Source organism: Streptomyces sp. ATexAB-D23 (assembly GCF_000373645.1).
GTDB lineage: Bacteria > Actinomycetota > Actinomycetes > Streptomycetales > Streptomycetaceae > Streptomyces > Streptomyces castrisilvae.
Window position 1 is genome coordinate 56,785 of record NZ_KB892016.1, and the last position, 56,317, is coordinate 113,101.

At 71.8% G+C, this 56,317-nt stretch carries 51 protein-coding genes, 1 tRNA gene and 1 riboswitch (2 of these 53 running past the window's edge); of the genes, 15 read left to right on the forward strand and 37 right to left on the reverse strand.

The window, feature by feature from the left end; all coding sequences use genetic code 11:
- A protein-coding gene (locus B082_RS0116885; protein WP_018552992.1) for a peptide MFS transporter crosses the window boundary here: on the forward strand, positions 1 to 902 show its 3' portion. 595 nt of this gene lie to the left of the window's left edge; 902 of the gene's 1,497 nt are visible here — the last part of the coding sequence; its start codon lies off the left edge, out of view; it ends in the stop codon at positions 900 to 902.
- Positions 903 to 1,019: 117 nt separating this feature from the next.
- Here the strand turns inward: B082_RS0116885 and B082_RS0116890 are convergent, their stop codons facing one another.
- From B082_RS0116890 to B082_RS0116915, 6 genes are all read right to left on the reverse strand, one after another.
- Positions 1,020 to 2,387, reverse strand: a complete 1,368-nt coding sequence (locus B082_RS0116890) for a hypothetical protein (protein WP_018552993.1) — start codon at positions 2,385 to 2,387, stop codon at positions 1,020 to 1,022.
- 35 nt (positions 2,388 to 2,422) lie between these two features.
- Positions 2,423 to 3,559 carry a hypothetical protein gene (locus B082_RS0116895; RefSeq protein WP_018552994.1) on the reverse strand — a complete coding sequence of 379 codons (1,137 nt, stop codon included), beginning with the start codon at positions 3,557 to 3,559 and terminating at the stop codon, positions 2,423 to 2,425.
- Positions 3,556 to 4,596, reverse strand: coding sequence for a hypothetical protein (locus B082_RS39195; RefSeq protein WP_018552995.1), 1,041 nt, complete (start codon positions 4,594 to 4,596; stop codon positions 3,556 to 3,558). Before B082_RS39195 ends, B082_RS0116895 begins: the two co-directional genes overlap by 4 nt.
- Positions 4,597 to 4,644: 48 nt before the next feature.
- Positions 4,645 to 5,316, reverse strand: coding sequence for an LPXTG cell wall anchor domain-containing protein (locus B082_RS0116905; RefSeq protein ID WP_018552996.1), 672 nt, complete (start codon positions 5,314 to 5,316; stop codon positions 4,645 to 4,647).
- Positions 5,317 to 5,483: 167 nt separating this feature from the next.
- Positions 5,484 to 5,993 (reverse strand): ATP-binding protein, encoded by a 510-nt coding sequence (locus tag B082_RS0116910; RefSeq protein ID WP_018552997.1) that lies wholly within the window; start codon positions 5,991 to 5,993, stop codon positions 5,484 to 5,486.
- A gap of 244 nt (positions 5,994 to 6,237) precedes the next feature.
- Positions 6,238 to 6,606, reverse strand: a complete 369-nt coding sequence (locus tag B082_RS0116915; protein WP_018552998.1) for an STAS domain-containing protein — start codon at positions 6,604 to 6,606, stop codon at positions 6,238 to 6,240.
- Between the two features lie 283 nt (positions 6,607 to 6,889).
- Here B082_RS0116915 and B082_RS0116920 point away from each other — a divergent pair, with 283 nt between their 5' ends.
- A complete protein-coding gene (locus B082_RS0116920; protein ID WP_026249878.1) occupies positions 6,890 to 7,924 on the forward strand; it encodes an RNA polymerase sigma factor SigF in 1,035 nt (344 codons plus the stop codon).
- 112 nt (positions 7,925 to 8,036) lie between these two features.
- On the opposite strand, the gene hutI is transcribed toward B082_RS0116920, so the two are convergent.
- The 4 genes from hutI to hutU are packed head-to-tail and all read right to left on the reverse strand — an operon-like array spanning position 8,037 to position 13,565.
- Positions 8,037 to 9,224, reverse strand: a complete 1,188-nt coding sequence (gene hutI, locus B082_RS0116925; RefSeq protein WP_018553000.1) for an imidazolonepropionase — start codon at positions 9,222 to 9,224, stop codon at positions 8,037 to 8,039.
- Between the two features lie 53 nt (positions 9,225 to 9,277).
- The gene (locus B082_RS0116930) at positions 9,278 to 10,663 is read right to left on the reverse strand and encodes a formimidoylglutamate deiminase (protein ID WP_018553001.1); all 1,386 of its coding nucleotides are present in this window, start codon (positions 10,661 to 10,663) and stop codon (positions 9,278 to 9,280) included.
- Positions 10,654 to 11,865: an allantoate amidohydrolase gene (locus B082_RS0116935; protein ID WP_026249879.1), complete on the reverse strand. Its 1,212-nt coding sequence runs from the start codon at positions 11,863 to 11,865 to the stop codon at positions 10,654 to 10,656. The genes B082_RS0116930 and B082_RS0116935 overlap by 10 nt, the downstream gene beginning before the upstream one ends.
- 38 nt (positions 11,866 to 11,903) lie before the next feature.
- Complete coding sequence (gene hutU, locus B082_RS0116940) at positions 11,904 to 13,565, reverse strand: urocanate hydratase (RefSeq protein WP_026249880.1); 1,662 nt, start codon at positions 13,563 to 13,565, stop codon at positions 11,904 to 11,906.
- A 245-nt stretch (positions 13,566 to 13,810) separates the two neighbouring features.
- Between hutU and B082_RS0116945 the strand changes: the two genes are divergently transcribed.
- The 4 genes from B082_RS0116945 (at position 13,811) to B082_RS0116960 (ending at position 15,936) form a co-directional block, all read left to right on the forward strand.
- Positions 13,811 to 14,218 (forward strand): hypothetical protein, encoded by a 408-nt coding sequence (locus tag B082_RS0116945; RefSeq protein WP_018553004.1) that lies wholly within the window; start codon positions 13,811 to 13,813, stop codon positions 14,216 to 14,218.
- The gene (locus tag B082_RS0116950) at positions 14,215 to 15,006 is read left to right on the forward strand and encodes a helix-turn-helix transcriptional regulator (protein ID WP_018553005.1); all 792 of its coding nucleotides are present in this window, start codon (positions 14,215 to 14,217) and stop codon (positions 15,004 to 15,006) included. The genes B082_RS0116945 and B082_RS0116950 overlap by 4 nt, the downstream gene beginning before the upstream one ends.
- A 38-nt stretch (positions 15,007 to 15,044) precedes the next feature.
- Positions 15,045 to 15,500 (forward strand): roadblock/LC7 domain-containing protein, encoded by a 456-nt coding sequence (locus B082_RS0116955; protein WP_018553006.1) that lies wholly within the window; start codon positions 15,045 to 15,047, stop codon positions 15,498 to 15,500.
- 61 nt (positions 15,501 to 15,561) lie between these two features.
- Positions 15,562 to 15,936 carry a hypothetical protein gene (locus tag B082_RS0116960; RefSeq protein ID WP_018553007.1) on the forward strand — a complete coding sequence of 125 codons (375 nt, stop codon included), beginning with the start codon at positions 15,562 to 15,564 and terminating at the stop codon, positions 15,934 to 15,936.
- Positions 15,937 to 16,509: 573 nt separating this feature from the next.
- On the opposite strand, the gene B082_RS0116965 is transcribed toward B082_RS0116960, so the two are convergent.
- Positions 16,510 to 17,349, reverse strand: coding sequence for a MurR/RpiR family transcriptional regulator (locus B082_RS0116965; RefSeq protein WP_037710337.1), 840 nt, complete (start codon positions 17,347 to 17,349; stop codon positions 16,510 to 16,512).
- A gap of 171 nt (positions 17,350 to 17,520) precedes the next feature.
- Here B082_RS0116965 and B082_RS0116970 point away from each other — a divergent pair, with 171 nt between their 5' ends.
- A complete protein-coding gene (locus B082_RS0116970) occupies positions 17,521 to 17,946 on the forward strand; it encodes a hypothetical protein (protein WP_018553009.1) in 426 nt (141 codons plus the stop codon).
- A 319-nt stretch (positions 17,947 to 18,265) separates the two neighbouring features.
- Here B082_RS0116970 and B082_RS0116975 read toward each other — a convergent pair whose 3' ends face one another.
- Positions 18,266 to 19,675 carry a cystathionine beta-synthase gene (locus B082_RS0116975; RefSeq protein WP_018553010.1) on the reverse strand — a complete coding sequence of 470 codons (1,410 nt, stop codon included), beginning with the start codon at positions 19,673 to 19,675 and terminating at the stop codon, positions 18,266 to 18,268.
- A gap of 164 nt (positions 19,676 to 19,839) precedes the next feature.
- On the opposite strand from B082_RS0116975, the gene B082_RS0116980 reads away from it, so the two are divergent.
- From B082_RS0116980 to B082_RS0116995, 3 genes are all read left to right on the forward strand, one after another.
- Positions 19,840 to 20,883, forward strand: coding sequence for an SGNH/GDSL hydrolase family protein (locus B082_RS0116980; RefSeq protein WP_018553011.1), 1,044 nt, complete (start codon positions 19,840 to 19,842; stop codon positions 20,881 to 20,883).
- Positions 20,884 to 21,015: 132 nt separating this feature from the next.
- Entirely contained in the window at positions 21,016 to 22,236 is a 1,221-nt protein-coding gene (locus B082_RS0116990) for an acetyl-CoA C-acetyltransferase (RefSeq protein WP_018553012.1), read from the forward strand.
- Positions 22,237 to 22,508: 272 nt separating this feature from the next.
- The gene (locus B082_RS0116995) at positions 22,509 to 23,348 is read left to right on the forward strand and encodes a hypothetical protein (RefSeq protein WP_018553013.1); all 840 of its coding nucleotides are present in this window, start codon (positions 22,509 to 22,511) and stop codon (positions 23,346 to 23,348) included.
- An 84-nt stretch (positions 23,349 to 23,432) separates the two neighbouring features.
- On the opposite strand, the gene B082_RS0117000 is transcribed toward B082_RS0116995, so the two are convergent.
- The 3 genes from B082_RS0117000 to B082_RS0117010 all read right to left on the reverse strand — a co-directional run bounded on the left by B082_RS0117000 (position 23,433) and on the right by B082_RS0117010 (position 25,590).
- Positions 23,433 to 23,750 (reverse strand): hypothetical protein, encoded by a 318-nt coding sequence (locus tag B082_RS0117000; protein ID WP_018553014.1) that lies wholly within the window; start codon positions 23,748 to 23,750, stop codon positions 23,433 to 23,435.
- Positions 23,751 to 23,832: 82 nt separating this feature from the next.
- Positions 23,833 to 24,711: a Bax inhibitor-1/YccA family membrane protein gene (locus B082_RS0117005; protein WP_018553015.1), complete on the reverse strand. Its 879-nt coding sequence runs from the start codon at positions 24,709 to 24,711 to the stop codon at positions 23,833 to 23,835.
- A 138-nt stretch (positions 24,712 to 24,849) separates the two neighbouring features.
- The gene (locus B082_RS0117010) at positions 24,850 to 25,590 is read right to left on the reverse strand and encodes a DUF2249 domain-containing protein (RefSeq protein ID WP_018553016.1); all 741 of its coding nucleotides are present in this window, start codon (positions 25,588 to 25,590) and stop codon (positions 24,850 to 24,852) included.
- 118 nt (positions 25,591 to 25,708) lie between these two features.
- On the opposite strand from B082_RS0117010, the gene B082_RS0117015 reads away from it, so the two are divergent.
- Together B082_RS0117015 and B082_RS0117020 are read left to right on the forward strand one after the other, a co-directional pair.
- Positions 25,709 to 26,410 (forward strand): helix-turn-helix transcriptional regulator, encoded by a 702-nt coding sequence (locus B082_RS0117015; protein WP_018553017.1) that lies wholly within the window; start codon positions 25,709 to 25,711, stop codon positions 26,408 to 26,410.
- Positions 26,407 to 26,835 (forward strand): hypothetical protein, encoded by a 429-nt coding sequence (locus B082_RS0117020; protein WP_026249881.1) that lies wholly within the window; start codon positions 26,407 to 26,409, stop codon positions 26,833 to 26,835. Before B082_RS0117015 ends, B082_RS0117020 begins: the two co-directional genes overlap by 4 nt.
- Before the next feature lie 102 nt (positions 26,836 to 26,937).
- Here the strand turns inward: B082_RS0117020 and B082_RS0117025 are convergent.
- From B082_RS0117025 to B082_RS0117055, 7 genes are all read right to left on the reverse strand, one after another.
- Positions 26,938 to 27,023: transfer RNA gene (locus B082_RS0117025), tRNA-Leu, on the reverse strand.
- Positions 27,024 to 27,281: 258 nt separating this feature from the next.
- Entirely contained in the window at positions 27,282 to 29,693 is a 2,412-nt protein-coding gene (locus tag B082_RS0117030) for a beta-mannosidase (protein ID WP_018553019.1), read from the reverse strand.
- Positions 29,690 to 30,598, reverse strand: a complete 909-nt coding sequence (locus B082_RS0117035; protein ID WP_018553020.1) for an ATP-binding cassette domain-containing protein — start codon at positions 30,596 to 30,598, stop codon at positions 29,690 to 29,692. Before B082_RS0117035 ends, B082_RS0117030 begins: the two co-directional genes overlap by 4 nt.
- Positions 30,583 to 31,524 carry an ABC transporter ATP-binding protein gene (locus B082_RS0117040; RefSeq protein ID WP_018553021.1) on the reverse strand — a complete coding sequence of 314 codons (942 nt, stop codon included), beginning with the start codon at positions 31,522 to 31,524 and terminating at the stop codon, positions 30,583 to 30,585. Before B082_RS0117040 ends, B082_RS0117035 begins: the two co-directional genes overlap by 16 nt.
- Positions 31,525 to 31,562: 38 nt before the next feature.
- The gene (locus tag B082_RS0117045) at positions 31,563 to 32,468 is read right to left on the reverse strand and encodes an ABC transporter permease (RefSeq protein ID WP_018553022.1); all 906 of its coding nucleotides are present in this window, start codon (positions 32,466 to 32,468) and stop codon (positions 31,563 to 31,565) included.
- Positions 32,465 to 33,460, reverse strand: a complete 996-nt coding sequence (locus B082_RS0117050; protein ID WP_018553023.1) for an ABC transporter permease — start codon at positions 33,458 to 33,460, stop codon at positions 32,465 to 32,467. The genes B082_RS0117045 and B082_RS0117050 overlap by 4 nt, the downstream gene beginning before the upstream one ends.
- Positions 33,461 to 33,589: 129 nt before the next feature.
- Positions 33,590 to 35,317 (reverse strand): ABC transporter substrate-binding protein, encoded by a 1,728-nt coding sequence (locus tag B082_RS0117055; RefSeq protein WP_018553024.1) that lies wholly within the window; start codon positions 35,315 to 35,317, stop codon positions 33,590 to 33,592.
- Positions 35,318 to 35,538: 221 nt separating this feature from the next.
- Here B082_RS0117055 and B082_RS0117060 point away from each other — a divergent pair, with 221 nt between their 5' ends.
- The 3 genes from B082_RS0117060 (at position 35,539) to B082_RS0117070 (ending at position 40,305) form a co-directional block, all read left to right on the forward strand.
- Complete coding sequence (locus B082_RS0117060; protein WP_018553025.1) at positions 35,539 to 36,561, forward strand: LacI family DNA-binding transcriptional regulator; 1,023 nt, start codon at positions 35,539 to 35,541, stop codon at positions 36,559 to 36,561.
- A gap of 380 nt (positions 36,562 to 36,941) precedes the next feature.
- The gene (locus tag B082_RS0117065) at positions 36,942 to 37,712 is read left to right on the forward strand and encodes an ABC transporter ATP-binding protein (protein ID WP_018553026.1); all 771 of its coding nucleotides are present in this window, start codon (positions 36,942 to 36,944) and stop codon (positions 37,710 to 37,712) included.
- Positions 37,713 to 37,776: 64 nt separating this feature from the next.
- Entirely contained in the window at positions 37,777 to 40,305 is a 2,529-nt protein-coding gene (locus B082_RS0117070) for an ABC transporter permease (protein WP_018553027.1), read from the forward strand.
- A gap of 65 nt (positions 40,306 to 40,370) precedes the next feature.
- On the opposite strand, the gene B082_RS0117075 is transcribed toward B082_RS0117070, so the two are convergent.
- The 15 genes from B082_RS0117075 to B082_RS0117145 form a co-directional block, all read right to left on the reverse strand.
- Positions 40,371 to 41,675, reverse strand: a complete 1,305-nt coding sequence (locus tag B082_RS0117075; protein ID WP_018553028.1) for an SAM-dependent methyltransferase — start codon at positions 41,673 to 41,675, stop codon at positions 40,371 to 40,373.
- Positions 41,676 to 41,992: 317 nt separating this feature from the next.
- Positions 41,993 to 43,378, reverse strand: coding sequence for an NAD(P)/FAD-dependent oxidoreductase (locus tag B082_RS0117080; RefSeq protein ID WP_026249883.1), 1,386 nt, complete (start codon positions 43,376 to 43,378; stop codon positions 41,993 to 41,995).
- A 424-nt stretch (positions 43,379 to 43,802) separates the two neighbouring features.
- The gene (locus B082_RS0117085; protein ID WP_018553030.1) at positions 43,803 to 44,744 is read right to left on the reverse strand and encodes a Ppx/GppA phosphatase family protein; all 942 of its coding nucleotides are present in this window, start codon (positions 44,742 to 44,744) and stop codon (positions 43,803 to 43,805) included.
- A gap of 10 nt (positions 44,745 to 44,754) precedes the next feature.
- Positions 44,755 to 45,294, reverse strand: a complete 540-nt coding sequence (locus tag B082_RS0117090; protein ID WP_018553031.1) for a DUF501 domain-containing protein — start codon at positions 45,292 to 45,294, stop codon at positions 44,755 to 44,757.
- 70 nt (positions 45,295 to 45,364) lie between these two features.
- Complete coding sequence (locus B082_RS0117095) at positions 45,365 to 45,835, reverse strand: FtsB family cell division protein (RefSeq protein WP_018553032.1); 471 nt, start codon at positions 45,833 to 45,835, stop codon at positions 45,365 to 45,367.
- 132 nt (positions 45,836 to 45,967) lie between these two features.
- Positions 45,968 to 47,248, reverse strand: coding sequence for a phosphopyruvate hydratase (gene eno, locus B082_RS0117100; RefSeq protein WP_018553033.1), 1,281 nt, complete (start codon positions 47,246 to 47,248; stop codon positions 45,968 to 45,970).
- Between the two features lie 306 nt (positions 47,249 to 47,554).
- Positions 47,555 to 48,301 carry a transglycosylase family protein gene (locus tag B082_RS0117105; protein ID WP_018553034.1) on the reverse strand — a complete coding sequence of 249 codons (747 nt, stop codon included), beginning with the start codon at positions 48,299 to 48,301 and terminating at the stop codon, positions 47,555 to 47,557.
- 4 nt (positions 48,302 to 48,305) lie between these two features.
- Positions 48,306 to 48,473, reverse strand: a riboswitch (cyclic di-AMP (ydaO/yuaA leader).
- Between the two features lie 301 nt (positions 48,474 to 48,774).
- Positions 48,775 to 49,803, reverse strand: coding sequence for a transglycosylase family protein (locus B082_RS0117110; protein ID WP_018553035.1), 1,029 nt, complete (start codon positions 49,801 to 49,803; stop codon positions 48,775 to 48,777).
- Between the two features lie 106 nt (positions 49,804 to 49,909).
- On the reverse strand, positions 49,910 to 51,244 hold the full coding sequence (locus tag B082_RS0117115; RefSeq protein WP_018553036.1) for a cytochrome P450 family protein: 1,335 nt from the start codon (positions 51,242 to 51,244) through the stop codon (positions 49,910 to 49,912).
- Positions 51,245 to 51,253: 9 nt separating this feature from the next.
- Positions 51,254 to 52,216, reverse strand: coding sequence for a nucleoside triphosphate pyrophosphohydrolase (locus tag B082_RS0117120; RefSeq protein WP_018553037.1), 963 nt, complete (start codon positions 52,214 to 52,216; stop codon positions 51,254 to 51,256).
- A gap of 33 nt (positions 52,217 to 52,249) precedes the next feature.
- Entirely contained in the window at positions 52,250 to 52,906 is a 657-nt protein-coding gene (locus B082_RS0117125) for a SurA N-terminal domain-containing protein (protein WP_018553038.1), read from the reverse strand.
- A gap of 137 nt (positions 52,907 to 53,043) precedes the next feature.
- A complete protein-coding gene (locus tag B082_RS0117130; RefSeq protein WP_018553039.1) occupies positions 53,044 to 53,445 on the reverse strand; it encodes a GtrA family protein in 402 nt (133 codons plus the stop codon).
- On the reverse strand, positions 53,442 to 54,422 hold the full coding sequence (locus B082_RS0117135; RefSeq protein ID WP_018553040.1) for a glycosyltransferase family 2 protein: 981 nt from the start codon (positions 54,420 to 54,422) through the stop codon (positions 53,442 to 53,444). Before B082_RS0117135 ends, B082_RS0117130 begins: the two co-directional genes overlap by 4 nt.
- 104 nt (positions 54,423 to 54,526) lie before the next feature.
- Positions 54,527 to 56,059: a serine/threonine-protein kinase gene (locus B082_RS0117140; protein WP_018553041.1), complete on the reverse strand. Its 1,533-nt coding sequence runs from the start codon at positions 56,057 to 56,059 to the stop codon at positions 54,527 to 54,529.
- Positions 56,056 to 56,317: the final stretch of a hypothetical protein gene (locus tag B082_RS0117145; RefSeq protein WP_018553042.1), read on the reverse strand. 353 nt of this gene lie beyond the right edge of the window; only the last 262 of its 615 coding nucleotides appear in the window; its start codon lies beyond the right edge, outside the window; it ends in the stop codon at positions 56,056 to 56,058. The genes B082_RS0117140 and B082_RS0117145 overlap by 4 nt, the downstream gene beginning before the upstream one ends.

The following is a 56,317-nucleotide window of genomic DNA, read 5'->3' on the forward strand; positions in this document are numbered from 1 at the left end:
CCCAGTTCATGCTCGGCACCCGCCACCTGAGCCCGGAGAGCGACGTCGTCGCCACCCCGGCGACGGAGCAGGAGAAGAGCTCCGCCCTGCGCAAGGGTCTGATCTGGCTGATCGTCGCGGCCGTCTTCTACGGCCTGCTCGGCATCACCGGCAACTTCGTCGACTGGGGCGTGCTGCCGATCACCCTCGCCGGACTGGTCATTCCGGTCGCCGTCCTGGTCCGTATGAAGCGCGACAAGGAGCTGACGAGCACCGAGCAGTCCAAGCTGTCGGGCTACATCTGGTTCTTCGTGGTCGCCGCCGTCTTCTGGATGATCTACGACCAGAACGGCTCGACCCTGTCGATCTTCGGTGAGCACTCGACCACGAACACCCTGCTCGGGTTCCACTTCCCGACGTCCTGGTACCAGTCGCTGAACCCGATCTTCGTCATGGCGATGGCCCCCGTGCTCGCCTCGGCGTGGCTGTGGCTGAACAAGCGCGGCAAGGAGCCGAGCACCGCCGTCAAGTTCGCCTCCAGCCTGGTGCTGATCGGCGTCTCCTTCGCCGTCTTCCTGATCCCGCTGCTCGACACCGCCGCCAACGGCGGCAGGGTCAGCCCGATGTGGCTGGTGGCGATCTACTTCATCCAGACGGTCGCCGAGCTCTGCCTCTCCCCGGTCGGCCTGTCGGTCACCACGAAGATGGCCCCGGCGAAGTACAGCTCCCAGATGATGGGTGTCTGGTTCCTCGCCGTCACCGCGGGCGACTCCGTGACCGGCCTGCTCACCTCCAAGCAGATCGGCGTCAACCTCGACAACACCGGGGCCGTCGCCTTCGAGGTGGTCCTCGCCGTCATCGCGGGTGTCGGCATCTGGATGTACCGCAGGAAGGTCTCCCAACACATGGGCGACGTGCACTGACCGCGTAGCAGCACGGCACGCGTAGCCGCACGGCAGGGGCCGCCGCACCGTTTCCACGGTGCGGCGGCCCCTTGCGTGGTCCGTACGGGTCCGGTGCGTGGTCCGTACGGGTCCGGCTCAGCGTCCGGCGCGCAGCCGCCGCCACGGGGTGAACGTGAACACCGCGCCGCCCAGCAGGATCGCCGTGCCGGCGACCAGGCCGAGCGCGCGCAGGGTGCCGTGGTCGTCGGCCCCGGTGTCCGCGAGCCCGCCGCCCGACGCGGTGCCGCCGGCCGCCGCCGCGCCGCCCGAACCGGTGGAGCCGCCGCCGGACGCGCCGGAGGCGCCGCCCTCCTGGGCGGTGGTGTCGAGGGTGAGCGAGGCCTTCGGCGTGCCCGTGACCGTGCACGGGATGTTGATCTTCGCGCCGCCGAGCGTGACGTCGATGGTCAGGGTGCCGGGGGTCAGCGTGGACGAGCCGGTGGCGCCGGGCTTGTACGTGCCCGTCATGTCCGGCAGGTCGACCGGCTTGCCCGTCTCCAGGGGCTCGGCGTTGCCCGGCCCGGTGACGGTCACGGAGCCCTTGTCGTCGCCGCCGACGACGATCTCCATGGACGGCTTGAGCGCCCCGGCGGGCAGGGCGGCCGGGCTGTCCATCACACCCTTGGCCGTCTTGACCGTCAGCCCGTAGCTGCCGCCGTTCTTCTTGGCGTTGACCGTCACCTTGGAGGCGATGGAGGCGGGCCCCGGCGACTTGCAGGCGAAGTCGACGGCGACCTCCTTGCCGGGGAAGTCGGTGGTGCCGCCGCTGCCGCCGGTCGCCGAGCCCCCGGAGGACGTACCCCCGGTGGTCGTGCCCGCGGCGGTCGTGCCGGCGCTGTCACCGCCCGAGGCCGCGTCACCGCCCGTCGTGCCGCCGGCCGTGGTCGTCCCCCCGGCCGTCGTCCCTCCGTTCGTCGTGTCGCCGCCCGTGGTGCCACCCGTGGTTCCGCCCGTGCCGCCGTCCGTGACCTTGATCGTCGCGCCCGGCTGGACCGCCTCCTCGGGAGCGCACTTGGTGTCGGTGGAGATCGGCTTGGAGACGTTGATGGCGTACGCGTCCGGTGTCAGCGTCAGCTCGCCCGCCTTCTCCAGCTTCAGCGAGCCCTTCATGTCCGGAAGAATCATCGGACTGCCCTTGGGGATGGCCGGGTTCTGCCGGGGCCCCTCCAGCTTCAGGTCCCCGGTGGCGGACCCGCCCAGCTTGATGGTGCCGGCCGGTTTGACGGTGTCCTTGTCGAGATCGAGGATGTCGGGGTTGGCGGACGCGGCCTGGACCGTCTTCCACACGACCTCGACGGTGTCCCCGACCTCGGCCTCGGCGGGCGCGGTCAACTGGACCCGCGTGGTGCCGTGTACGGCCGGCAGTCCGGAGATGGCCGGGGGTATGCACTCCGTCTTGTACGAGATGTCGGCGGCCTGGGCCGGGCTCGCGGCCAGCAGCATGCCCGCCCCGCCGATCATCATCGCGACTCCCGCCGCGACCGTCCTGCGTTGCGTACTCACGAATGTCCCTTCGTCGTCGGGCTGTGCTCTGACGGTGCGGATTCGGGGGTGAACCAGGGCAGCGCGGCCGTACCGGTGGCCCGTGGTTCGCCGGCGGTCGTGGTGGGTACGGGCGCGGCGGGCGTACGCCGCAGCCTCGGGAGCCTCGCCGCCGCCCCGGCGAACGGGGACGCGCGCCGGCCTCCGCGGGACGCCTGCGCGGAGCGCGGCCGGACCCGGTCGACGACCGCCATGCCGATGCGGAAGACGGCCGCGGGCACCACGAGGCAGAGCAGGATCCAGAAGAGCGTGACGCCCCACGGGCGGCCGACCCCCCACGGCTGTTCGGCGAGGACCTTCGTGCCGTACTTCAGGGAGACCCGGTAGTCGCCGTGCGCGCCGGCCGCCAGCTCGACGGGCAGTTCGATACGGGCTTTGCGGCCGGGCTCGACGGTCCCGCGCCACTGCCGTTCCTCCCACTGCGGGGCGTAGACGCCGTGCGCGGTGCCGACCCGGAAGACCGGGTTCTCGACCGGGGCCGAGCCCATGTTGCCGACCGTGAACACGAGGCGCCGGGTGGGCGGTGCGCCGAACCAGGTGAGGACGGAGCTGTCGCCCTCCAGGCGGGTGGCGGCCAGGACGGCGAGCTTGCCCTGTCCCGTCTGCTCCGGCAGCGCGGCGACCGGGTGTCCGGCGACCACGAACACCGCGTCGGCCAGGGCCTCTTCCCCGGTGACCGTGGCGACATGCACCACGCAGGGGCACGGCACGGGCGGCTCGGAGACGGGCAGCTTCGTGCTGAACGCGCCCTTCGTGTCGGTGGTGACCGCCCTGCCGTCCGCGTTGGCGCAGGAGTTGGTGCCGCCGATCACGCCACGCGCGGGGCTGGACTGCCCGCAGACGAGCAGCATGAGCAGCGCGCCGGACCGCCAGCCGCTGCCCTTGACGGTGAGCGAACCGCCCTTGCCCGCCTCCTTGTCGGACAGCGTGACGGCCGGTTTCGGGGCGCTCGCGCTACGGCCGTCGGCGTGGGCGCCGGGTGCGGCCAGGAGCAGGGCGGGCAGGAGCACGGCCAGCAGGGCGGCGATGGTGTGTCCGCGGAGCTCCGCCGTACGCCGGGGCGTCGCGGGTCCGGGTCCGGTCCTTCCAGTCACGTGTCCGCTCCCGCCTTCACCAGGTGCCTCTCATCGGTGTGCTTCCGGGGTCCCGTGGGCGGGTCCTGGAGCGGCCCGGCCCGGCGCCCGCGCCCGCGCCTGCGCCGCAGGGCGTACCCGGACGCGGCGGCCACGAGCAGCAGGGCGCCGCCCGCCACGGGGGCCCGGGGGACGAAGAGCGCCGACGCCGTCGCCTCGTCGTGGGCGCCGCCCGCCGCCGTGACGCGCAGCCGTACGGTGGCGGAGTCCAGCGCGGGGGCGTCGGACCAGGGTTCGGTGAGCCGCGCCCGCCGGCCCGGCAGCAGCTCCACGGGCAGGGTGCGGGGGCCGCGCCGCAGGTGGGCGAAGAGCCCGTCCGCGCTGACGGCCAGCCGCGGTACGAGGACGGTGTTGCCCCGGTTGACCAGCGTGTAGCGGATGGTGCGGCCGTGGACCCCGACGTCCTCCACGGTGAGCGCGGCGAGCCTCGGCCCGCCGACCCGCAGCCGTACCCGCACGCCCACCGAGCGGCCGCCGCTCTCGGCGACGACCGCGCCGGGGTGGTCGCCGGGCGACGCGTCGGCGGGCACGGTGAAGGTGACGGGGACCTCGGCCCGGGTGCGGGCGGGCACGGTCACCTCGGTGCGCGCCGCCCGCAGCCAGGTCCCGGTGCCGGTGGAGCCGTCCGTTCGGCGTACCGCGAAGGAGCCGTCGCCGGCGTTGTACGCGTCGGCGCCGCGCAGTCGTACGGTGACCGGCTCCGTACCCGGGTTGGTGACCGAGAGCCGGTCCTTCAGGACGCTGCCGGGCAGGCCCTCCAGGTAGAAGTACGGCCGGGCCCCGGCCCGCCCGGAGCCGTGCGCCGAGGGGCTCGCCGAGGGATGCGCCGTCCACGCGGGCGCGGCGGGCTTCCCGGTGGCGGCGGCCGGGGCGGGCTTCTCGGTCGCGGCGGCCGGGGCGGGCCTCTCGGTCGCGGCGGCCGGGGCGGCGGTGCAGCACAGGGCGGCGAGCAGCGGAAGGGCCAGGGCGCGTCTGACGGTGTGACCGGGCGGCGGCATGGGCGGCTCCCTGGGGCGTGGCGGCGGGGGGCGGGTCGCGCGGGGAGGTCAGCCCGCCGTGCGCTGTCCGCGCCGGGTCAGCCACAGGACTCCGGCCGCGCCCGTCAGCAGGACCGTGCCGCCGAGGGTGCCGAGCGCGATGGCTGAGTCCATCGGTCCGGTCTTGGGCAGCGCGTTCTCGGTGGACGGCTCGGCCGGCGCACCACCGCCGCCCGCGGCCGTGACGTCGAGGGTGAGGGAGGGGCCCGGACTGTTGGCGGGGGTGCAGGTCGTCGTCGTACCGAGGGCCTTGATGGTGAGGACTCCGGCGGTGAAGGTGACCTTGCCGCTCTTCTTCGGGGTGTACGTCCCGCTCAGGTCGCTGATCTTGATGGGGCTGTTGGCGGGGATGGCGGCCGTGTTGGCGGGCCCGGTGACGGTGAGCTGCCCGGGGTCGGCGCCGCCCACCTCGATGACCGCGCTGGGGTTCATGGCGCCCTTGCCGAGTTCGACCGGGCTGGAGGAGACGCCCTTCTGGAAGGACATCGTGAGTTTGTAGCCGCTGCCGCTGCTGACGCTCTTGATGTCGATCGGCGAGACGGCCGCCTTGTCCCCGATCGGGGTCTTGCACTTGTAGTCGACGTCGACGACCGTCGCGTGGGCGGCGGGCGCGGCCAGCAGCACCGCCGCGCCCGCAAGACCGGACGCCAGCGCGAGAGCTGTTCGCTTCTGGTTCGGCACCTCGAATTCCTCTCAGGCCGGGTCGCCGCGCGCCGCCGCGATGCGGCACGAATAACTGACGACACATCAGATCGGGCGCTCAAGGTACGCCCGGGGCCTTGCGGAGGGAAGACAAAGAGCGCGCCGATCCGGCGCGCTCTTCGAGGGGGTACGGGCAGCGGTGGGGGTTATGCCGGGGCGGCCAGCTCCGCCCAGACGGTCTTGCCGGGCTCGCCCGGCACCCGGACGACCCCCCAGTCCATGCAGAGCCGCTGCACGATGAACATGCCGTGCCCGCCGGGCCGCCCCGCCCGGTGCGGCGTACGCGGCGAGGGCTGGCCGGCCCCGCCGTCGGCGACCTCCACGCGCAGCATCTTCGGGCCGCGGGCGATGCGGATCTCGTCGGGCCCTTCCGCGTGCAGGCACGCGTTGGTGACGAGCTCGGACACGACCAGCAGGACGTCCTCCGCGGCCGCGCGGCGGTCGGCACTGGAGGCGGGGAGCCAGCCCCAGTCCTGGAGCGCCTGGCGGGCGAAATCACGGGCCGTCGGCACGATGCCGGTGGCCTCCCGCAACGACAGCGTGCGCCACTGCCGCTCGGCGCCCTCGGCCGGCCGGACGGGCTCGGCGGAGGAAACGCCCGTGCCCTCCGGCTCGCGGCCGAGGCCGCCCGGCGGATGCTGCCGGGTGGTGCTCATCAGCGCTTCACCTCACCGATTCACCATGTCGCCCTGGAACGGATACGACCCATGGAACAGATACAGAAAACAAATAGCGATACGGACACTGATACAGGAACCGCACAGGTACGGGCGGCCTGGCCACCCGGGCTCGCCGGAAGATCTCCTGCCCGGCCGAATCGTGACGACACCCACTTCGGCTACGCGGATCGCGTAACTCCCGTGCCGGACGAGACGCCCGGGGCGCCGAAACGCCTCCCGATCAGGGGGCCAGCGCCTCGTCCAGGGAGGCGTGGACGGTGAAAACCGCCTCGGCTCCCGTGATCTCGAAGACCCGCGCCACCACCGGCTGCATTGCGGCCAAATGAACCCCTCCCCCGGCTGCCTCCGCCTTGAGGCGTGCACCGAGCAGCACGTTCAGCCCGGTGGAATCACAGAAGTCGAGTCGCGAGCAGTCGACCACCAGGCGCGCACGCCCCTGCTCGACCGCGCTCTCCAGGGGTTCGCGCAACAGATCCGCCGTGTGGTGGTCGAGCTCACCCACCGGCGTCACCACCTCGCTGCGCCCCTCGGTCCGGACCCCGACCTGAAGCCGACCCCGGTTCGCACTGCCGACCGTCCCGCGGTCCATGCCCGTCCCTCTTCACCGCTCGTCACTGTCCGCATCACCTTGCCTGCAGATGCGTGGCAGCTGTCACTGATGTTCTTGAAACCCTACGCGTTCCGTGCGCCACGCGGTAGCCGAAGACCTCAACAAACCGGACATATAGCCTCAATTGGCGGTTGTACCGATCCATGACGAGCGGGTAAGGGTAGAGGGACACCCAAAACACGACCGGCTTCGGAGGCGCCGCTTCACCGCAGGAACACGTATAGGCATCGGCAGCCATATGCCGAGAACGATGGAGGAGACCATGTCACCCCGGCTCGACGAACCGCGTACCCAGAACGCGGCGTCGGCATGTCCTCAGGGACTGACCGAATCAGACTCCCCTGCTGCGACCGTCCCGAACGGCACGCGCACCGACAGCACCAGCAGTGGCAGTGATCGCTTCACCCGCGGTAGCGCCTACCCGCACAGCGCCGCACATATGCACGGTGTCATATCCACGGACACGCACAGTGCCGCATTCGACACCGACGGCCTCGAAGGACTTCCCGAGATCCCGCCCTACACCGAAGTGGGGGCGCTGGACGCCAGGGCCCTGTCGAAGACGCTCTTCGCGCGGCTCGAATCCCTCGAAGAGGGCACGCCCGAGTACTCCTACGTACGCAACACGCTCGTCGAGCTGAACCTGGCCCTCGTCAAGTTCGCCGCCTCCCGGTTCCGCTCCCGCAGCGAGCCGATGGAGGACATCGTCCAGGTCGGCACCATCGGCCTGATCAAGGCGATCGACCGCTTCGAGCTCAGCCGGGGCGTCGAGTTCCCGACCTTCGCGATGCCGACCATCGTCGGTGAGATCAAGCGCTTCTTCCGCGACACCAGCTGGTCCGTGCGCGTCCCGCGCCGCCTTCAGGAACTGCGGCTCGACCTGGCCAAGGCGGGCGACGAGCTCGCCCAGCAGCTCGACAGGGCGCCCACCGTGGGCGAGCTCGCCGACCGCCTGGGCCTCAGCCGCGACGAGGTCCTGGAGGGCATGGCCGCGAGCAACGCGTACACCGCGAGCTCGCTGGACGCCAAGCCCGAGGAGGACGAGCACGAGGGCGCGCTGGCGGACCGGATCGGCTACGAGGACCACGGGCTCGAAGGCATCGAGTACGTCGAGTCCCTGAAGCCGCTGATCGCCGTGCTGCCCGACCGCGACCGCAAGATCCTCTCGCTCCGCTTCGTCGCCAACATGACGCAGTCGGAGATCGGCGAGGAGCTGGGCATCTCCCAGATGCACGTGTCGAGACTGCTCTCGCGCACGCTGGTGAAGCTGCGCCGGGGTCTGACACTGGACGAGTAGCGCACACCTCGCCGCGTGCCTTCCGGGCCGCGTGCGCGAGGCCTGCCGGAGAAAGGACCTGCCCCGCCGGGGCAGGTCCTTCCGCGTTCCCGGGGCCGTACGGCGGCAGGCCTCAGCCGCCGTACGGTGCCGCGACGCGCTCGCCCGCGCGCCAGACCTGGTGGACCAGCGGCACGCCCGGCCGGTAGGCGAGGTGGACGTGGCTGGGGGCGTCCAGGACGACCAGGTCGGCGCGGGCGCCCGGGGTGAGGCGCCCGACGTCGTCGCGGCGCAGGGCCGCGGCGCCGCCCGCCGTGGCGGACCAGAGGGCCTCATCCGGGGTCATGCCCATGTCGCGCACGGCGAGGGCGATGCAGAACGGCAGGGACGAGGTGAACGAGGAGCCCGGGTTGCAGTCCGTGGACAGGGCGACGGTGGCGCCCGCGTCCAGGAGGCGGCGGGCGTCCGGCCAGGGGGCGCGGGTGGAGAACTCGGCGCCCGGGAGCAGCGTGGCGACGGTGGCGGAGTGGGCCAGGGCGTCGACGTCCGCGTCGGTCAGGTGGGTGCAGTGGTCGGCGGACGCGGCGTCGAGCTCCACGGCGAGCTGGACGCCGGGGCCGTGGCCGAGCTGGTTGGCGTGGACCCGGGGGTGCAGGCCCCTGGCGCGGCCCGCGGTGAGGATCGCCCGCGCCTGGTCTCCGTCGAAGGCGCCGCGCTCGCAGAAGACGTCGACCCAGCGGGCGTGCGGGGCGCAGGCGTCGAGCATGGGGCCGGTGACCAGGTCGACGTACCCGGCCGGGTCGCCGGCGTAGTCCGGGGAGACGATGTGGGCGCCGAGGAAGGTGACCTCGTCGGTGTGGCGGGCGGCGACGCGCAGGGCGCGGGCCTCGTCCTCGACGGTGAGGCCGTAGCCGGACTTGGTCTCGAACGTGGTGGTGCCCTGGCGCAGCGCCTCGGCGAGGTAGCGGGCGACGTTGGCGGACAGCTCCTCGTCGGTGGCGGCGCGGGTGGCGGCGACGGTGGTGCGGATGCCGCCCGCGCTGTAGGGCCTGCCGGACATCCGGGCGTTGAACTCCTGGGTGCGGTCGCCCGCGAAGACCAGGTGGGAGTGGGAGTCCACGAAGCCGGGGATCACGGCCCGGCCGCCCGCGTCGACGGCGTTGTCAGTGGCGGGTGCTTTGCTTGATTCACCGGTCCAGACGACGCGGTCGCCCTCGATGACGACGGCCGCGTCCTGGATCAGTCCGAGGGGGGACGCGTCACCGAGGGAGGGGTCGTTGGTGACCAGGGCCGAGATGTGGGTGATGGCGGTCGTCGTCATCGGGGGACTGCTCTCCTTGCGTGGGGGCCGCCGGGGGTTCTCCTCGCCGCTGCTCAGTGGTGCAGGGCCGCGATGGCCTTCGCGAGCGCTTCGGGGACGTCGTCGATCAGAGTGTGCCGCCCGTCGCGTACGAGGTGGCGCCCCGCGACGACCGTGTGGCGGACATCAGCGGCGGAGGCGGCGAATACGGCGGTCTCGGCCGCCAGCCGCGGCAGTGGCCCCGCTGTCCTGACGGAGTCCAGGGCCACGGTCACCAGGTCGGCGGGCGCGCCCGGTTCGAGGACGCCCGCGTCGGGCCGGCCGAGTGCGGCGTGGCCGGTGGCGGAGGCGGCGCGCAGCAGGGCGGCGGCGGTCCAGTGGCCGCGGCGCCGGGTGCGCAGGCGCTCGTCGAGTTCCATCGCGCGCGCCTCCTCGAAGAGGTCGATCACGGCGTGGCTGTCGCTGCCGAGCGAGAGCGGGGAGCCGGCGTGCTGGAGGGCGGCGGCGGGGCCGATGCCGTCGGCGAGGTCGCGTTCGGTGGTCGGGCACATGCAGGTGCCGGTGGCCGTGGAGCCGAGGAGCGCGATGTCCTCGTCGGTGAGGTGGGTGTTGTGGATGCCGGTGGTGCGGGGTCCGAGGACGCCGTGGTCGGCGAGGAGCCGGGCGGGGGTGCGGCCGTGGGCGGCGAGGCAGGCGTCGTTCTCGGCGGTCTGCTCGGAGAGGTGGACGTGGAGCGGCGCGTGCCGTTCGTCGGCCCACCGGGCGACGGTGGCGAGCTGACCGGCCGGGACGGCTCGTACGGAGTGGACGGCGGCGCCGATGACCGTGTGGTCGTCGCCCTTGAGGAGGGCGGCGCGCTCGGCCCAGGCGTCGGCGGTCGTGTCGCTGAAGCGCAGCTGGTGCCGGTCGGGCTCGCGGTACCGGTCGGGTCCGGATCCGAATCCGGCGGAGAGATAGGCGGTGTCCAGCAGGGTGATCCGGATGCCGGCGTCGCGGGCGGCCGCGATCAGGGCCTCGCCCATGGCGTTCGGGTTGTCGTAGGGGGTGCCGCCCGGCCCGTGGTGCAGGTAGTGGAATTCGCCGACCGCGGTGATGCCGGCGAGCGCCATCTCCGCGTACACCGCGCGGGCCAGCGAGTGGTACGTGTCGGGCGTGAGCCGGGACGCGACCTGGTACATGGTCTCTCGCCAGGTCCAGAAGGTCCCGGAGCCGACCTGCACGGCGGAGCGCAGGGCGCGGTGGAAGGCATGCGAGTGGGTGTTGGCCAGGCCCGGCAGGGTGAGCCCGCGCAGCACGGCCGCGCCGGGCGGGGGCGCGTCCGCGCCGGTCCGTACGCCGTTGATCCGCCCGTCGGACACCTCCAGGAGGACGCCCGGCTCGACATGGGTGCCGAGCCAGGCGTGGGAAAGCCAGTACGTCTGGGTGACGGGCGCGCCCGTCCCCTCCGTCGTCAGCGGCACGCGAGACCTTCCAGTACGTCGGCGAGTGCGGTCACCCCGGCCGCGCAGTCGTCCTCGTCGGCGTGTTCGGCCGGCGAGTGCGAGATCCCGGTCGGGTTCCGTACGAACAGCATGGCGGTCGGGACCGAGGCGGACAGGATGCCCGCGTCGTGTCCTGCCCCGGTGCCGAGCACGGGGACGGCGCGGCCGGTGCCCCGGGCGGACCCCTTGAGCAGGGCGCCCAGCTCGTCGCGCAGGGCGTGCTGGAACTCCACGACGGGCGTGAACGACTCGCGGACGACGTCGAGGTCGATGCCGGCCCGTTCGGCGTGGTCCCGGGCGGCCCGTTCCACGGCGGCGACGACGGTGTCCAGGGTGTCCTGGTCGGCGGCGCGGGAGTCGAGCCAGCCGCGCACGAGGGAGGGGATGGCGTTGACGCCGTTGGGCTCGACGGCGACCTTGCCGAAGGTGGCGAGGGCGCCCGCGAGTTCCGCTTCCCGGCGTGCGGCGAGCACGGTCTCGGCGTACGTGAGCATCGGGTCGCGCCGGTCGGCGAGCCGCGTGGTGCCCGCGTGGTTGGCCTCGCCCCGGAAGTCGAACCGCCAGCGCCCGTGCGGCCAGATCGCGGAGGCGATGCCGACGGGGTCGCCGCTGAGGTCGAGGGCGCGGCCCTGCTCGACGTGGAGTTCGACGAACGCGCCGATCCGGGCGAGCCGTTCGGGGTCGGGCCCGATGGCGTCCGGGTCGTGTCCGGCGGCGGCCATGGCCTGCGGGAGCGTGACCCCGTCCGCGTCGCGCAGCCGGTGCGCGGCCTCGACGGTCAGCTGCCCGGCGGCGAGCCGGGAGCCGACGCAGGCGAGACCGAAGCGGGCCCCCTCCTCGTCACCGAAGTTGGTGATCGCCAGCGGCCGGGTGAACTCCGCTCCCCTGCGGCGGAGTTCATCGAGCGCGGCGAAGGAGGACACGACGCCGAGCGGCCCGTCGAAGGCCCCGCCGTCGGGCACGGAGTCGAGGTGCGAGCCGGTGACGACGGCGTCCCCCGCGAGGGGGTCACCGAGCCAGGCCCACTGGTTGCCGTTCCGGTCGACCTCCGGCACCAGCCCCCGCGCCTCGGCCTGCGCCCGGAACCACGCCCGGCAGTCGGCGTCGGCGGCCGTCCAGGCGTACCGCCGGTATCCCCCGCTGCCGGCGTCCCGCCCGATGGGCGCGAGCTCCCGCCACATCTCCTGGAAGGAGGACCCCCCGCCCGGCCGCACGGCCGTCACGCCTCGTCCTCCCTCATCGGCACCCGCACACCCTTGTCCGACGCCACGGACTCCGCGATGTCGTACCCCGCGTCCACGTGCCGGATCACCCCCATGCCCGGGTCGTTGGTGAGCACCCGCCGGATCTTCTCGCCGGCCAGCGGCGTGCCGTCGGCGACCGTGACCTGGCCGGCGTGGATGGAGCGGCCCATGCCGACGCCGCCGCCGTGGTGGAGGGAGACCCAGGAGGCGCCCGACGCCACGTTGACCATGGCGTTCAGCAGCGGCCAGTCGGCGATCGCGTCGGAGCCGTCGAGCATGGCCTCGGTCTCGCGGTACGGGGAGGCCACGGAACCGCAGTCCAGGTGGTCGCGCCCGATCGCCAGCGGCGCCGCGAGTTCGCCGCTCGCCACCATGTCGTTGAACCGCTCGCCGGCCCGGTCCCGTTCGCCGTAGCCGAGCCAGCAGATACGGGCGGGCAGCCCCTGGAAGTGGACGCGCTCGCCGGCCATCCTGATCCAGCGGTGCAGGGACTCGTTCTCCGGGAAGAGTTCGAGCAGCGCCTTGTCCGTCCTGTGGATGTCGGACGCCTCACCGGACAGCGCCGCCCAGCGGAACGGGCCCTTGCCCTCGCAGAACAGCGGCCGGATGTAGGCCGGGACGAAGCCGGGGAAGTCGAAGGCCCGCTCGTACCCGGCGAGCCGTGCCTCGCCGCGGATCGAGTTGCCGTAGTCGAAGACCTCGGCGCCGGCGTCCATGAAGCCGACCATCGCCTCGACGTGCCGGGCCATGGACTCGCGGGCCCGCTGGGTGAAGTCGGCGGGCTTCTCGGCCGCGTACGAGGCCATGTCGTCGAAGTCGACGCCGGCCGGGAGGTAGGCCAGCGGGTCGTGGGCGCTGGTCTGGTCGGTGACGATGTCGACGGGGGCGCCCTCGGCGAGCATCCGGGGCAGCAGCTCCGCCGCGTTGCCGAGGAGGCCGATGGAGAGCGGGCGGCGGGCGTCCCGCGCCTCGACGGCGAGCTGGAGGGCGTGCTCCAGGGAGTCGGCGCGCACGTCGAGGAAGCGGTGCTCGATGCGGCGTTCGATGGCGCGCGGGTCGCAGTCGATACAGATCGCGACGCCGTCGTTCATGGTGACGGCGAGCGGCTGGGCGCCGCCCATCCCGCCGAGTCCGGCGGTCAGGGTGATCGTCCCGGCCAGCGTGCCGCCGAACTTCTTCGCGGCGACCGCGGCGAACGTCTCGTAGGTGCCCTGGAGGATGCCCTGTGTGCCGATGTAGATCCACGACCCGGCGGTCATCTGGCCGTACATGGTGAGCCCGAGCGCCTCCAGGCGGCGGAACTCCTCCCAGTTCGCCCAGTCGCCGACCAGGTTGGAGTTGGCGATCAGGACCCTCGGCGCCCACTCGTGCGTCTGCATGACCCCGACCGGCCGCCCGGACTGGACGAGCATCGTCTCGTCCTGCTTGAGCGTGCGCAGCGTACGGACCATCGCGTCGAACGAGCGCCAGTCGCGGGCCGCCTTGCCCGTGCCGCCGTAGACGACGAGCTTGTCGGGGTGCTCGGCGACCTCGGGATCGAGGTTGTTCTGCAGCATGCGCAGGGCGGCTTCCTGCTGCCATCCCAGGGCACTCAGTTCCGTACCGCGCGGCGCCCGTACGGGGCGGGGTCCTGACATGGCGGTGCCTCCTCGCGACTGTGAACTTTCTATTCACATCTTGGGTGGGTGAATAGCTCCAGTCAACAGCCCCGGCCGGAAGGTCCCCGCACACCCCCGGGAGCCGCCCACTCCGCTTCGCCGCGGGGCATTCTCCGGCAGCCACCTGCATGTACCGATGGAAAATGCCAGAACCCCCACCTGGACAGAGCACGTTGCGTAACCTCAGGGTCACAGCCGAACACCGTGTCGGAGGGGAAATCCGCGTGCCCGGAATTGACGAGTGCCTGCTCGACGTCATGAGACTGCCCGGTGCCCGGGGCGCCGCCGTCGTCGACTGGACGAGCGGTCTCGCCCTCGGCACCATCGGTGAATCGCCCAACGGCGACCACGAGGCCACCGCCGCGGAGACCGCCGAGGTGGCCCGGATGGCGGCCGAACAGCCCGCCTTCGCCATCGGGTTACCGGACCCGCCGGCCGCCGGGGAGCCGGCCGCGCCGCCGGTCGAGGACGTCATCATCACCACGCGCGCCGGCTACCACATCCTGCGGTTCGTGGAGACGGACTTCGACAGCAGCGTCTTCCTCCACCTGTGGCTGGACCGCGCGGAGGGCAATCTCGCGCTCGCCCGGATACGGCTGGGAGAAATGGCCGAGCGGCTGGTCCTCGCATGACAGCCGCCCTCGCGGGGGAGTCCGCCGGCGCGCCGGTCCTCTCGCCCATGCTCCAGCGCCTCGCCGCCGAGCGGGCCACCGGCGCCCTCATGCGCGACCGGGGCACGCTGTACCTCGCCGACGGCAAGGTGGTGCACGCCGAGTCCCCGGCGACGCCCGGCATCGACGTCCTGCTCACCCGGGGCGGCGCGCTGCGGCGCGAGGGCTGGTGGGACGCGGTCGCCGAGGCGGGGGCCGGCCGGCGGGTCGGGCGGTACCTCGTGGACAGCGGCCGGGTGCCCGGCGGGGCGCTGGAACTGTGCCACCTGGGCGCGCTGTACGACGCGGCGTTCTTCGCCCTCGCCCCGACCCGGACGCCCGCCCGCTTCCGTTACGGCGTCGCGCACTGGATCGGCCCCGTGCGCCCCGTCCCCGTGGACGCCGTGCAGCGCGAGACGCTCCGGCGCCGGGAACTGCTGGACCGGATCTGGCCGGACGCGGCCGGGGACACGGCCCCGCTGACGCGGACCGGCCGTCCCGCCGACGCGCCCGTACCGCCGTACCGGCGCCGGGTGCTGGAACGGGTGGACGGGGCGCGTACGGCCACCGACATCGCGCGGGAGCTCGGCAGATCCGCGTTCCACACCCTGGTCGACCTGCGGCGCCTCACCGCCGCCGGGCTGGTCGAAGCGGTCCCGCAGGCCGCGCTCGCCGCCTCCGCGGCGGACCGGATCACCCTCCCCGAGGTCACGGCCGACCCCGACGTCGCCCTGTTGCGCCGGCTCCGAAACGCATTGGAGGCCCTGTGATACGCGCGCTCAGACAGCGTGCCGGAAGGAGACAGCTGATGGTGCCCGAAGCCGAAGCGCAGGACCTCCTGGCCGAGCTCCAGCGGTTACGGGCCCGGGTCCCGCTCCTCTCCGGAGCCCTGGCCGCCAGCACCGACGGCCTGGTCCTGGCCCACGACACACCGGGGGTGGAGGCCGAGGGGGTCGCCGCGCTGACCGCCGCCGCGCTCGGCGTCGCCATCCGGATGACGGACGCGACCGGCCGGGGCGGCTTCCGTGAACTCCTGGTGCGCGGCGAGACGGGCTACATCGCGACGTACGCCGCCGGCTCCCAGGCCGTCCTGACGCTGCTGGCCGAGGACCGGATCAATGTGGGGCGGCTCCATCTGGAGGGCCGCCGGGCCGGCTCCCGCATCGGCGCGCTGGTCGACGGCGCCCTGGACCGCGCCCCGCAGGCCGCGCCCGTACCGCGCCCCCAGCAACAGCCCGGTGCGCTCCCGCACCGGCCGACCTGATGACCCCCAACCAAAACGTGACCGGCCGCAACGGCCGGCCAGGGAAAGGAAACACCTACTCATGGCGAACACCGAAGCGTCACTGAAGGAAGCGATGTCGTCCATCGAGGGCACCACCGGTGTCGCCCTCGTCGACTACACGAGCGGCATGGCGCTGGGCACTCTCGGCGGCGGCAAGGAATTCAACCTGGAGGTCGCGGCCGCCGGCAACACCGACGTCGTACGCGCCAAGCTCCGCACGATGGAGCACCTCGGCATCCAGGACGAGATCGAGGACATCCTCATCACCCTCGGCACCCAGTACCACCTGATCCGGCTCCTCAAGTCCCGGGGCAACACGGGCCTCTTCCTCTACCTGGTGCTGGACGCCGGGCGGGCGAACCTGGCGATGGCGCGGCACCAGCTGAAGAAGATCGAGGCGGACCTGGAGGTCTGAGCGTCTGCCGCGGTGCGGGGTGCGGGGGTCCGGGGTGCGGGGTTCCGTCCTCAAGCGCCGGACGGGCTTGGGGTGGCGTCGTCGTCCGTGGGGTACGGGTCGCCCACCGTCCGGTGGGTGGGGGTGGGGTCCCTCCGGGCAGACTCCTCAAAAATGGCGTGTTCACCCGGGTACGCAGCCGTACCCGGGTCGTACGCCATTTTCTGCGGGGACTGCCCTGCACGCCCCCACCCACGTTCGCCTGCGTCTGTACGCCGGTGGTACGTCTGCCGCAGACGCGTGGCCGGACCCCACCCGCGGAGTGCGGGCGTGCTTTGAGCCCGTCCGGCGGTTGAGGACGGAACCCTCCGCCCCGGGACAGGGCAAACCCGCGGGGGTCGGCGCCCCACCCAAGCCCGTCCGGCGATTGAGGACGGAACCCTCCGGTTGGGACCGGGGCAAACCCGCGGGGGCCGGCGCCGCATTCAAGCCCGTCCGGCGGTTGAGGACAAAGATCCGTGCCCCGGACCGGGGCGAGCCCCGGGGATGCCGCCCGCCCAAGGGCCCCGCCGGTCCGGCACGGGCGAGCGCCTCCTACTCCACGAACAGGCCCCGGGCCACCGCCCCCGCGTCGAACTCCTCCAGGCGGGCCTGGGCGTCGGGCAGGGCGTCGCACATGGCCTCCAGCAGGACGCGCCCCAGCAGCATCGGCGCGCAGGCCGTGTCGAAGGCTAGCCCGGTGCCCACGGCCGCCGGGATCAGCAGGTCGCTGTGGCGGGCCACGGGCGCGAACGCGGAGTCCGCGACGGACACCACGGTGAGCCCCCGGTCACGCGCGTACGCGAGGGCGTCCACGACCTCGCGCGGGTGGCGCGGCAGCGCGAAGCAGATCAGCGCCGTCGCCCCGGCCCGGCGCGCGGCGTCGATCCGGTCGTGCAGCATGCTGCCGCCCTCGTCGAGCACCCGGACGTCCGGGTGCACCTTCGCGGCGAAGTACCCGAACCCCCGCGCCTGCGAGGACGCGGCGCGCAGGCCCAGCACCGGCAGCGGGCGGGAGGCCGCGAGCAGGCGGCCGGCCCGTTCGACGGGTCCCGGGTCGGCGAGGAGTTCGGCGAGGTGGCGCAGGTTCTCGATCTCGCCGAGCACCGCCTGCTGGTACTCGTTGTACGTCTCCTCCCCCGTCTCCGGGCCCGCCGGGGCGACCTCCCGCAGGTGCTTGCGCAGGGCGGGGTAGCCGTCGAAGCCGAGAGCGACGGCGAACCGGGTGACGGAGGGCTGGCTGACCCCGGCCAGTTCGGCGAGTTCGACGCTGGAGAGGAACGGGGCGTCACCGGCCCTGCGCACCATCGAGTGCGCGATGCGTCGCTGCGTGGGCGTGAGCCTGCGCCCCTCGAACAGCTCCTGCAACCGCGCGGCCGGGCTGCTCCCGCTCATCCTGTCCCCTCGGTAGATCCGCCGTGCCGAGGTCCGGCGCCGACGAATCCATTCAGCCAGCACGGCCCCTGCATGTCCATATGCAGGCGGCTGCCGCGGACCCGCCCCGCGCGCCGAACACGGGGGCTAGCCCCACTGTCCCGGGCGGCTCCTCTTCGTACCGTGGACACCATGGACGCACCCGACACCGAGCTCGACAAGGAGCTCAAGGCCACCTTGCAGGCCCGCAGCGAGCTGGGGACCGACTACGATTCCGCGCTCGTCGAGTCGTTCCTGGAGAAGGTGGAACAGCGACTCGACGTCACGCTCGACCGCAGGGTCCGGCGGCACCTCGCGGAGCAGCAGACCGCCGTCGCCCGGGGCGCGCGTGCGCCGGGGCAGCCCATGGGGCACTTCGGCGAGCGCTTCGGGTTCGGGATCATCTCGCTGGTCCTGGCCGTCCCGCTGTCCGCCATCGGCGCCGCGAACGCCGGCATCGGCGGGCTCATCGTGGCCTGGCTCGGGATCGTCGGCGTCAACGTCTTCCAGGCGGGCCACGGCAGGCGCCTGTTCCGCGGGCGCGAGGAGCGGCGGGCGGCCTCCGACTGGGAGGAGTGAGCGCACGGCTCACATGTCCGGAGGCGGAGGCGTGAGCGCGTCGCACGCAAAGAGGTGTCGCGGGGACCGCCACACCCCCGGTTGCCCGGGGGGCGGGACGACGGCGGTCCCCGCGAAGGACGACGCGGTCCGGGTCAGGGCCGGTCTGCGCGTCCGGGCGACGGTGGAGGTCCGGGAGCCGCTCCGTAGTCCGTGTCGCCGTACTCGGTGCCGGCGGGCTTCACCGCCGACACCCACCAATGTGCCGGAGCCGTGTTAAGCCGGTGCTGCGCCCGCGTGTCGCACACGTACCGTTTTCGCGAAGCGCGTGCGCACCGTCCTACGGCTTCGTGGCGGCGGCCGTGTCCTTCGCCAGGTACGCCAGCAGGTCCTGGCGGCTGACCACGCCCTTCGGCTTGCCCTCCACCAGCACGATCGCCGCGTCCGCGGCTCCCGTACCGCCGAGCACCGCCATCAGGTCCTCGACCGGCTCGCCGGAGCCGACCTGCGGCAGCGGCGGCGACATGTGCTTCTCCAGCGGGTCCGAGAGCGAGGCGCGCTGCGCGAACAGCGCGTTCAGCAGCTCCCGCTCGACCACCGAGCCGATGACCTCGGCGGCCATCACGTCCGGGTGGCCCGCGCCCGGCTTCACGATCGGCATCTGCGAGACGCCGTACTCGCGCAGCACGTCGATCGCCTCCCCGACCGTCTCCTCCGGGTGCATGTGGACGAGGGTCGGGATCGGCCCCTCCTTGTGGTTCAGAACGTCCGCGACCCGGGCGGAGGGACCTGCGTCCTCCAGGAAGCCGTAGTCGGCCATCCACTCGTCGTTGAAGATCTTGCTCAGGTAGCCGCGGCCGCTGTCCGGGAGGAGCACGACGACCACGTCATCGGGTCCGAGCCGCTTCGCGACCTCCAGCGCGCCGACGACGGCCATGCCGCAGGAACCGCCGACGAGCAGCCCCTCCTCCTTGGCGAGGCGCCGGGTCATCTGGAAGGAGTCCTTGTCGGACACGGCGACGATCTCGTCGGTGACCGTCCGGTCGTACGCCGTCGGCCAGAAGTCCTCGCCGACGCCCTCGACCAGGTACGGCCGGCCGGAGCCGCCGGAGTAGACCGAGCCCTCCGGGTCCGCGCCGACGACCTGGACCGCGCCGCCGCTGACCTCCTTCAGATAGCGGCCGGTGCCGCTGATCGTGCCGCCGGTGCCGACCCCGGCCACGAAGTGGGTGATCTTCCCCTCCGTCTGCTCCCACAGCTCGGGACCGGTGGTCTCGTAGTGGGAACGGGGGTTGTTCGGGTTGGAGTACTGGTCGGGCTTCCAGGCTCCCGGCGTCTCACGGACCAGGCGGTCGGAGACGTTGTAGTACGAGTCGGGGTGCTCGGGGTCGACCGCCGTGGGGCAGACGACGACCTCGGCACCGTAGGCGCGCAGCACGTTGATCTTGTCCGTGGACACCTTGTCCGGGCAGACGAAGACGCACTTGTACCCCTTCTGCTGCGCGACGATCGCCAGGCCGACGCCCGTGTTCCCGCTCGTCGGCTCGACGATCGTGCCGCCGGGTTTCAGCTCGCCGCTCTGCTCGGCGGCCTCGATCATGCGCAGGGCGATCCGGTCCTTCACCGACCCGCCGGGGTTGAAGTATTCGACCTTGGCCAGGACTGTCGCCTGGATGCCGGCCGTGACGCTGCGCAGCCTCACCAGCGGGGTGTTGCCTACGAGACTGATCATCGAATCGTGGAATTGCACCGTGTACTCCGGGGTCTCCGAGATGGTGCGGCAAGCGTATGCGTACGAGCCCGGGATTGGGTGAAGCGATTGAACGACGGCCGGTAGCGGGCAGGTAGCTCTGTGTACGGCTGTACGGCGGTACGTGGGACGAGGAGGTGGACCTGACTGTGTCGACGGCAAGGGTGGCACGGCGGATCGCGGCGGGCGCGGCCTACGGCGGTGGCAGCATCGGGCTGCTGGGGGCCGCGGCGGTGGGTGTCCTGCTGGCGGAGGTCCAGCTGGCGAAGCGGCTGGTGGGCGGCGGTATCGCCCCGGTGCCGCCGAGCGCGGACGGACGGTACGGGGTGGCGTTCGCGGGGCCGGCGGAGCCGTTGCGCTTCGGGCTGCTCGGGGATTCCACGGCGGCCGGGCAGGGGGTGCGCAGGGCCGGGCAGACCCCGGGGGCGCTGCTGGCCTCGGGGCTCGCGGCGGTGTCGGAGCGGCCGGTGGATCTGCGCAATGTCGCGCTGCCGGGGGCGCGGTCGGACGATCTGGAGCGGCAGGTCTCACTGCTGCTCGCGGACCCGTCCCGGACGCCGGACGTGTGCGTGATCATGATCGGCGCGAACGACGTGACGCACCGGATGCCCGCCACGCAGTCGGTGCGCTGTCTGACCACGGCGGTGCGCAGGCTGCGGACGGCCGGGGCCGAGGTGGTCGTCGGGACCTGTCCGGACCTGGGCACGATCGAGCCGGTCTACCAGCCGCTGCGCTGGCTGGCCCGGCGGGTGAGCCGGCAGCTCGCGGCGGCCCAGACGATCGGCGCGGTGGAGCAGGGCGGGCGCACGGTGTCGCTGGGCGACCTGCTGGGCCCGGAGTTCGAGGCGAACCCGAGGGAGCTGTTCGGCCCGGACAACTACCACCCCTCCGCCGAGGGGTACGCGACGGCGTCCATGGCGGTCCTGCCGACGCTCTGCGCGGTGCTGGGCCTGTGGCCGGAGACGGACCGGCTGGACGGCGCCCGCAGCGAGGGCATGCTGCCGGTGGCCAAGGCGGCCTCCCAGGCGGCCAAGGAGGCCGGTACGGAGGTCACCGGGGCCCGTGCGCCCTGGGCGCTGCTCAAGCACCGCAGGCGGCGGCGCCTGCCCGCGCCCACGGAACCGCATCCGCACCCGGAGGCCGGTGGCTCCACGCGGCTCGAACGCCATTCCGGCACCGACACCGGCACCTCGCCGCGCCACGCGTGAGACAACTGACTGAGCGGTTGCTTAGAAAAGAGGTCCGCATCACATGCCGCGTCGGGTGACCTCGGAGGTACGTCCGGGTAACTTCCAGAGCAGTCGTGCCAGACAGCCTTCCAGCCCTCATGGAGCCGCGTGATGCCCGAAGCCGTGATCGTCTCTGCCGCCCGCTCGCCCATCGGCCGGGCCTTCAAGGGGTCGCTGAAGGACCTGCGTGCCGACGACCTGACCGCCACGATCATCCGGACCGCACTGGCCAAGGTCCCCGAGCTGGACCCGAAGGACATCGACGACCTGATGCTCGGCTGCGGCCTGCCCGGCGGCGAGCAGGGCAACAACCTGGGCCGCGTCATCGCCGTACAGATGGGAATGGACCACCTTCCCGGCTGTACGGTCACCCGCTACTGCTCCTCCTCGCTCCAGACCAGCCGCATGGCCCTGCACGCCATCAAGGCCGGCGAGGGCGACGTCTTCATCTCGGCCGGTGTCGAGATGGTGTCCCGCTTCACCAAGGGCAACTCCGACAGCCTGCCGGACACGCACAACCCGCTCTTCGCCGAGGCCGAGGCGCGCACCGCGGCCCGCGCCGAGGAGTCCGGCGCGAGCTGGCACGACCCGCGCGAGGACGGCCTGGTCCCGGACGCGTACATCGCGATGGGCCAGACCGCGGAGAACCTCGCCCGGCTCAAGGGCATCACCCGCCAGGACATGGACGAGTTCGGCGTACGGTCGCAGAACCTCGCCGAGGAGGCCCTGAAGAACGGCTTCTGGGAGCGCGAGATCACCCCGGTGACGACGCCGGACGGCACGGTCGTCGCGAAGGACGACGGGCCGCGCGCGGGCGTCACGCTGGAGGGCGTCCAGGGCCTCAAGCCCGTCTTCCGCCCCGACGGCCTGGTCACGGCCGCCAACTGCTGCCCGCTCAACGACGGCGCCGCCGCGCTCGTGATCATGTCCGACACCAAGGCCCGCGAGCTGGGCCTGACCCCGCTGGCCCGGATCGTCTCCACCGGGGTCTCCGGCCTCTCCCCCGAGATCATGGGCTACGGCCCCGTCGAGGCGAGCAAGCAGGCGCTGAAGCGGGCCGGGCTGGCCATCGGCGACATCGACCTGGCCGAGATCAACGAGGCGTTCGCCGCGCAGGTCATCCCCTCCTACCGCGACCTCGGCCTGCCGCTGGAGAAGGTCAACGTCAACGGCGGCGCCATCGCCGTCGGCCACCCCTTCGGCATGACCGGCGCGCGGATCACCGGCACGCTGATCAACAGCCTCCAGTTCCACGACAAGCAGTTCGGCCTGGAGACCATGTGCGTCGGCGGCGGCCAGGGCATGGCGATGGTCATCGAGCGCCTGAGCTGAGCGGACCCGGCCTTCCGGCCCCGCGCGACGCGGTGGCCGGTTCCGAGCCCCGACCGTGACCGAATCTCCCCCAGGATGTGATCTATCTCCTGGGGGAGAGTCATTTCCGCAGGTCACACCCACACCAGGGGGGTACCCCGGGCACAAAGACCTGTCCAATTCGTGACGTAATGCACTGACACAGGGTGCCGTTGGGGCACAAGCTGATGTAGGAAGTCGGAGGATCGATTGAAACCGGGAGTAAGTCAGTGAGCGCCATGCCTCTTGCCCTGTTGCTGACCACCGCCGCCGCCACGGCCGTGGGCGCCGCCGCTCTGCACGCTGCTCACGGGCTGCGCAAGCAGGTTTCGGCCCTGCGGAAGGAGCTGGCCGACGGCCACGCCCGTACAACGGCCGTACCCGCTCAGAGTCGCCATGACACCACCTCCGCCGAAGAAATACGCGCGGCGGTCGCCGACGCGCTGGCCGAGGAGCGGGAGCGGGAGCTCGCCGAGGCCCGTGCGTTCTGGGCCTCCCAGGAGGCGCGGGACGCCGCCGACGCCCCCTCGCTGCTGGGCGGTCTGGCCGGTCTGGGCGAGGACGCGCCGTTCTTCATGCCCCGCCAGAGCGACTTCGCCGGTCTCGAATCGATGGACCCCGACGCCACCGAGGCGCTGGACGAGCTGACCGAGCTCGCCGGCGTGACGGAGCTGACGGACATGGCCGAGCTGCCGGAGACCGCGGAGTTCGCCGAGGACTCCCCCGAGCTGGCCGCGGCCCGCCGCCGCCACCCCTCGCACCCCGACTTCGTGCCGGTGCAGACACCCGTCGTCACCGACCACGAGCGCACGGTGAACCGCCTGGAGGAGCTGGCCGACAGCCGCACCGAGCTCTCCGACGTGCGCCCCGGACCGCTCGGCACGCTCGACGTCTACGTGTTCGCCGACGGCACCACGCTCTGCATGACCCCCGGCCACCGCGAGACGGCCGAACGTCTGGCCGAATCGCTGCGCGCGGGTGAGCACCCGGTGCTGCTGGGCGGTTCCGGCGTCTCCGGTGCGTACGCGCTGACGTTCTCGTGCGGCCGGGAGAACGTCTACATACTGGCCGACCGCGTCATAGCGAGCTTCTAGCGCTCCGACCGGTCTCCGGCTCCACCCCCACTCCACCGGGAGCGGCACTCGCCGGCCGCCCTCGGACCCCGCGCGTGCCACCCCCTACGCGAAGGCCCGCGCGGCGGCCTCCTCGACGAATCGCACGGCCTCGTCCAGCTCGACGGACGGGGCCGTTTCCAGTGCCACCGCCAGGTCGCGCCCCGCGACGGCGAGCTGGTCGCCGACCGCGAACATCCCGGCGTCCGGCATGACCCTCGGCTCCCGGTCCGGCGCCTCGGCGCGCTGCGCCCGCACCGCCAGCTCCCGCGCCGAAGCCAGTCCCTCGGCCGCCGCTCCCCGCCGCAGCCTGCTCTGCGGGGCGGCGCGCAGCCGGTCGGCGAATCGGTCCACGGCGGTGATCAGGGCAGTCGTATCGAGCACCTGCCGACCCTACCCCGCACACGCGAAGCGGCCCGCGGACTCCGGACGGAGTCTGCGGGCCGCTTCGACGGTCCCGGGGCGATCAGTCGTCGCCGCTGAGGATGGAGAGCAGACGCAGCATCTCCAGGTAGATCCACACCAGGGTCATGGTGAGGCCGAAGGCGGCCAGCCAGGACTCCTCGCGCGGGGCGCCGTACGCGATGCCGTCCTCGACCTGCTTGAAGTCGAGGGCCAGGAAGCAGGCGCCGAGGATGATGCCGACGACACCGAAGAGGATGCCGAGGCCGCCGCTGCGGAAGCCGAGGCCGTCACCGCCGCCGAAGGCGGCGAAGAGCAGGTTGACCACCATCAGGAGCATGAAGCCCATGGCGGCGGCCATCACGAAGCCGTAGAACCGGCGGGTCACGCGGATCCAGCGCATCTTGTACGCGAGGAGCACACCGGCGAAGACACACATGGTGCCCATCACCGCCTGCATCACGACGCCCGGTCCGATGTAGGTGCTGACCGCGCTGGAGATGACCCCGAGGAACACACCCTCGAAGGCGGCGTACGAGATGATCAGCGCGGGTACGGGCTTGCGCTTGAAGGACTGGACGAGCGACAGCACGAACGCGATGATCGCGGCGCCGATCGCGATGCCGTACGACTTGTTGAGGTTCGCCTCGTCGACCGGCAGCAGCGCCCAGGCGAGCGCGGCACCGACGACGACCGTGCCCAGCGTCATCGCGGTACGGGTGACGACGTCGTCGATCGTCATCGCGCCGGAGCGCGCCGGCGCCTGCGGGACGCCGCCCGCGGGTGCGTAGGGGTTCGTGGCGTACGGGTTCGGGGCGGTGCCCTGCGCGTACGGGTTGGCGCCCGCTGCGGGGGCCCCGGCCTGCGGTGACGCGTTGAAACCGGCGTAACCGTTGTCGCGGCTGAAGCCCCGTCGCGAGAAGACCGGGTTGCTGCTCCTCATCTCACTCCTCCATGGCCACCCAGCGTGGCCTTCCCATAAGAGTAATGGGTAGGCAAAGCAATGAGCCTAGTGCCAGGGGAGGATCTTTCCCACCCGCACCGGGCGCTCCGCCTCCACCTTTTCCCGCCCCTGGGACGCCTACCGCGCTCCCTCGGCCCGCTCCGGCCTCCCGATGCGGACCTGCCAGACCTCAGGGCCGGACTCGACGTAGTCCCACGTGTGGGCACCGGGGTGGGCGGCCTCGAACTCGCGGCGCAGTGGCTTGGGGTCGTGGTTGTTGACCAGGGTGAAGGACTCTCCGGGGCCGAGCCGGTCGAACCGGGCGAAGATCCGCGGGTGCCTGCGTCCGTGCGGAATCTCGCGGACGTCGATGACCGCCGGGGTCTCCAGCCGGCCGCCGGCGAGCAGGGTGCCCATGTCCTCGACGAGGGCGGGCAGGTCCGCGCCGGGCAGCGCGGCGAGCGCGGGCACCAGGACCGACTCCTCGACCTCCAGATGGACGGCGAGCACGGCCTCGACCGCCCGCGCGAGCGGCACCGCGGCAGCGGCGTCCCCGGTGGCGGCGAGCGCGTCGATACGGGTGTCGAGCGCGGCGCGTCCGGTGCGCAGGGCCCGTACGAGCAGTCGCGTGCCGGCGGCTCCGGAGGCTGCGGCGTAGAGCGTCGCGTCGGCGGCGGCCAGGTGGCGGCGCAGCTCGCCGGTGCAGAACCCGGTCAGGTCCGCGTGCGCGGATTCCCGGTGACCGGCCGCCGGTTCGGGGCCGGTGAACGCGGCGAGGCCGGCGAGCAGTGCACGGTGTCCGCGGCTGATCGCGGTCCGGGCACGGACCACGGGGTCGGTCTCGGTGGCCTCGATGTGGATGTCGGCTGACGGCGCCATGGCGGAGTGCTCCTGTTCACCATCCGGAACTGGGAACGCGATTATTACATGTAGAATTTGGAAAAATTCTTCACTCGGCGGTTTCCGACCGCCTCCGGAGCCAGGGAGGGTGGCCGGCATGGCCCATGACGGCAGGGACGCGGCGCAGAGTCCGCGACGCCGAGCGGTCCTGGAAGCGCTGCGCGCCTCAGCCGTCCCGCTCGGCGTCACCGAGGTGGCCGGGCGGCTCGGCGTGCACCCCAACACGGTGCGGTTCCATCTGGACGCCCTCGTGACGCAGGGCGCCGTCGAGGGCGTCCAGGAGGACTCCTCCGGCCCCGGCCGGCCCCGTACGCTCTACGCGCCCAGGCCCGGGATGGACCGCGCCGGCGTCCGGGGCTACCAGTTGCTCGCCCGGATGCTCGTCAGCGAGCTCGCCTCCGCCGGGGCGGACGCCGGGGCGAAGGCCACCCGGACCGGGCGTGCCTGGGGGAAGCACCTGATCGGCCGGGTCCCGCCGTTCCACCGCCCGGCCCCGGCGGAGTCGGTCGCCCGGCTGACCGCCATGCTCACCGATCTGGGCTTCGCCCCCGAACCCCCGGGCGGCGCCGAGGCCGTGCCCGGAGCGATCCGGCTGCGCCACTGCCCCTTCCTCGAACTGGCCGAGGAGCACGGGCAGGTCGTCTGCCCGCTCCATCTCGGCCTGATGCAGGGCGCGCTGGCGGAGATGCGGGCCCCGGTCCGGGCCACCCGGATCGAACCATTCACCGAACCCGACGTCTGCCTGGCCCACCTCGCCCCGGCCGGCGCCGCACCCGAGAGAGAGGCAACGCCGCGATGAACGCAGGAGCAGCGGCCACGGCGGGAGCCGTGACCTTCGTCTGGCTGGGGATGGTGCTGGCGATCTCCTTCATCGAGGCACCGCTGAAATTCCGGGCGCCCGGCGTCACGATCCCCATCGGCCTCGGCATCGGCCGACTGGTCTTCCGGGCCCTGAACCTCACCGAGGCCGCCCTGGCGCTCGTCCTGATCGCCGCGGTCGCGACCGGTTCGCCCACGACGGCCGTCATCGTCCTCACCGCGGTCTCCGCCTGCCTCCTGGCCGCCCAGCTCGCGTTCGTACGCCCCCGCCTGAACCGCCGCTCGGACCGCGTACTCGCCGGCGAGAACCTGCCGCGCTCGACGGCGCACCTGTATTACGTCGCCCTGGAGTCCGCCAAGGTCCTGGCCCTGATCGCCCTCGGCGCGACGGCGCTGACCGCTTGAGCGCGGCGGTCCCGGAAGCGAATCGCTCTCCGGATCCGCCGGTGCGCCGGTCCGGTTCCGACCTCACTCCGGCCGCCGGACTGCCGGAGAACACATGCGCGATGGTGCCCGGAACCGGACTCGAACCGGTACGCCCCCGAGGGGCAGCGAGGTTTAAGCTCGCCGTGTCTGCATTCCACCATCCGGGCTGGCGCGCGGCTCCGCGTTGGCACATGACCCTATCCGGGGGGCTCGCCGCGATCAGCCGGACGGTGGCTCGATGTTGTCTTATTTATCGATCGCTTGAGACCCCGTCAGTGCACGTCGGAGGCGCGGCCTCATGCCCGGACGAGGTGGTGGGACCCCTGGGGCGGCGGCCGAATTGACGGAAAGTCGCCGCACGGACACAGGCGTTTCGCCAGGGGCGCGCCACCGATCGCCAGGGGCGCGCCACCCCGTGGCCGAATTCAGGGCTCGATCCGGTCGTTCACGCACCGCAGGACCGGGCGCGCGCCGAGGGCGGACGGGTCCTCCAGGGCCGCCCCGGTGACCCGGAATGTGGCGGTTTCGCCCGGGAGGAGGGTGACGAGCATGTCGTCGGTCTCGGCGTCCGGGTGGAGGCGGTCGGGGAAGAGGGACAGGTCGCGGAGCAGGGTGCCCGCCGTGACCTCGACGCGGTAGGCCGGGAGGCCGTCCTCGTCGGACTCCGTCACCGTCACCTCGTAGCGCGCCGGCGGGAGTGCGAGCCGGGTGTCCTCCTCGTGGAAGTGCAGGGTCCTGGTGTCGTCCAGGCGGGCGGACAGGAGTTCGCGGGCGGGGTCGGCGGGGGTGGCCACCGACGGGGGCAGGGGTACGCGGGTGGTCGTACGGGGGGCGGCGGTCACCGGCTGTGTCTCCTCGGCCAGGACCGTGCCGTCCAGGGCGTACCGGGTCAGGCGGACGGTGCCGGTCCACGGGGTCGCGGTGTCGTTGACGAGATGGGCGGAGCCGTCGCGTACGGCGATCAGGCGGTCGGCGTAGACCGAACGCAGCGCGTGCCACAGCGGTTTGCGGCGGCCGTCGCCGTCGACGGCCGACCAGGAGACGACCGGCCAGCAGTCGTTGAGCTGCCAGACGATCGTGCCCATGCAGTACGGGGCGTGCGAACGGAAGTGGCGGATGCCGAAGGCGAGGGCGCGGGCCTGGTTGAGCTGGGTGAGCCAGTGCCAGTCGTCGAAGTCGTCGCCGGGCTGCGGCAGATGGTCGCCCAGGCCGCGCAGCAGCTTGGCGTTGCCGTCGTCCGCCTTCTGGTGGTGGGCCAGGAGCGGGGCGCCGGGGGTGAGCGGGCCGCTGACCGCGCGGCGCAGCGTGGCGTACGCGGGCGGGCCCTGGAAGCCGAACTCGGCGACGAAGCGCGGCACCCGGTCCGCGTAGGCGAGGTAGTCGGCGCGGTTCCACACGTCCCAGATGTGGATCGTGCCCCGCTCGGGGTCCTGCGGGTGGGCGTCGGGGGTGCCGGAGTACGGGGAGCCCGGCCAGTACGGGCGGGTCGGGTCGGTCGCGGCGACGATCGAGGGCAGCAGGTCGTGGTAGTAGCCGTGGCCCCAGGTGCGGTCGCCCAGCTCCTCCTGCCAGCCCCAGTCGGCGTGGCCCTCCAGGTTCTCGTTGTTTCCGCACCACAGGATCAGTGAAGGGTGCGGGGCGAGGCGGGTGACGTTCTCGCGGGCCTCGGCCGCCACCTCGTCCCACAGCGGCTGCTCCTCCGGGTAGGCTGCGCAGGCGAACGGGAAGTCCTGCCAGACCAGCAGCCCCTTCTCGTCGCAGAGTTCGTAGAAGTCGTCGCTCTCGTAGAGGCCGCCGCCCCAGACGCGGATGAGGTTGACGTGGGCGGCGACCGCCTGGTCGAGGCGTTCGGAGATCCGCTGCCGGGTGAGGCGGGCCGGGAAGCAGTCCTCGGGGATCCAGTTGACGCCGCGTACGAAGACCGGCTCGCCGTTCACGGAGACGCGGAACGCCTCGCGTTCCAGGGTGACGGCACGGAAGCCCGTTCGAAGGTGGCGGACGTCGTCGCCGACGCGGACCTTCACCTCGTACAGGGGCTGCTCGCCGTGGCTGTGCGGCCACCAGACCTCGGCCTGGGGGACGGAGAGGGTGACCGAGATGCGGTGTTCGTCCTCCGTGGCGATGAAGACGGCGCCCGCGCCGACCACTCCGACCTCGCCGGACAGTGGTGCGAGGCCGTCGTGTTCGATCTCCAGCTCGGCGGTCAGGCGCGGCACCCCGGCCGCGTCCAGGTCCGGGAGGAGCTTCACGGACGCGATGCGCGGGCCGCTCCACGTCTCCAGGGCCACCGGGCGCCAGATGCCGGACGTGACGAGCGTCGGGCCCCAGTCCCAGCCGAAGTTGCAGGCCATCTTCCGGATGAAGGCGTACGGCTCCGCGTACGCGCCGGGGCGGTCGCCGAGCCGGTCGCGCAGCTCCTCGGCGTGCGTGTACGGGGCGGTGAAGCGTACGTCGAGCGTGTTGGCGCCCTCGCGGAGCAGCGGGCGGACGGGGAAGCGGTAGGAGCGGTGCTGGTTGGCGGTGCGGCCCACCTCGGTGCCGTTGAGCAGGACCGTGGCGACGGTGTCGAGTCCGTCGAAGCAGAGGGCCGCGTGGTCGTGTCCGTCGGGCGTCCAGTCGAAGGTGGTGCGGTACGTCCAGTCGGTGCGGCCGATCCAGTTCAGCCGGGTCTCGTTGTCGTCCAGGTACGGGTCGTCGATGAGCCCGGCGGCGAGCAGGTCGGTGTGGACGCAGCCGGGGACGGTGGCGGGGACGCCTCCTGTGGGGAGCCCCAGCGGCACGGGGCCGGCGGGGTGCAGCGTCCAGCCGTCGTGCAGGGGGAGGTGGCGAAGGGTCACGCGGGGGTCCTTCCGCAGTCGGGGAGCTGGGCGCAGGCGACGAAGTGGTCCGGCTCGGTCTCGTACAGGTCGGTGGTGGCGGCGCCCGCCTCGTGGAAGGCGCAGGACGTGACCGGCTCCGGCGGGTCCCACGGCTGGTTGAGGCGGGGCACGGCGGCCAGCAGGGTGCGGGTGTAGGGGTGGAGGGGGTTGCCGAAGACCTTCTGGGTGTCGCCGCGCTCCACGACGCGTCCGCGGCGCAGTACGACGGTCTTCTCGGCGAGGTACGTGCCCAGCGCGAGGTCGTGGGTGATGTAGAGGACGCCGAGGCCGCGTTCCTTGAGCCCGGCCAGGAGGTTGAGGACGTCGATGCGGGTGGAGGCGTCGAGCATGCTGGTGATCTCGTCGGCGACCAGGAAGCTCAGGTCGAGCAGGAGGGCGCGGGCGATGAGGAGGCGTTGCAGCTGGCCGCCGCTGAGCTGGTGCGGGTAGCGGCCGAGGACCTGGGCGGGGTCCAGGCGCACGTCCCGTACCGCCTTCTCGACACGGTCGCCCCACTCCTTGTCGCCGACGCCGGGGTGGTAGGCGCGGCGGACCAGGTCGAAGACGCGGTCGGCGCGGAAGACGGGGTTGTAGCAGGAGAAGGGGTCCTGGAAGACGCCCTGGACGCGGCGGTAGAAGTCCTTGCCGGGGCGCACCCGCCGCCCGTCCAGGGTGAGGGTGCCGGAGCTGACTCCGGTGAGGCCGAGGATCATCCGGCCGATGGTGGACTTGCCGCTGCCGCTCTCGCCGATGAGGGAGACGACCTCGCCGGGCGCGGCGGTGAAGGAGACCCGGTCGACGGCGGTGACGGAGCCGCCGCCGAACGCTCCGGCGCGGTAGGTCTTGGTGACGTGGTCGAGGGTCAGCATCAGGCCTTCCAGCATGCGACGGAGTGGCGGGGGGCGATCTCCACGACGGGCGGTTCATCGGCGCACCGCTCGTCGGCGACCGGGCAGCGGTCGCGGAAGCGGCAGCCGGCCGGGGGGTTCAGGAGGGAGGGCGGGGCGCCGGCGATGCCCTTGAGGGGCTGGTCGGCGTACCGGGCGCCGACGGCGGGGAGCGAGCCGAGCAGCAGCTTGGTGTACGGGTGGCGGGGCGCGGTCGTCAGGACCTTCGTGGGGGCCTTCTCGGCGAGCTTGCCCGCGTACATGACCATGATGGAGTCGGCGATGTGCGAGGTGAGGCCGAGGTCGTGGGTCACGAAGATCATGCTGGTGACCAGGCCCTTGTCGCGCAGCCCGGTGAGCGCGCCGACGACGGCGCGCTGGGTGGAGACGTCGAGCGCGGAGGTCACCTCGTCGGCGATGAGGACGGACGGGTCGAGCAGGGTGGAGATCACCATGACGGTGCGCTGTTTCATGCCGCCGGACAGCTCGATCGGGTAGCGGTCCAGGACGTCGTGGTCCAGGCCCACCAGGTCGAGCCTGCGGTGGAGTTCGGCGGTGTCGACGCCGACGCCCCGCGAGGCGAGCAGCTCGCGGATCATGCGTCCGATGCGCCGGGTCGGGTTGAGGGCGCTCATGGAGTACTGCGGGACGAGCGAGATGCGGTGGAAGCGGAAGGCGTTCATCGCGCGGTCGTCGGCCACCGGCACGTCGTCGCCGTCGAGGGTGACGGTGCCGCCCGCGTGCCGCATCCGGCCGTCGAGGCGGATCAGCGACTTGCCGAGCGTGCTCTTGCCGCACCCGGACTCGCCGGCCAGGCCCAGGATCTCCCCGTCGGCGAGGTCGAAGGAGACGCCGTCCAGGGCCCGGACCTCACCGCGCAGGGTGCGGTAGTGGACCCGGAGATCGGTCACGGTCAGGGTCATGTGCTCAGGCCTCCGGGAGAACTGTGGTGGTCATGTGCTCAGGCCTCCCGGAGCTTCGGGTTGAAGACCTCGTCGAGGCCGACGTTGGCGACGTACAGCGCGCCGACGATCGCGGTGATCCCGGCGCCCGGCGGGACGAACCACCACCACATGCCGAGCTGGAGCGCGCTCCACTGCTGTGCGCTCTGGAGCATCAGCCCGAGCGAGACGCCCTCGGTGGGGCCGAGCCCGATGAAATCGAGCGAGGAGGCGATCAGGACGGAGCCGCCGAACAGCAGGATGAACATCATGAAGAGGTACGAGCTCATGTTGGGCGCGATCTCGCGGAAGATGATCCGCCAGGTGCCGCTGCCGCTGAGCCGGGCCAGGTCCACGAACTCCCGGGTGCGCAGCGAGAACGTCTGCGCCCGGATCGCCCGCGCCGCCCACGGCCAGGAGGTCAGCCCGATGAACAGGCCCTGTACGGGGACCGAGCGGACCCCGAGGTAGGCGTTGATGATCAGCAGGACGGCCAGGGCGGGCAGCACGAGGACCACGTTGGTGAGCATGTTGAGGATCTCGTCCACGGCTCCGCCCCGGTAGCCGGCCAGGAAGCCGACGAGCATGGCGATGACGGCGGCGATGGCCCCGCCGACGACGCCGACCAGGAAGGTGGCGCGCAGCCCGTGCACGAACTGGGCGTAGACGTCCTGCCCGAAGGTGGTGGTGCCCATCCAGTACGTGCCGTCGGGCGGGGCGGCCTGCGGGCCGACGTATTCGTTGGGGTCGGCGTTGTCGAGCAGCGGCGGCCCGACGAGGCCGACGAGCAGGAGCAGCACGACGACGGTGAACCCGATGAGGAGCTTGGGGTTGCGCACGGCGTAGTGCAGCGTCTCGCGGCCGGGGCGGGCCGCGGGGGCGGAGGGCCCGGCGGGTTCGGCGGCCGGTTCGGGCGCGGTGCTCATGACTGGCCTCCTGCCATGCCGGTACGGGTACGGGGGTCCACGACGACGTACACGACGTCGATGAGGAAGTTGGCGATCAGGACGCCGATGACGATGAACAGGAACGCGCCCTGGAGCAGGAAGAAGTCCTGGTTCTGGATCGCGGCGAGAATGAGCGAGCCGAGACCGGGGTACGCGAAGACGATCTCGGTGACGAGCGCTCCGGCCACCAGGACGCCCAGCTGGAGGGCGAGTCCGGTGATCTGGGGCAGGACGGCGTTGCGGAAGGCGTAGCGGCGGATGAGGCGCTGGGGTGCGCCGAGGGCCGACAGATAGGACGAGTAGTCGGACTCCAGCTCGTAGATGATCATGTTGCGCATGCCGATGGCCCAGCCGCCGAGCGCGACCAGGAAGAGCGAGAGGAACGGCAGCACCCAGTGCTGGAACAGGTCCACGGCGAAGTCGACGGACCAGTTCGGCTGGATGTCGAGGCTGTAGCCGCCGGAGATCGGGAACCAGCCCGCCTTGGAGCCGAGCGCCCAGGCGAGGATGACGGCGATCCACATGTAGGGCATGGCGGTGAGCAGGTAGCCGACCGGGAGGACGGTGTTGTCGAGCACCTTGCGGCGGGCGGCCAGCGCCCCGGCCCAGTTGCCGACGAACCAGCTGAGCAGGACGGCCGGGATCATCAGGCCGAGGGTGTACGGGAGGGCGTCGAGCAGCACGTCGGCGACGGGTTTGGGAAACACCCAGATGGAGAGACCGAAGTCGCCCTGGAGCAGCGCGCTCCAGAAGTGCAGGTACTGCTGCCAGACGGGCTCGTCGAAGCCGAAGAGGTTGTTGTAGTAGGCGCGCATGGCCTCGACGGCCTCGGGCTGCGAGACGCGGGCGCGGGCCACCATGGCGGCGACCGGGTCGCCCGGCATGAAGCGCGGGATCATCCAGTTGACGGTGACGGCGACGACGAAGGTCAGCGCGTAGATGAGAAGTTTGCGGGCGAAGTAGCGGCGCAAGGAGGCTCCCCGGAGAGAGCCCCGCCGTGCGGGCGGCGGTCAGGGCGGCACGCGCACGGCGGGGCGGTCATGGATGGGAGTGACCGGCACTGGCCGGCCGCTCCTAGGACAGGGCTCGGAACTGCCGTGTCACTTGGCGGGCTTGAGCTGGGTGAGCGCCTCGAAGCCGCCCATCTCCAGCCAGTTGCGCCACATCGCGGGGGCGTACTTGGGCGCGCCTTCGGCGTCCGAGGGCCAATTGGTCCAGGTTCCGGTGGTGGACTGGGCCCACAGGCCGTTGTACCAGAGGGGGATGACGGGCATCTCCTTCAGCTGGATGTCCTGGATCTTCGAGATGACCTTCTTCATGCCCTCGGTGTCGTCGGTCTTCACCGCGCCGAGTTCCTGGACGAGCTTCCAGGCGTCCTTGTTCTCGTAGCGGCCGAAGTTGACCGTGTTCTGCTGCTTCTGGACGGGAAGCTGGAACATGTACTCGTAGTACGTCCACGGGGTGCTGGAGAGCTGGCGCTCGTTGTTGACGACGAGGTCGAAGTCGCCCTTGCCGCGCTGTTCGTTGAGCGCGTTGGCGTCGGGGAACTCGGTGGTGATCCTGATGCCCGCGGCCTTGGCGGACGAGGCGATGACCTTGGCGGCCTCCATCCAGTCGGTCCAGCCGGTGGGCACGGCCAGCTTCAGGCTGATCTTCGAGCCGTCCTTGTTCTCCACCAGGCCGTCGCCGTCGGTGTCCTTGTAGCCGGCGTCCGCGAGGAGCTGCCTGGCCTTGGCGGTGTCGAAGGTGAAGCCCTCGCCCGCGACGAGGTCCTTGTCGATGTACGTGTCCCACTGCGGGAGCAGCCCGGTCGGGTCGGCGGCCCTGACCAGGCCCCCGTACACGCCCTTGACGATCTTCCCGACGTCGACGGAGGCGGCGAGCGCCTTGCGGAAGGCGGCGTCGTCCATCGGCTTCCTGGTGGTGTTGGGCACGAGCCAGGCAGTGTTGGCGGAGAGCATGTAGGGCGGCTCGTCGTAGTACGAGACGACCTTCTTGCTCTTGACCAGGGAGGCGGCGCCGGGCAGGAAGTTGTTGCTCAGGTCCAGCTGGCCCTGGCCGAGCTGGCCGATGACGACCTCGTTGCTGGGGTTGGAGACGTCCACGATGTAGCGGGGCGCGGGCTTCATGGACAGGGCCTTCACGCCCCACCAGTCGTCGCGCCGCTGCCAGACGACCCGGTCCTGGGTGTGGCTCTTGAGCGTGTACGCGCCGGTGCCGACGGGCTTGTCGTTGACGCCGTCCAGGATCTCCTTCTCCGAGCGCTTGCTCCAGATGTGCTCGGGAACGACGGGCTGCCCGTAGAGGGTGAAGTCCCACTCCTGGTAGCGGGCCTCCTTGAAGGTGAAGCGGACCGTGGTGGCGTCCACCGCCTCCGCGCCGGACAGCCAGCTCCACAGGGTGTGGAAGGAGGATGCCTCGATCTTGCCGATCCCGTAGGAGTAGGCGACGTCCTTCGCGGTGAGCGGCTTGCCGTCGGACCAGGTGATGCCGGGGCGCAGCTTCACCTCGTAGGTCCTGTCGTCCGTCCAGCCGCCCGATTCGGCGAGCCAGGGCGTCAGCTTGCCCTCGTTGGGGTCGAAGTGGAACAGGGTCTCGTAGACCAGGCCCTTGGTGCCGGTGGCGTGGTCCCAGTTGTGCAGCGGGTTGTAGTTGGCCGGCGGCCCCCACTGCGTGCCGGTGGTGTAGAGCGTCTCGTTACGGGGAAGCGCGCCGCCCCCGGAACCGCCCGAACCGCCCGACGAGGAGCCGCCCCCCGTGCACGCGGTGGCGGCGAGTGCGATCACGGCGAGCGTGGCCGCGATCCGTCCCCGGAATCCCGTGCCCATCGTCCCTCCTTCTCCCCGCCGTCCCTGCCGAGCGGAGTTACTGAACCGGGTAAGTGCCGTGAAGTTAAGGCCGCGCGAAACCCCTGTCAAGGGTGCGGGAGCGCTCCCATTTCTTTATTCCTCAAGGGAGTTGAACGATCATTCCTCGGACCCGGCAGCTGTGCCCGTCAAGGCCGACGTCTAGGATGCGCGTGGTACACGAACCGGTTAAGCGAGGTCGCATGCCCAAACACCGCCCCACGATCGCCGACATCGCGGCCCGCGCCGGGGTGTCCAAGGGCGCGGTGTCCTACGCGCTCAACGACCGGCCGGGCGTCTCCCCCGCGACCCGGTCCGCCATCAAGGCCATCGCGCGGGAGATCGGCTGGCGGCCCAACAGCGCGGCCCGCGCCCTCACCCGCGCCCGAGCCGACGCGGTCGGCCTCGCGCTGTGCCGGCCCGCCCGGCTGCTCGGCGTCGAACCCTTCTTCATGGAGCTGATCAGCGGCATCGAGTCCGAGCTCTCGCCGCGCGGCTGCGCCCTGCTCCTCCAGGTCGTCACCGACCCGGCGCAGGAGCTGGAGGTCTACCGCCGCTGGTGGGGCGAGGGCCGGGTGGACGGCGTCTTCCTCACCGACCTGCGCGGCCCCGACCCCCGCATCGAGGGCGTCGCCGAACTCGGCCTGCCCGCCGTGGTCATCGGCCACCCCTCGGCGGCCGGACCGCTGCCCGCCGTCTGGTCCGACGACGCGGCGGCCGTCCGCGACACCTTCGCGTACCTCACCGCGCTCGGCCACCGCTCGGTCGCCCGGGTCGCCGGGATGCCGGAGCTCAGCCACACCGCGCTGCGCGACCGGGCCCAGCGCGAGGTCTGCGCCGAACTCGGGCTCGGCGATCCGGTCATCGTGCACACCGGCTACTCCGGCGAGGACGGCGCGCACGCCACCCGCCGGCTGATCAGCTCGCCCCGGCGGCCGACCGCCGTCGTCTACGACAACGACATCATGGCCGTCGCCGGGCTCTCGGTCGCCCAGGAGATGGGCCTCGACGTGCCCGGCGACCTCTCCCTCGTCGCGTGGGACGACTCCCAGCTCTCCCGGGTCGTCCGCCCCCCGCTGACCGCGCTGAGCCGCGACATCCCGGCGTACGGGGGACACGCGGCCCGCACCCTGCTCGCCCTGGTCACCGACGGTGCGGCCGAGGGCCACGAGGACACGACGGCCCGGCTGGAGCCCCGCGGGTCGACGGGGGCGCCGCGGGCTTAGGGCCTGTCCGGCGGATCTTCGTGGATCAGCCCGCGGCGTCTGGTGTGCGCTATCGGCGTGCGCCGGAATCGCCCTCGCACTGGACGTACTTGGGTGATTCGGCCGTGCGGCGAGAGTGCGTGCCAGGCGTCGCGGGCCCGCGAAGATCCGCCGGACAGGCCCTGACCCCCACGGGACGCCGAGCCGATGTCATACCGCAGGAGGATGCCGGGGCCCGATTGATGCGACTCAAGAGGGCCCCGGGAACGGGCACCGGGAGTGACGCCCCGGGGCCGGGCGGCGGAGACGATGGAGCGGTACCCCTGACCCGGGGCCCCGCCGTGCGGCGGGCCGCCGGGCGGGCATCCGTCCCGTACACCCACCCCACCCTGGAGTCTGCCGTGACCACCATGTCCACCGCTCACCGCGCCACCGCGGTGGCCGCCCGCGCCACGGAACTGTCGAAGGTCTACGGCGAGGGCGAGACCAAGGTGACCGCCCTCGACCGGGTCAGCGTGGACTTCCCGCAGGGCGAGTTCACCGCGATCATGGGCCCGTCGGGCTCCGGCAAGTCCACGCTGATGCACTGCGTGGCCGGCCTCGACAGCTTCAGCGGCGGTTCGGTGCGCATCGGCGAGACGGAGCTCGGGGCGCTCAAGGACAAGCAGCTCACCCAGCTGCGCCGGGACAAGATCGGCTTCATCTTCCAGGCGTTCAACCTGCTGCCGACGCTGACCGCGCTGGAGAACATCACCCTGCCGATGGACATCGCGGGCCGCAAGCCCGACCAGGAGTGGCTGCGCAAGGTCATCGACATGGTGGGCCTCTCCGAGCGGCTGAAGCACCGCCCCACCGAGCTGTCCGGCGGCCAGCAGCAGCGCGTCGCGGTGGCCCGCGCCCTCGCCTCGCAGCCCGAGATCATCTTCGGTGACGAGCCGACCGGCAACCTCGACTCCCGCTCCGGAGCCGAGGTCCTCGGCTTCCTGCGCAACTCCGTGCGCGAACTGGGCCAGACCGTGGTGATGGTGACCCACGACCCGGCCGCCGCCTCCTACGCGGACCGGGTGATCTTCCTGGCCGACGGGGCGATCGTCGACCAGATGATGCACCCCACGGCGGACGGGGTGCTGGACCGGATGAAGGCGTTCGACGCCAAGGGCCGCACCAGCTGAGCCGCCCCGTACCGGCGCTTCGTACCGCTCCCTCCGGCCCTCTTCCCTCCCAGGACTGACAGACATGTTCCGTACCGCCCTGCGCAATGTGCTCGCGCACAAGGCCAGGCTGCTGATGACGATCCTCGCCGTGATGCTCGGCGTGGCGTTCGTCTCCGGCACCCTGGTCTTCACCGACACCCTCGGCAACGCCTTCCGCAACCAGTCGGCGAAGAGCTACGACGACATCGCCGTCGCCGTCACCACCTACGCGGACCAGCGCGACGAGGAGACCCGCGCCATCGACGCGGCCACCCTGAAGAAGATCCAGGCCCTGGACGGCGTGGCCACCGCCACCGGCCGGGTCAACGGCTTCGCCGGGGTCGCCGACCCCGACGGCAAGCTGATCGGCAACGGCTGGTCCAACAGCGGCTCCAACTTCGCCCCCGGCAAGGACGGCAAGGACACCGCGTACACCTTCACCGACGGCTCCGGCCCCACCGAGGCCGGCAGCATCGCCCTCGACGAGGAAACCGCGAAGAAGGGCGAGTACGAGGTCGGCGACACCGTGCGCGTCGCCACCAACGGACCGGTGAGGGAATACACCCTGTCCGGGGTCTTCACCACCGAGGACGGCGCGGTCAACGCGGGCGGCAGCCTGGTCCTCTTCGACACCCCCGTCGCGCAGAAGCTGTTCCTGCGCCCCGGCGAGTTCAAGGACGTCTCCGTCGCCGCGAAGCCCGGCACCTCCGACCAGCAGCTGCTCGCCGCGGTGAAGCCGCTGCTGCCCGAGGACGCCGAGGCCCAGACCGGCAAGGTGCGCGCGGACGAACAGGCCGAGGAGATCGAGCGCAGCCTCAGCGGCATCAACCGGCTGCTCCTGTCCTTCGCGGGCATCGCCCTCTTCGTCGGCATCTTCCTGATCGCCAACACCTTCACCATGCTGGTCGCCCAGCGCACCAAGGAACTGGCCCTCATGCGGGCCGTCGGTGCCTCGCGCCGGCAGGTCAAGCGCTCGGTGCTCCTGGAGGCCGCCGTGGTCGGCCTCATCGCCTCCGTCATCGGCTTCGCGCTGGGCCTCGGACTCGCCGTCGGGCTCCGCTCGGCGATGGGCCTGCTCGGCGGCAAGATCCCGGCCGGTCCGCTGGTGGTCGGCCCGGCCACCATCATCGCCGCCTTCACCGTCGGCGTCCTGATCACCGTGCTGGCCGCCTGGCTGCCCGCCCGCCGGGCCGCGAAGATCCCCCCGGTCGCCGCGATGAACAGCGCGTACGCCGCGGCCACGGTCAAGTCCCTGGTCCTGCGCAACACCATCGGCTCCCTCATCACGCTGATCGGCACCGCGGGAATCCTCGGCGGCGCGGCCAAGGCCGGCAGCAACGGGCGGATGCTCATCGCCGGCGGCGCGTTCCTGGCCCTGATCGGCGTCATCGTCCTCATCCCGCTGCTGTCCCGCCCGGTGATCGCCCTGGTGCGCCCGCTGCTGCTGGGGCTGTTCGGGGTCTCCGGCAAGCTGGCCGCGCAGAACGCCGTCCGCAACCCCCGGCGCACCGGCGCCACCGCCTCCGCGCTGGCGATCGGCCTGACCCTGGTCACCGGTATCTCGGTGCTCGGCGTCACCCTCGGCCGGGCCGTCGACAAGGCGACCACGGACCACGTCAAGGCCGACTACATGATCTCGATGGCGAGCGGCGACGCGCTCGACGAGTCGGCGCTGACCGCTCTGGAGAAGGCCGACGGCGTCACCGCGGTCTCCCCCCAGCAGTCCGTCTGGCTGGACATCGGCGAGACCTCGCTCTCGACGTCCGGCATCACGCCGGGCGACGTGCAGAAGGTGCTGACCGTCGACACCGTCGCGGGCTCGGTGGACTCGCTGGCCGACGGCGAGATCGCCGTCGCCGAGAAGACCGCGAAGTCGCACGGCTGGAAGACCGGGGACACCGTCTCCGTCACGTACGAGGACAAGAAGAAGGGCGAGCTGAAGATCGTCGCCCTCTACAAGGACAACGAGTTCCTCTCGCCGGTCCTCATCCCCCGCGCGACCGTCGCCCCGCACGAGGGTCTGCCGGACATCCGCGAGATCTGGGTGAAGACGGACGGCGGCGCGAGCGCGGCCCACGAACAGGCGCTGGTGGACGCGCTGGGCGACAACCCCGGCATGAGCATCATGGACCGCCAGGACATCCGGGACATGTTCGGCGGCAGCCTCAACCTCGCGATGAACATCATGTACGGGCTGCTCGCCATGGCGCTGATCATCGCGGTGCTCGGGGTCGTCAACACCCTGGCCATGTCGGTGTTCGAGCGTCAGCAGGAGATCGGCATGTTGCGGGCGATCGGCCTGGACCGGCGCAAGGTGAAGCGCATGATCCGGCTGGAGGCCGTGGTGATCTCGCTCTTCGGCGCGGTCGTCGGCATCGGGCTCGGCATGTTCCTCGGCTGGGCGATCGGACAGTCCGTGTCCACGAGCATCCCGGACTACGTGCTGGTCGTGCCGTGGGGCCGGATCGCGGTGTTCCTGCTGCTGGCCGGAGTGGTGGGGGTGCTGGCCGCCCTGTGGCCGGCCCGCAGCGCCGCCAAGCTGAACATGCTGACGGCCATCAAGACCGAGTAGCCACGCCCGCGTGAGGAGGGGGCCGGTGTTCCGCGACCGCGGGCACCGGCCCCCTCCGTCGTACGTCAGCCCGTCGCGTCGGCCTGCCAGGCGCGGGCCCGCAGCGGCATCCGGGAGGAGCCGCCCTCCTGCGGGCGCACCGCCAGGATCTGGTTGACGCCGATCTTGTTGCGTTCGAAGGAGAGCGCGGAGGCGGCCATGTAGAGCCGCCAGACCCTCGCCCGGCCCGGCGAGACCATCTTCAGCGCGCTCCCCCAGCCCTGCTCCAGGTTGGCGACCCAGCGGCGCAGGGTCAGCGCGTAGTGCTCGCGCAGCGCCTCGACGTCCCGGGCCTCGAAGCCGGCCTCCTCCAGGATGGCGAGGGTCCGGCCGACCGGGGCCAGTTCACCGTCCGGGAAGACGTAGGCGTCGATGAACTCGTCGATCTCGTACGCGGACTCGTCCTTCTCGGGGCGCCGTCCGATCTGGTGGTTGAGGAGGCGCCCGCCGGGCTTGAGGAGCGCGTAGAGGTCGTCGGCGTACTCGCGGTAGCGCACCGAGCCGACGTGCTCGGCCATGCCGATGGACGAGATCGCGTCGTACGGGCCGTCGCGGACGTCCCGGTAGTCCTGGACGCGGATCTCGACGCGGTCGGTGAGGCCCTCGTCGGCGATGCGCTTCCTGGCGTAGGCGGCCTGTTCGGTGGAGAGGGTCACCCCGGTGACACGGGCGCCGTACTCGCGGGCGGCGTGCATGGCCATGGAGCCCCAGCCGCAGCCCACGTCCAGCAGCCGGTCGCCCTCCTTCAGCGCGAGCTTGCGGCAGACCAGGTCGAGCTTGTCGCGCTGGGCGCTCTCCAGGGTTCCGCCGTCCTCCCAGTAGGCGCAGGAGTAGACCATGGAAGGTCCCAGAACCAGTTCGTAGAAGTCATTGCCCACGTCGTAGTGGTGGCTGATGGCCGCCCTGTCACGGCGCTTGGTGTGCAGGGCGCCGCTGCGGCGGCGGACCTCCTCGGGCGGCGGCGCGGGCGGCAGTCCGGGGCCGGCCAGCCGCAGCAGTTCCTTGCCGGCCGCCCGCAGCCTCGGGTCGCGCAGGGCGCGTACGCCGCCGCCGGCCTCGGCGTCGCGCTCCCAGATCAGACCGGCCATCACGTCCAGCGCCTCGTACAGATCGCCCTCGATGTCGAGGTCACCGGCCACCCAGGCGCGGGCCAGGCCGAGTTCCCCCGGCTTCCACAGCAGGCGGCGAAGGGCCCGGCGGTTCCTGATGACGAGGACGGGGGCTCCGGGCGGTCCGGATTCGCTGCCGTCCCAGGCCCGGACGCGGACCGGTAGGGGTTGTCCCAGCAACTCCTGGGCGAGAGCGGTCAGCCGCGATGCGGCGTCTGCCATGGCGCACACCTCCGTGACGGTGTTTCCCAACGTGCCCAGACATGCCCACACATGTCTCGGACCACGCCCCGGTGCCCTGGGCACCACGGCGTGGCACATCCCCCACAACAGTTTCCGGCGGCCCGGCCATCCCGCTACCGGGCAAGGGAACGGCAAAATACATGCACGCCACATGCATCCGCCGGGGGTCCGGCCCCCACGCCCCGGTACCCCGCACCGCCCCGTCGTACCCGGATACGCCGAAGGGGCCGTCCGCACCACGGATGGCGGACGGCCCCTTCGGGCGTCGTACTGCGGCCGCTACGGCCCTGTGCGGGCTAGGAGGCCTTGGCCTTCTCGCCCACCGGCTTGGCGGCGGCCGGCGCGGGGGCCGGCTTGGCGGCCTCGTAGAACTCCTCGCGCGGAGTCTCCATGGCGCCGAGCGAGACGACCTCGCGCTTGAGGAACATCGCCAGCGTCCAGTCGGCGAAGATCCGGATCTTGCGGTTCCAGGTCGGCATCGCCAGACCGTGGTAGCCACGGTGCATGTACCAGGCGAGGCGGCCCTTGAGCTTGATCTTCATCTTGCCCATGACGATCATCGCCACGCCCTTGTGCAGGCCGAGGCCGGCGACCGCGCCCTTGTTGGCATGGCTGTAGTCGCCCTGCGGGAAGCCGCGCATCCCGGAGATGACGTTGTCACCGAGGACCTTGGCCTGACGCAGCGCGTGCTGGGCGTTCGGCGGGCACCAGGCGTTCGGGTTGCCGGCCTTGCGGCCGACCATGTCCGGGACCTGGGCGTTGTCGCCCGCGGCCCAGATGTAGTCGGTGCCCCGCACCTGGAGCTTCTCGGTGGTGTCCACGTGACCGCGGGGGCCGAGCGGCAGGCCGAAGCGGGCCAGCGCCGGGTTCGGCTTCACACCGGCCGTCCACACGATGGTGTTGGAGTCGACCTCCAGGCCGTTCTTCAGCACCACGTGACCGTCGACGCAGGAGTCCATGGAGGTCGAGAGGAAGACCTCGACACCGCGGGACTCCAGGTGCTCCCGGCCCCAGGTGCCCAGCTTCGGGCCGACCTCGGGAAGGATCTTGTCGGCGGCGTCGACGAGGATGAAGCGCATGTCCTCGCGCTTCACGTTCGTGTAGTACTTCGCCGCGTCGCGGGCCATGTCCTCGACCTCGCCGATGGTCTCCGCACCGGCGAACCCGCCGCCCACGAAGACGAAGGTGAGGGCCCGGCGGCGGACGTCCTCGTCGGTCGTCGAGTCGGCCTTGTCCAGCTGTTCGAGGACGTGGTTGCGCAGGCCGATGGCCTCCTCGATGCCCTTCATGCCGATGCCCTGCTCGGCGAGGCCGGGGATCGGGAAGGTACGGGAGACCGCGCCGAGCGCGATGACCAGGTAGTCGAAGGGCAGCTCGTAGGCCTCGCCGACGAGCGGCGCGACCGTGGCGACCTTGCGGTCCTGGTCAATGGTGGTGACACGGCCGGTGAGAACCTCGGCCTTGGGCAGCACGCGTCGCAGCGGGACGACGACATGCCGAGGCGAGATGCTGCCGGCAGCAGCTTCGGGGAGGAAGGGCTGGTAGGTCATGTACGACCGGGGGTCGACGACCGTGACGGTCGCCTCGCCGTAGCGCATCTTCTTGAGGATGCGCCGAGCTGCGTACAGGCCTACGTACCCACCGCCTACTACGAGGATCCTGGGACGCTCCGTGGTGCTCATGCCATCGAGTATCCACCCCGTTCGGGGGGCATGCTCGTGAGCCCCTTCACAAGGTTCTTGCCACCCTCTGCTATAGTTCGCCGCCCACGTGACCCAGGTCATGGCCACGGCCGGGAACCCGGCGCCTGCGGTGAACGTTGTTCACCAGCTGTGAGCTGGCCCTTGAGCCCCGTACCCGGAGACGCACCGCTCCCGGTCCACACGGCCGTAACCCGCCCGGAACGCTCCCCCACGGGCCCCGAGTGACCCCGCTCACCCTCACCGTCACCCGTCCGCAGCAGAACTCCGGCCCAGGGCGGCCAATCTCTTGTGAAGAAGTTCACGAACTTCGTCGCGAGGCGGCCCGAAAGGGGCCTCACCAGGCACATCCCGCCCACTCAAAGGGGCGGGCGGGATGACGTATGAGCGCTTCTCGGGCCGCCGCTCAGGCCAGCGACCAGGCGATTCCGTCGAGGATGTCGTGCTCGCTGACGACGACCTCGCGCGCCCCGGTCCGCTCCATCACGGCCTGGAGGATCAGCGCCCCGGACGCGATCACATCGACCCGGCCCGGATGCATCGCGCCGATCGCGGCGCGCTCCGCGTGGGTCGAGGCCAGCAGCCGCGCGGTGATCTCCCGGACCTGCTCCAGGGAGACCCGGGAGTGGTGGATCGCCTCGGAGTCGTACTCCTTGAGGTCCAGCGCGATGGCGGCCACCGTGGTGACCGTCCCGGCGAGGCCGACGAGCGTGGCCGCCGAGGTGATCGGGACGCTCTCCCCGGCCAGGTCCAGGGCCGCCGCGACGTCCGCGCGGATCGCCTCGGCGCCCTCGGCCGATGGCGGGTCGGCGACGACGCCGTCCCGCACGAGGTGGCGCTCGGTCATCCGGACACAGCCGATGTCCACGGACCGGGCGGCCCGAACCCGGTCGTCGCCCACGACGAACTCGGTGGAGCCGCCGCCGATGTCCACCACCAGGTACGGCTTCGCCAGGTCGTCGCGGCCCGTCAGCTCCTTGGTCGCCCCGTCGAACGAGAACGCCGCCTCCTGGTCACCGGTGATCACCTCTGGCTCCACGCCCAGGATGTCCAGCACCCCGCGCACGAAGTCGTCCCGGTTCTCCGCGTCCCGGGAGGCGGAGGTGGCGACGAAGCGGACCTTCTCGGCGCCGTGCTCCTCGATCACCGCCGCGTACCGACGGCAGGCCGCGAACGTACGCTCCAGCGCCTCGGGGGCGAGCCGCCCGGTCCGGTCGACGCCCTGCCCCAGCCGCACGATCTCCATCCGCCGGGCGAACTCGACGAGCTCCCCCGTGGCCGGGTCGGCGTCCGCGACCAGCAGACGGATCGAGTTCGTACCGCAGTCGATGGCGGCCACACGCGTCATGTCTTCGCCCTCAGCCCTCGTCCGTGCCCTGCTCGCCGCACGGCGACACGCACGGCCCCTTGCGCCACCACTCCGGAAGCATCGCGATCGCCTCGTCCCCCAGCGGGTTCACACCCGGACCCGCGGCCAGCGAGTGCCCGACGAGCACGTGCAGGCACTTCACCCGGTCCGGCATGCCGCCCGCGCTCGGGAAGCCCTCCAGCACCTCGATGGCGTCGCGCCGCGCGAGGTAGTCCTCGTGCGCGGCCCGGTAGGCCGCCGCCAGCTCGGGGTCCTGACCGAGGCGCTCGGTCATCTCCTTCATGACCCCGTTCGCCTCCAGCGTGCCGATCGCGGACGCCGCGCGCGGGCACGTCAGGTAGTACGTCGTCGGGAACGGCGTGCCGTCCTCCAGCCGGGGCTGCGTCTCGACCACGTCCGGATTGCCGCACGGACAGCGGTGCGCGATGGCCCGCAGCCCGCGCGGCGGGCGCCCCAGCTGCTGCTGGAAGGCGGCGATGTCCGCCTCGGTGGGGACGGTGGGCTCGGTCTGGGGAGGGGGCGTTTCCATGCCTGCCTAGCGTTCTGATCGGACTGCTCGAACCGCGGGTTCTGCAGAGGTACGGGGGTGGGGACGGCCGTCAGCCGCGGTCGGCGCTGTCGACGCCGTCCCAGAGGTTGGAGTGCCACGGCCCGCCGGACTCGTCCGGCTGCCCGTTGCGCTCCTTGACCGCGTCGGGGTCGACCACGGTGTAGCCGGTCTCCCCGGGAAGAAGGTAGTGCAGGTGCTCACGGGCCAGCCGCTTGATGTACGCGTCGTCCTGGAGCCGCGCCTTCTCGTCACGCAGCTCCTCGGTACGCGTCTCGGCCTCCCGCGCCAGCCGCCGCTGGTCGGCGATCTCGTCGCGCTGCGACACGTACTGGCGCATCGGATACGCGAGGGCGACGATCAGCGAGCAGACGATCAGGGCCAGGAAGGCGGCCCGGCCGGTGAGCCGGGAGCGGCGGGCCTGCCGGCGGTTCTGCGACCGGTAGACGCGGGCGGCGGTCTGCTCCCCGAGCAGCCGCAGCCGGGTCGCGGTGGAGAACCGGTCCCGGTCCTTCGCGGCCATGTCTCCGCCTCCCCATTACGCACGTCCGTCCCCGCACACGGTACGGGACCGAGTGCGGGGACGGACGGAGGCCGGGGCACTTGACCCCGCCGGGCCGCCGGCACCCTCGGGCGCGGCGGCCGGGCGGAGGTGTCAGCCCTTGAAGCGCGGGAACGCCGAGCGGCCCGCGTACACCGCGGCGTCGTCGAGGATCTCCTCGATGCGCAGCAGCTGGTTGTACTTGGCGACGCGGTCCGAACGGGCCGGGGCGCCGGTCTTGATCTGGCCGCAGTTCACGGCGACCGCGAGGTCGGCGATGGTGACGTCCTCGGTCTCGCCGGAGCGGTGGGACATCATGCACTTGAAGCCGTTGCGCTGGGCCAGCTCGACGGCGTCCAGGGTCTCGGTCAGCGAACCGATCTGGTTGACCTTGACGAGCAGGGCGTTGGCGGAGCCCTCCTCGATGCCGCGGGCCAGGCGCTCCGGGTTGGTGACGAAGAGGTCGTCGCCGACGATCTGCACCTTGGCGCCGAGCTTGTCGGTGATGACCTTCCAGCCGGCCCAGTCGTCCTCGTACAGCGGGTCCTCGATGGAGACCAGCGGGTACGCGGAGACGAGCTCCTCGTAGTACTCGGTCATCTCGGCGGCCGAGCGGGACTTGCCCTCGAACTCGTACTTGCCGTCCTTGTAGAACTCCGAGGCGGCGACGTCGAGCGCGAGCGCGATGTCCTTGCCCGGGGTGTAACCGGCCTCCTTGACGGCCTCGACGATGAGGTCGAGGGCGGCGCGGTTGGACTCCAGGTTCGGCGCGAAGCCGCCCTCGTCGCCGAGGCCGGTGGACAGGCCCTTGGTCTTCAGGACCTTCTTCAGCGTGTGGTAGACCTCGGCGCCCCAGCGCAGGGCCTCGGAGAAGGACTCGGCGCCGATCGGCGCGATCATGAACTCCTGGATGTCCACGTTGGAGTCGGCGTGCGACCCGCCGTTGAGGATGTTCATCATCGGAACGGGCAGCAGGTGCGCGTTCGGGCCACCGAGGTAGCGGAACAGCGGCAGGTCGGAGGCCTCGGAGGCGGCGTGCGCGACGGCGAGGGAGACGCCGAGGATGGCGTTGGCGCCGAGCGAGCCCTTGTTCTCCGTGGCGTCCAGGTCGAACATCGCCTGGTCGATGAGGCGCTGCTCGGTGGCGTCGTAGCCGACGAGCTCCGGGCCGATCTGCTCGATCACGGCGAGGACGGCCTTCTCGACGCCCTTGCCCTGGTAGCGGTTGGGGTCGCCGTCGCGAAGCTCAATGGCCTCGAACGCACCGGTGGAGGCGCCGGACGGAACAGCAGCACGACCCGTGCTGCCGTCGTCGAGGCCAACCTCGACCTCGACCGTGGGGTTGCCCCGGGAGTCGAGGATTTCCCGGGCTACGACGACGTCGATGGACGGCACGTGGCATCTCCTTCTGGGATATGACGCTGATGGCGCAGGGCCTCTTGGTCTCTTCGGCCTTGCGACAAGAGCCTAACCGGCCCGGCCGTCCACGTCGGCGGGGCGCCCGGACCCTGGGACGAAAAAGGGCCCAAGGGCGGGCACAGCGGGACATAGCGCCAGATATTTACTGGCCAGTAACTACAACAGTTGAACGATCACGCCCCGCCGGACCGCGGAAAGCGGCATGCCCCGGCCCGGCACGCACGGGGGGAAGGTGCGCGCCGGGCCGGGGCGGCCCGAGCGGTCAGCGAGGCGGGACCGCGACTACTTCGTCAGGTGGAGCTGCTGGCCCGGGTAGATCAGGTCGGCGTCCTCGACGATGTCCTTGTTCAGCTCGAACAGCTTCTCCCAGCCGCCCTCGACCCCGTGGTCGGCGGCGATCTTGCTCAGGGAGTCGCCGGTGACGACCTTGTACTCGCCGTCGCCCTTCTCGACCTTCTCGCCGGCCGGGGTGGTGACGGTCTTCCGCTCGGCCTTCTTCGGGGCATCCGAGCGGTCCGAGCGGTTGGTGGCGGGCGCCTCGGTGCGCTCGGTCTTCTTCGGCTCGGACTTCTGGACCGGCGCAGACTCCTGCTTCGGGGCGGTCTCGGTCTTGGCGGCACCGGAGCCGGTGTCGACGCCCGGGTCGACGCCGTCGTTGCTCAGGTTGCCGGCACCGGCGCAGGACCAGGCACCCGGACCCTGGATGGCGAGGAGCTTCTCGGCGGTGGCGATCTGCTGGGCCTTGGTGGCCAGGTCGGCGCGGGGCGCGTACTGGGTACCGCCGGCGGCGGCCCAGCTGGACTGGGAGAACTGCAGGCCGCCGTAGTAGCCGTTGCCGGTGTTGATGGACCAGTTTCCACCGGACTCGCACTGGGCGACGGCGTCCCACGTGGCGACGGAGGCGGCGGAGGCGCCGGTCGCGCCCATCAGCGGCACGGCGACGGCGGCACCGGTGACACCGACGAGCGAGGCGATCCGGACGAGCTTGGACGGGCGACGGTGCTTGTTGCCCTTGCTGTTGAGCAGCATCGAGACTTCTCCTCACCGACGCCTGCGAGGTGAGCTGTCGGGTTCGGGCCAAGTGAGTTGCCCGGCCGCGCCTCTGGCGCGACTTCACCCCTAGCCGGTCCTGATCGTCTCCCGACGATCCGGCCCAGCGCTTACCTGGGTCCCCCGCTCCTGCCTACGGCGCTTTACGCGTCTGTTCCCTTCGACCGACGGCAGGATTCGGCGTGACGGTCGACGGGGCCCGCGGTGCGAGCGGTTCTGACCGTAATCACACGTAACCCTCATATTCAAAGATGGACATACCGGATAATCATCCCGTACGAGCATCCGATGAACCCTTATTTGTGCAGGTCGGAACGGATGCGGAGGGACCTCCCGGACAAGATGCGTGAGTTCACGCAAAGAGACCCATGTCTCACTTGGTCAAAAGTGGGACATGGGCCTCTTGAACCCCCCAAAATTCGGGGCGTTTTCAGCCGTTCATCGGACCGTGGTCACTGGGCGTCAAGCCCGAGGTCGAGGTTCTGGCCGGGCAGGATGAGGTCCGGGTCGGAGCCGACCTCGTCCTTGTTCGCCTCGTACAGCCCGGTCCAGCCGCCGGGCAGCTCCTGCGCCTCGGCGATCGCCCACAGGTTGTCGCCGGGCCGGACGGTGTACGTGCCGTCAGCTTCCCGCGCCCCGGTGTCGCGTGCCTCACCGTCACCCCGCGAGGCGTGCCGGCCCGTGTCGCGGCCGCTGTCCGCCTCGGCCGTGTCGTCGGGCGCCGGGGCGCCACGGTGCTTGCCGCCCGTCTCCCGCGCACCGTCCGAGGAGCCGGACGGGTCGGCGGAGGGGTCGGTGGAGGCGGAGGGGTCGACGGACGGCGCGCCGGACGGGTCGGCCGACGGAGTCGTGGACGCCCCGGCGCCCCCCTTGCCGCCCTGCCCGCCATCCGCCTTGCCGTCCTTCTTGCCCGCACTCCTGTCGGCGGCCTCACCCGTGGCCCCGCCGGTCGCGTCCCCCGAGGCCGAGGCCGAGGGCGTGCGGGACGCCCCCGAGGACGCGTCGTCGGCCGGGTCGGCGCCCAGACCGGCGTCCAGCCCCGCGTCCGCGCTCCGGGAGGGGCTGTCGGAGGGCGTGGCCCCCGGGTCGGCGTCCGCCGGGCCCGAGTCCTTCGTGAGCCCGGAGATGACCGCGCAGCTGGGCCACGCCTGCGGCCCCTTGGCGGCCAGGACCTTCTCGGCCACGGCGATCTGCTGCGACCGGCTGGCGAGGTCCGCGCGCTCGGCGTAGGACTCACCGCCGTACGCCTTCCAGAGCTCCGGCGAGAACTGCAACCCGCCGTAGGAGCCGTTGCCGAGGTCGGCACTCCACATGCCGCCGCTCTCGCACTCGGCCACCCGGTCCCAGGTCGACGCCTCCGCCGCGTGCGCGCCCGCCGCGCCGAGCAGCGGGATGGCGATGGCCGAGCCGGTCACGCCTGCGGCGACGACGATGGCGGGTGCCTGACGAGGGCGACGGTGTCTGCCGTTCGCGGAGCCCATGGGAGATGCCTTCCGTGTGACTGACAAGCGACTGGTGAGTCGAACGGTGAACCTAGCGGGACTCGAACGTGAGTCACAAGTCGATGCAGCAGAGATCACGCGAAAGTCACAGAGTTGACAGAGTGTCACCTTTGTTGATTCGCGCTCCGGGCGTGAAGCTCACCGGCAACGTGCGCAATCCGCGCATGATGAGCCCACCACGCCAGCGCAAATCGGCAGGTTCTCCCGCAAGTCGCAGATCCGGAAGGCGAGTCAGCAGCGTGGCGAGTGCGGCCTGCCCCTCCAGCCGGGCGAGCGGCGCTCCCAGACAGTAATGAATGCCGTGTCCGTAGCCGAGATGCTGGTTGTCACGGCGGGACAGGTCCAGCGTGTCCGGGCCTTCGAAGCGCTCGGGGTCCCGGTCGGCCGCCGCCAGCACCACGAGCACCGGATCGCCCTCGCCGACGCGCTGCCCGCCGATGGTCAGCGGCTCGGTGGCGAACCGCCAGGTCGCCAGCTCCACCGGTCCGTCGTACCGCAGCAGTTCCTCGACCCCGGTGGCCAGCAACTCGCTCTCGCCCGCCGCCAGCGAGCGCTGCAGCCGTTCACGTTCGTCCGGGTGGCCGAGCAGGGTGTGGAGGCCGTTGCCGATCAGGTTCACGGTCGTCTCAAAACCGGCGAAAAGCAAGATAAAGGCCATGGCGGCGGCCTCGTTCTCGGTCAGATGCTCGCCGTGGTCACTGGCCCGGATCAGCCCCGAAATCAGGTCGTCGCCGGGGTTCTCGCGCTTGCGGTGGATCAGTTCGAGCAGATAGGCCCGCATCTTCTTCACCGACCGGGCCACCCCGCCGCGCGGGCCGCCCCCGTGCCGGATCATCATGCCCGCCCAGTCCCGGAAGTCGTCCTGGTCCTCGCGCGGGACACCGAGCAGGTCGCAGATCGCGTAGATGGGGAGCGGGAAGGCGAACTCGTGGATGAGGTCCGCCTCACCCTTCTCCACGAAGGCGTCGATGAGCCGGTCGGTCAGCTCCTGCACCCGGGGCGCGAACTGCGCGATGCGGCGTGGGGTGAACGCCTTGGACACCAGGCGGCGCAGCCGGGTGTGGTCCGGCGGGTCGATGTTGAGCAGATGCGTCATCAGCTCGGCCTTGCGCTCGCCAGGGATGCCCGTCTTGCCCTTGGCGTGGGCGGGCTCGGCGTGGTGTGCCGGGTTCTTGGACAGCCGGGCGTCGGCAAGGGCCTGCCGGGCGTCCGCGTACCGCGTCACCAGCCACGCCTCGACCCCGCTGGGCAGCGTGGTGCGGTGCACGGGGCTGTGCTCACGCAGCCAGGCGTAGGCGGGGTACGGGTCTGTGGCGAACTCCCACGTGAAGAGTTCGGGGGCGGGCGGCACAGCGCCCTGGGACGTGTGGGCGGGGCAGCCGGCGGGTACGGACGCGGCTTCGGCGGGGCTGTCGTTCACTCCCCGACGTTATCCGGTGCCCTCCGCCGTCCTGATGGCGTCCCGGTAGGCGCGGGCCGCGGCGCGCAGGGCGGCCTCCGGGTCGGTGCCGGTCTCCTGGGCGTGGGCGGCGAGGGCGAGGAGGCGGTAGCCGGGGTCGTCGCCCTCGGGGAGGGGGACGTCGAGGCCGGCGGTACGGGCGCGGCTCGTGAGCTTCGCGGCGAGGGCGAGGGCGGGCTGGCCGAGGGGGACCCCGTCGGTGACCGAGGCGCGCTGCTTCTCGATCGCCTTGGTGCGCAGCCAGTGCGCGTGGACGTCCTCCGGGGTCTCGGCGGTCTCGTCGCCGAAGACGTGCGGGTGGCGGTGGATCAGTTTCTCGATCAGTGTGGCGGCGACGTCGTCCAGGGAGAACGGCTCCTGCTCGTCCTCCTCGGCGATGCGCGCGTGGAAGACGACCTGGAGCAGTACGTCGCCCAGTTCCTCGCGCAGTTCCTCGCGGTCGCCGTCCTCGATCGCCTCGACCAGCTCGTAGGCCTCCTCGATGGCGTACTTGGCGAGGCCCTTGTGGGTTTTCTGCGAGGTCCACGGGCACTCGGCGCGGATACGGTCCATGACCTGGACCAGGTCGAGGAGCCGGGCGCCCGGCAGGTCGTACGAACCGGGCAGCAGCTCCAGGTCCGGCATCCGCACCCGCCCCGAACCGGCGAGCCGGGCCAGGCCGTCGGTGAGCGGCTGGTCGCCCTCGCCGCCGGTGACGATCACCACGGTCCGGCCGCCCGCGCAGGCGTCGACCAGCTCCTGGGCGTCGGGCACGCCGGGGGTGACGGTGATGCCGGCCTCGCGCAGGTACGGCAGCTGCGGCTGGCCCGGCTCCCCGCAGAGCACCCGGTCGGCGGCGTGCAGTGCCTGCCAGGCGGGCCAGGACAGCAGTCCGGGGGCGACCCGGTGGCTGGCGGTGAGCAGGACGATGCGGCCGGGGTCTTCAGCGTTCACGATGTCGAATCTACCCCGGCCGCGCGGGGCCCCTCAGGCCCCGGCCTCCGCGGCCGACTGGGCGGGCTTGGTGACCTGGGTGATCCAGGGCGCCTTGTAGTCGGCGAGCTGGATCTGCTGGTCGTTCCACTTGCCGAAGCGCGGGTTGACGTCGACCTTCAGCGCCTCGGACGCCTTGGTCAGCGCCTCGCCCATGGCCTTGGTGCCTTCCGGGGTGCTCGGGTCGGCGCCGAGGGCCTGGGCGAGCTTGGTCAGCTGGATCTGCTCGCGCAGGAAGGCGTCGATCTGGCCGGGGGCGAGCCAGCGCTCCTGGAGCACGGCCGCCTGGAGGCCCTTCTCGCCCTGGTATTGGGCGACGGCCGTCTTGCGCATCTGCTGGATCTCCGCGCGGGTCACCGTCACGCCCGCGTCCGCCGACGCCCGGTCCAGGACGCGGTCCAGGATCAGCCCGTGCAGCTTGGCGCGGGCGAGCTGGCCCGACTGGTCGGTGAGCTGGGCGGCCTGCGCGGAGGAGCCCTGCGCCTGGCGGACGTCCGCCACCTGGGCCTGCACGGTGGACACCGTGATCCGGTCCCCGCCCACGACGGCCGCGGCGCCGGGGTGGGCCTGGCTGCCGCAGGCGGCGAGAAGTGGAGCTGCGGCGAGCAGCGCGGCGGAGACGGTGAGCGCGGTGCGACGGCGGCGGTGCAAAGGAGCCTCCCGAGGAGATTGTGCGGCGGTGCACAAGGCCTTGCGGTGATCGATGTTAGGCAGTGGAAGTGGTCCGGGCCACTGATTCGACCAACGATTCGGGAGGAGTTGGGGATGTGGCCTGCCGGTGGGTGGCCTCAGCCCGTGCGTTCGACCGGTTTCGGCGGTGTGTCCGGCCGCAGCATGATCGTGCGCGAGACCACGAAGGTGACCGGAATGGCGGCCGCGGCCGCGAGCAGCGGGGCGTAGCGGCTGCTGAATCCGGCCAGGTCGACCAGCAGGTAGACGCCGCCGGTGGTGACGGCGAAGTTCGCCGCGTTGGTGAGCGGGAAGAGGAGGAACTTCCGCCAGGTGGGGCGGGTGCGGTAGGTGACGTACGAGGTGAGGAAGAAGGAGCCGGTCATGCTGAGCGCGAAGGCGAGGGCGTGCGCGGCGAGGTAGGGCAGTACGCGCAGGAGCAGGAGGTAGCAGCCGTAGTACGTGCCGGTGTTCACCGCTCCGACGAGGGCGAAACGTGCCAGTTGTGCCTTGATGGTCATCGCCGCACGAATTCCCGGGTCTCCGGCTCGGGGCCGGGGCCGGGCGCGGGCCTGCGGAGGTGGGTGTTGGTGGCCTTCACCAGGTAGTGCGGGCGGCCCTTGACCTCGTAGTAGATGCGGCCGACGTATTCGCCGACCACTCCGGCCAGCACCATCTGGACGCCGGCGAGGGCGGTGACGACGACGAGCAGGGTGACGTATCCGGGGGTGTCGACGCCTCGCACGAGGGCGACGCCGACGATCCAGGCGGCGTAGGCCAGGGCGAGGGAGGTCAGGAGCAGGCCGAGGTAGAGGGCGGCGCGCAGGGGCTTGTTGTTGAAGGAGAGCAGCCCGTCCAGGCCGTAGTTCAGGAGTTTGCCGAAGGTCCAGGCGGAGCGGCCCTGTTCGCGTGCGGCGTTGTCGTAACTGAACGTCGTGGTGGGGAAGCCGACCCAGGCGAAGAGGCCCTTGGAGAAGCGGTTGTACTCGGTGAGGGAGAGCACGGCGTCGGCCGCGCGGCGCGAGAGCAGCCGGAAGTCGCCGACTCCGTCGACGAGTTCGACGTCGATGAGCCGGTTGATCAGGCGGTAGTAGGCGCGCGCGGTGAGGGTGCGGGTGACGCGGTCGCCGGCCCGGGTGCGGCGGGCGATGACCTGGTCGTGGCCGCGGGCGTGCTCCTGGAGCATGCGGCCGACGAGTTCGGGCGGGTGCTGGAGGTCGGCGTCCATGAGGACGACGGCGTCCCCCTCGGCGTGCTGGAGGCCGGCCAGCATGGCGGCTTCCTTGCCGAAGTTGCGGCTGAAGGAGACGTACTGGACGCGGGGGTCGGCGGCGGCCAGTTCCTTGATGACCGGGAGGGTCCGGTCGGCGCTTCCGTCGTCCACGTACACCACCTGGAACGCGTGGCCCAGCCGGGACATTTCGTCCGTGACGCGTTCATGGAAGCGTTCGAGGATCTCTTCCTCGTTGTAACAAGGCACCACCAGCGAGATCAGCACTCATGTACATCAACCGGTCGATGTGTCGCCCTCCGAAGCCCGGTGTGGCCGGGGGGCGGCCATCGGGTGAACGGCCTCGCGCCCCTTCCCCCCGCCGCCGCTTCTCAACCGCCGCGGACCTGCATCTGGCGTTCCAGTTGGCGGCGCAGTTCGACGGGCAGCGGGTGGTGCGGCCCGTAGGTGCGCTCGGTGTCGTACAGCAGGGACTGGAGCTGGCCGCGTGCGCCGGCGTGGTCGCCGAGCGCGAGGAGCAGTTGTCCGATGCGGTGGCGGATCTCGTACGAGCGTGCCGGGTCGTTTCCCGTGGCGTACTGGTTCTCGTAGTAGGGCAGGACGGCGCGGTACTCGGCGAGTGCGGCGGCGGGTTCGCCGAGCTGTTCCAGGCACTGGGCGATGTCGCACCGGTAGCCGAGGGTCTGCGGGTCGGCGGGGCCCGCCTGGGTGGCCCGGTCGTCGGCGAGGAGGCGGAGTTCGGGCAGGGCGCGGCGGTACTGGCCGTCGTCCATCAGCGTCGCCGCGTACTGCTTGCGCAGGATGCGGACGACCGGGGAGCCGGGTCCGTGCTGTTCGGCGGCGACGGGGAGGAGCCCGCCGAGCATGTCGACGGCCTGGGTGATGCGGCCCTCGCCGAGCAGCCTCTTGACCTCGTCCACGGCGGCGGCGACGTCCGGGCGGGCGGGTGCCGGGGCGGGCTGGGCGGGTGCCGGGACCGTGGGGCGGTCGGGCCAGGGGGCGTGCGGGCGCAGGAAGGGGCGGGTCGGGTCGAGCGGTCCCGCGGGCGGCCGGGAGCCGAGCGTGGGCAGCAGGGGGGCGAGGTGCTCGTAGACCTCCTGGGCACCGGCCGGGCGGTGCTGCGGGTCCTTGGCGAGCAGCCGCAGCACGAGTGCTTCCAGGGTCTCGGGGATGTCGGGCCGGATCTGGCGTATGGGCAGCGGGGGCTCGTAGAGGTGGCGGTGCAGTACGCCGAGGGCGGTGGAGCCGGCGAACGGCACGTCGCCGCTGAGCAGTTCGTACAGGAGCACGCCGAGTGCGTAGAGGTCGGTGTACGGGCCGACCGCGCCGCCCATCGCCTGCTCGGGGGCCATGTAGGCCGGGGAGCCGATGGGTGAGCCGGTGTGGGTGAGGCGGGTGGTGTCGGTGTCGAGGACGGAGGCGACGCCGAGGTCGAGGACGAGGACGGTGCCGTCCGGGCGGACCATCACGTTGCGGGGCTTGAGGTCGCGGTGGACGATCGGCACGGCGTGCACGGCGCTCAGGACGGCGCACAGCTGGGCCGCCACCGCGACGGACCACTGCCAGGGGTAGGGGTCGTGCTCGGCGAGGTGGTCGCCGAGGTCGGCGCCCTCGACGTACTGCATGACGAGGTACAGGTCGTCGCCGTCGCTGCCCGCGTCGTGCACGGTGACCAGGCCGGGGTGGTCGACCTGGGCGGTGACCCGGCATTCGCGGACGAAGCGGCGGCGCAGTTCGTCGGCGGCGTCGCTGCCGATGGGTCCGGTGACCCGGTCGGGGCGCAGCAGTTTGACGGCGACGCGGCGGTCCAGGCGCTGGTCGTAGGCGGTCCAGACCTGGCCCATGCCGCCCTGGCCGAGGATGGTCGCCAGTTCGTACCGCCCGCCGATGAGGCGACCGTTCACCGGCCTTCCTCCTTGCGGAGGTAGTCGCTCAGCTCGTCCAGTTCGGCGCGGACCTGGTCGATGCGCTGGGGGTGGGGCTGGGACTGGGACTGGTGTTGGGGCTGGTGTCGGGGGGCGGGGTGCTGCTGGGGAGGAGGTGTGGGGTGGGGCTGGTCGTGGGGTTGGGGGCAGCGGGTGAGGGTAAGGGGCACGGGTTGCTGCTGGGGGTGCGGCGGGTAGGGCCGCGGGGTCCCCGTCGTCCCCGTCAGGCCGTGCGCC

What these genes read in the sequence shown, in the direction of transcription:
- B082_RS0116890 (WP_018552993.1), bottom strand. Translation starts at nt 2,387, where the DNA reads ATGATGATCGGCGGGGCGGGCATGCTGCTGGCCGCGAGCCCGGCCCAG.
- B082_RS39195 (WP_018552995.1), bottom strand. Translation starts at nt 4,596, where the DNA reads ATGCCGCCGCCCGGTCACACCGTCAGACGCGCCCTGGCCCTTCCGCTG.
- B082_RS0116910 (WP_018552997.1), bottom strand. Translation starts at nt 5,993, where the DNA reads ATGAGCACCACCCGGCAGCATCCGCCGGGCGGCCTCGGCCGCGAGCCG.
- B082_RS0116915 (WP_018552998.1), bottom strand. Translation starts at nt 6,606, where the DNA reads ATGGACCGCGGGACGGTCGGCAGTGCGAACCGGGGTCGGCTTCAGGTC.
- B082_RS0116920 (WP_026249878.1), top strand. Translation starts at nt 6,890, where the DNA reads ATGTCACCCCGGCTCGACGAACCGCGTACCCAGAACGCGGCGTCGGCA.
- hutI (WP_018553000.1), bottom strand. Translation starts at nt 9,224, where the DNA reads ATGACGACGACCGCCATCACCCACATCTCGGCCCTGGTCACCAACGAC.
- B082_RS0116935 (WP_026249879.1), bottom strand. Translation starts at nt 11,865, where the DNA reads ATGTGGCGGGAGCTCGCGCCCATCGGGCGGGACGCCGGCAGCGGGGGA.
- hutU (WP_026249880.1), bottom strand. Translation starts at nt 13,565, where the DNA reads ATGTCAGGACCCCGCCCCGTACGGGCGCCGCGCGGTACGGAACTGAGT.
- B082_RS0116950 (WP_018553005.1), top strand. Translation starts at nt 14,215, where the DNA reads ATGACAGCCGCCCTCGCGGGGGAGTCCGCCGGCGCGCCGGTCCTCTCG.
- B082_RS0116955 (WP_018553006.1), top strand. Translation starts at nt 15,045, where the DNA reads ATGGTGCCCGAAGCCGAAGCGCAGGACCTCCTGGCCGAGCTCCAGCGG.
- B082_RS0116960 (WP_018553007.1), top strand. Translation starts at nt 15,562, where the DNA reads ATGGCGAACACCGAAGCGTCACTGAAGGAAGCGATGTCGTCCATCGAG.
- B082_RS0116965 (WP_037710337.1), bottom strand. Translation starts at nt 17,349, where the DNA reads ATGAGCGGGAGCAGCCCGGCCGCGCGGTTGCAGGAGCTGTTCGAGGGG.
- B082_RS0116970 (WP_018553009.1), top strand. Translation starts at nt 17,521, where the DNA reads ATGGACGCACCCGACACCGAGCTCGACAAGGAGCTCAAGGCCACCTTG.
- B082_RS0116990 (WP_018553012.1), top strand. Translation starts at nt 21,016, where the DNA reads ATGCCCGAAGCCGTGATCGTCTCTGCCGCCCGCTCGCCCATCGGCCGG.
- B082_RS0117005 (WP_018553015.1), bottom strand. Translation starts at nt 24,711, where the DNA reads ATGAGGAGCAGCAACCCGGTCTTCTCGCGACGGGGCTTCAGCCGCGAC.
- B082_RS0117010 (WP_018553016.1), bottom strand. Translation starts at nt 25,590, where the DNA reads ATGGCGCCGTCAGCCGACATCCACATCGAGGCCACCGAGACCGACCCC.
- B082_RS0117015 (WP_018553017.1), top strand. Translation starts at nt 25,709, where the DNA reads ATGGCCCATGACGGCAGGGACGCGGCGCAGAGTCCGCGACGCCGAGCG.
- B082_RS0117020 (WP_026249881.1), top strand. Translation starts at nt 26,407, where the DNA reads ATGAACGCAGGAGCAGCGGCCACGGCGGGAGCCGTGACCTTCGTCTGG.
- B082_RS0117035 (WP_018553020.1), bottom strand. Translation starts at nt 30,598, where the DNA reads ATGCTGGAAGGCCTGATGCTGACCCTCGACCACGTCACCAAGACCTAC.
- B082_RS0117040 (WP_018553021.1), bottom strand. Translation starts at nt 31,524, where the DNA reads ATGACCCTGACCGTGACCGATCTCCGGGTCCACTACCGCACCCTGCGC.
- B082_RS0117045 (WP_018553022.1), bottom strand. Translation starts at nt 32,468, where the DNA reads ATGAGCACCGCGCCCGAACCGGCCGCCGAACCCGCCGGGCCCTCCGCC.
- B082_RS0117055 (WP_018553024.1), bottom strand. Translation starts at nt 35,317, where the DNA reads ATGGGCACGGGATTCCGGGGACGGATCGCGGCCACGCTCGCCGTGATC.
- B082_RS0117060 (WP_018553025.1), top strand. Translation starts at nt 35,539, where the DNA reads ATGCCCAAACACCGCCCCACGATCGCCGACATCGCGGCCCGCGCCGGG.
- B082_RS0117070 (WP_018553027.1), top strand. Translation starts at nt 37,777, where the DNA reads ATGTTCCGTACCGCCCTGCGCAATGTGCTCGCGCACAAGGCCAGGCTG.
- B082_RS0117075 (WP_018553028.1), bottom strand. Translation starts at nt 41,675, where the DNA reads ATGGCAGACGCCGCATCGCGGCTGACCGCTCTCGCCCAGGAGTTGCTG.
- B082_RS0117080 (WP_026249883.1), bottom strand. Translation starts at nt 43,378, where the DNA reads ATGAGCACCACGGAGCGTCCCAGGATCCTCGTAGTAGGCGGTGGGTAC.
- B082_RS0117085 (WP_018553030.1), bottom strand. Translation starts at nt 44,744, where the DNA reads ATGACGCGTGTGGCCGCCATCGACTGCGGTACGAACTCGATCCGTCTG.
- B082_RS0117090 (WP_018553031.1), bottom strand. Translation starts at nt 45,294, where the DNA reads ATGGAAACGCCCCCTCCCCAGACCGAGCCCACCGTCCCCACCGAGGCG.
- B082_RS0117095 (WP_018553032.1), bottom strand. Translation starts at nt 45,835, where the DNA reads ATGGCCGCGAAGGACCGGGACCGGTTCTCCACCGCGACCCGGCTGCGG.
- B082_RS0117105 (WP_018553034.1), bottom strand. Translation starts at nt 48,301, where the DNA reads ATGCTGCTCAACAGCAAGGGCAACAAGCACCGTCGCCCGTCCAAGCTC.
- B082_RS0117110 (WP_018553035.1), bottom strand. Translation starts at nt 49,803, where the DNA reads ATGGGCTCCGCGAACGGCAGACACCGTCGCCCTCGTCAGGCACCCGCC.
- B082_RS0117130 (WP_018553039.1), bottom strand. Translation starts at nt 53,445, where the DNA reads ATGACCATCAAGGCACAACTGGCACGTTTCGCCCTCGTCGGAGCGGTG.